The organism is Streptomyces sp. NPDC102467 (assembly GCF_044765445.1).
Taxonomy (GTDB): domain Bacteria; phylum Actinomycetota; class Actinomycetes; order Streptomycetales; family Streptomycetaceae; genus Streptomyces.
Map to the genome: position 1 here is coordinate 301,829 of NZ_JBIWKA010000001.1, position 57,671 is coordinate 359,499.

The 57,671-nt window shown below is 70.1% G+C and carries 48 protein-coding genes (1 of these 48 cut by a window edge); 24 read left to right on the forward strand and 24 right to left on the reverse strand.

Going from position 1 to position 57,671, the window contains the following annotated elements; all coding sequences use genetic code 11:
• Nucleotides 1-83: 83 nt before the first annotated feature.
• The 5 genes from ACIREE_RS01350 to ACIREE_RS01370 form a co-directional block, all read right to left on the reverse strand.
• A complete protein-coding gene (locus ACIREE_RS01350) occupies nt 84-2,066 on the reverse strand; it encodes a SpoIIE family protein phosphatase (RefSeq protein ID WP_404145308.1) in 1,983 nt (660 codons plus the stop codon).
• 79 nt (nt 2,067-2,145) lie between these two features.
• Nucleotides 2,146-2,532 (reverse strand): hypothetical protein, encoded by a 387-nt coding sequence (locus ACIREE_RS01355; RefSeq protein ID WP_404144704.1) that lies wholly within the window; start codon nt 2,530-2,532, stop codon nt 2,146-2,148.
• Between the two features lie 177 nt (nt 2,533-2,709).
• Nucleotides 2,710-3,390, reverse strand: a complete 681-nt coding sequence (locus tag ACIREE_RS01360) for a DUF402 domain-containing protein (protein ID WP_404144705.1) — start codon at nt 3,388-3,390, stop codon at nt 2,710-2,712.
• Nucleotides 3,391-3,464: 74 nt separating this feature from the next.
• Complete coding sequence (locus ACIREE_RS01365; protein WP_404144706.1) at nt 3,465-4,862, reverse strand: class II fumarate hydratase; 1,398 nt, start codon at nt 4,860-4,862, stop codon at nt 3,465-3,467.
• Nucleotides 4,863-4,957: 95 nt separating this feature from the next.
• Entirely contained in the window at nt 4,958-6,628 is a 1,671-nt protein-coding gene (locus ACIREE_RS01370; RefSeq protein WP_404144708.1) for a fumarate hydratase, read from the reverse strand.
• A gap of 164 nt (nt 6,629-6,792) precedes the next feature.
• Between ACIREE_RS01370 and ACIREE_RS01375 the strand changes: the two genes are divergently transcribed.
• Both ACIREE_RS01375 and ACIREE_RS01380 read left to right on the forward strand, forming a co-directional pair.
• Nucleotides 6,793-7,491: a DUF1707 domain-containing protein gene (locus tag ACIREE_RS01375; RefSeq protein WP_404144709.1), complete on the forward strand. Its 699-nt coding sequence runs from the start codon at nt 6,793-6,795 to the stop codon at nt 7,489-7,491.
• A gap of 149 nt (nt 7,492-7,640) precedes the next feature.
• A complete protein-coding gene (locus tag ACIREE_RS01380; RefSeq protein WP_404144711.1) occupies nt 7,641-8,009 on the forward strand; it encodes a WhiB family transcriptional regulator in 369 nt (122 codons plus the stop codon).
• Nucleotides 8,010-8,108: 99 nt separating this feature from the next.
• Here ACIREE_RS01380 and glpX read toward each other — a convergent pair whose 3' ends face one another.
• On the reverse strand, nt 8,109-9,143 hold the full coding sequence (gene glpX, locus ACIREE_RS01385; RefSeq protein ID WP_404144713.1) for a class II fructose-bisphosphatase: 1,035 nt from the start codon (nt 9,141-9,143) through the stop codon (nt 8,109-8,111).
• A 194-nt stretch (nt 9,144-9,337) separates the two neighbouring features.
• Between glpX and ACIREE_RS01390 the strand changes: the two genes are divergently transcribed.
• Nucleotides 9,338-9,892, forward strand: a complete 555-nt coding sequence (locus tag ACIREE_RS01390; RefSeq protein WP_404144715.1) for a DUF4245 domain-containing protein — start codon at nt 9,338-9,340, stop codon at nt 9,890-9,892.
• A 65-nt stretch (nt 9,893-9,957) separates the two neighbouring features.
• Here ACIREE_RS01390 and ACIREE_RS01395 read toward each other — a convergent pair whose 3' ends face one another.
• The 3 genes from ACIREE_RS01395 to xseA all read right to left on the reverse strand — a co-directional run bounded on the left by ACIREE_RS01395 (nt 9,958) and on the right by xseA (nt 12,170).
• Entirely contained in the window at nt 9,958-10,548 is a 591-nt protein-coding gene (locus ACIREE_RS01395) for a malonic semialdehyde reductase (protein WP_404144717.1), read from the reverse strand.
• 120 nt (nt 10,549-10,668) lie between these two features.
• The gene (locus ACIREE_RS01400) at nt 10,669-10,920 is read right to left on the reverse strand and encodes an exodeoxyribonuclease VII small subunit (RefSeq protein ID WP_404144719.1); all 252 of its coding nucleotides are present in this window, start codon (nt 10,918-10,920) and stop codon (nt 10,669-10,671) included.
• A 23-nt stretch (nt 10,921-10,943) separates the two neighbouring features.
• Nucleotides 10,944-12,170, reverse strand: a complete 1,227-nt coding sequence (gene xseA, locus ACIREE_RS01405) for an exodeoxyribonuclease VII large subunit (protein ID WP_404144721.1) — start codon at nt 12,168-12,170, stop codon at nt 10,944-10,946.
• Nucleotides 12,171-12,319: 149 nt separating this feature from the next.
• On the opposite strand from xseA, the gene ACIREE_RS01410 reads away from it, so the two are divergent.
• The gene (locus ACIREE_RS01410; protein WP_404144723.1) at nt 12,320-13,741 is read left to right on the forward strand and encodes a collagen-binding domain-containing protein; all 1,422 of its coding nucleotides are present in this window, start codon (nt 12,320-12,322) and stop codon (nt 13,739-13,741) included.
• 33 nt (nt 13,742-13,774) lie between these two features.
• Here the strand turns inward: ACIREE_RS01410 and ACIREE_RS01415 are convergent, their stop codons facing one another.
• Nucleotides 13,775-15,130, reverse strand: coding sequence for an APC family permease (locus ACIREE_RS01415; protein ID WP_404144725.1), 1,356 nt, complete (start codon nt 15,128-15,130; stop codon nt 13,775-13,777).
• Between the two features lie 82 nt (nt 15,131-15,212).
• On the opposite strand from ACIREE_RS01415, the gene ACIREE_RS01420 reads away from it, so the two are divergent.
• Nucleotides 15,213-16,211: a 4-hydroxy-3-methylbut-2-enyl diphosphate reductase gene (locus ACIREE_RS01420; protein ID WP_404144727.1), complete on the forward strand. Its 999-nt coding sequence runs from the start codon at nt 15,213-15,215 to the stop codon at nt 16,209-16,211.
• Nucleotides 16,212-16,241: 30 nt separating this feature from the next.
• Complete coding sequence (ppgK, locus tag ACIREE_RS01425) at nt 16,242-16,991, forward strand: polyphosphate--glucose phosphotransferase (RefSeq protein WP_404144729.1); 750 nt, start codon at nt 16,242-16,244, stop codon at nt 16,989-16,991.
• A 25-nt stretch (nt 16,992-17,016) separates the two neighbouring features.
• Here ppgK and ACIREE_RS01430 read toward each other — a convergent pair whose 3' ends face one another.
• Nucleotides 17,017-17,634, reverse strand: a complete 618-nt coding sequence (locus ACIREE_RS01430; RefSeq protein WP_404144731.1) for a DUF6542 domain-containing protein — start codon at nt 17,632-17,634, stop codon at nt 17,017-17,019.
• Nucleotides 17,635-17,800: 166 nt separating this feature from the next.
• Here ACIREE_RS01430 and ychF point away from each other — a divergent pair, with 166 nt between their 5' ends.
• Nucleotides 17,801-18,889 carry a redox-regulated ATPase YchF gene (gene ychF, locus ACIREE_RS01435; RefSeq protein ID WP_404144733.1) on the forward strand — a complete coding sequence of 363 codons (1,089 nt, stop codon included), beginning with the start codon at nt 17,801-17,803 and terminating at the stop codon, nt 18,887-18,889.
• A gap of 105 nt (nt 18,890-18,994) precedes the next feature.
• Here ychF and ACIREE_RS01440 read toward each other — a convergent pair whose 3' ends face one another.
• From ACIREE_RS01440 to ACIREE_RS01455, 4 genes are all read right to left on the reverse strand, one after another.
• Entirely contained in the window at nt 18,995-19,258 is a 264-nt protein-coding gene (locus ACIREE_RS01440; RefSeq protein WP_404144735.1) for a type II toxin-antitoxin system RelE/ParE family toxin, read from the reverse strand.
• The gene (locus ACIREE_RS01445; protein WP_404144737.1) at nt 19,251-19,520 is read right to left on the reverse strand and encodes a type II toxin-antitoxin system Phd/YefM family antitoxin; all 270 of its coding nucleotides are present in this window, start codon (nt 19,518-19,520) and stop codon (nt 19,251-19,253) included. The genes ACIREE_RS01440 and ACIREE_RS01445 overlap by 8 nt, the downstream gene beginning before the upstream one ends.
• A gap of 143 nt (nt 19,521-19,663) precedes the next feature.
• The gene (locus ACIREE_RS01450; RefSeq protein ID WP_404144738.1) at nt 19,664-20,683 is read right to left on the reverse strand and encodes an ABC transporter permease; all 1,020 of its coding nucleotides are present in this window, start codon (nt 20,681-20,683) and stop codon (nt 19,664-19,666) included.
• Nucleotides 20,680-21,672, reverse strand: coding sequence for an ABC transporter ATP-binding protein (locus ACIREE_RS01455; protein WP_404144740.1), 993 nt, complete (start codon nt 21,670-21,672; stop codon nt 20,680-20,682). The genes ACIREE_RS01450 and ACIREE_RS01455 overlap by 4 nt, the downstream gene beginning before the upstream one ends.
• A gap of 232 nt (nt 21,673-21,904) precedes the next feature.
• Here ACIREE_RS01455 and ACIREE_RS01460 point away from each other — a divergent pair, with 232 nt between their 5' ends.
• Together ACIREE_RS01460 and ACIREE_RS01465 are read left to right on the forward strand one after the other, a co-directional pair.
• Nucleotides 21,905-23,134, forward strand: a complete 1,230-nt coding sequence (locus ACIREE_RS01460) for a histidine kinase (protein WP_404144741.1) — start codon at nt 21,905-21,907, stop codon at nt 23,132-23,134.
• On the forward strand, nt 23,131-23,787 hold the full coding sequence (locus tag ACIREE_RS01465) for a response regulator (protein ID WP_404144742.1): 657 nt from the start codon (nt 23,131-23,133) through the stop codon (nt 23,785-23,787). The genes ACIREE_RS01460 and ACIREE_RS01465 overlap by 4 nt, the downstream gene beginning before the upstream one ends.
• Before the next feature lie 40 nt (nt 23,788-23,827).
• On the opposite strand, the gene ACIREE_RS01470 is transcribed toward ACIREE_RS01465, so the two are convergent.
• Together ACIREE_RS01470 and ACIREE_RS01475 are read right to left on the reverse strand one after the other, a co-directional pair.
• The gene (locus ACIREE_RS01470) at nt 23,828-24,640 is read right to left on the reverse strand and encodes a hypothetical protein (RefSeq protein ID WP_404144743.1); all 813 of its coding nucleotides are present in this window, start codon (nt 24,638-24,640) and stop codon (nt 23,828-23,830) included.
• A gap of 165 nt (nt 24,641-24,805) precedes the next feature.
• Nucleotides 24,806-27,514, reverse strand: coding sequence for a discoidin domain-containing protein (locus tag ACIREE_RS01475; protein WP_404145310.1), 2,709 nt, complete (start codon nt 27,512-27,514; stop codon nt 24,806-24,808).
• A gap of 423 nt (nt 27,515-27,937) precedes the next feature.
• Between ACIREE_RS01475 and ACIREE_RS01480 the strand changes: the two genes are divergently transcribed.
• The 7 genes from ACIREE_RS01480 (at nt 27,938) to ACIREE_RS01510 (ending at nt 36,404) form a co-directional block, all read left to right on the forward strand.
• Entirely contained in the window at nt 27,938-29,068 is a 1,131-nt protein-coding gene (locus ACIREE_RS01480; RefSeq protein ID WP_404144745.1) for a threonine synthase, read from the forward strand.
• 199 nt (nt 29,069-29,267) lie between these two features.
• A complete protein-coding gene (locus ACIREE_RS01485) occupies nt 29,268-30,020 on the forward strand; it encodes a GntR family transcriptional regulator (protein ID WP_404144747.1) in 753 nt (250 codons plus the stop codon).
• Between the two features lie 325 nt (nt 30,021-30,345).
• Nucleotides 30,346-32,055 (forward strand): purine-cytosine permease family protein, encoded by a 1,710-nt coding sequence (locus ACIREE_RS01490; protein ID WP_404144749.1) that lies wholly within the window; start codon nt 30,346-30,348, stop codon nt 32,053-32,055.
• A gap of 245 nt (nt 32,056-32,300) precedes the next feature.
• Nucleotides 32,301-32,504, forward strand: a complete 204-nt coding sequence (locus ACIREE_RS01495) for an SPOR domain-containing protein (protein WP_404144750.1) — start codon at nt 32,301-32,303, stop codon at nt 32,502-32,504.
• Between the two features lie 21 nt (nt 32,505-32,525).
• Nucleotides 32,526-32,948 carry a (deoxy)nucleoside triphosphate pyrophosphohydrolase gene (locus tag ACIREE_RS01500; RefSeq protein ID WP_404144752.1) on the forward strand — a complete coding sequence of 141 codons (423 nt, stop codon included), beginning with the start codon at nt 32,526-32,528 and terminating at the stop codon, nt 32,946-32,948.
• A 199-nt stretch (nt 32,949-33,147) separates the two neighbouring features.
• The gene (locus ACIREE_RS01505) at nt 33,148-33,564 is read left to right on the forward strand and encodes an ATP-binding protein (protein WP_404144754.1); all 417 of its coding nucleotides are present in this window, start codon (nt 33,148-33,150) and stop codon (nt 33,562-33,564) included.
• 209 nt (nt 33,565-33,773) lie between these two features.
• Entirely contained in the window at nt 33,774-36,404 is a 2,631-nt protein-coding gene (locus tag ACIREE_RS01510; protein WP_404144756.1) for a SpoIIE family protein phosphatase, read from the forward strand.
• Nucleotides 36,405-36,455: 51 nt separating this feature from the next.
• Here the strand turns inward: ACIREE_RS01510 and ACIREE_RS01515 are convergent, their stop codons facing one another.
• From ACIREE_RS01515 to ACIREE_RS01540, 6 genes are all read right to left on the reverse strand, one after another.
• Nucleotides 36,456-37,166, reverse strand: coding sequence for a PspA/IM30 family protein (locus tag ACIREE_RS01515; protein WP_404144758.1), 711 nt, complete (start codon nt 37,164-37,166; stop codon nt 36,456-36,458).
• A 69-nt stretch (nt 37,167-37,235) separates the two neighbouring features.
• Nucleotides 37,236-39,323: a TPM domain-containing protein gene (locus tag ACIREE_RS01520; RefSeq protein ID WP_404144760.1), complete on the reverse strand. Its 2,088-nt coding sequence runs from the start codon at nt 39,321-39,323 to the stop codon at nt 37,236-37,238.
• A 150-nt stretch (nt 39,324-39,473) separates the two neighbouring features.
• A complete protein-coding gene (locus ACIREE_RS01525) occupies nt 39,474-40,247 on the reverse strand; it encodes a succinate dehydrogenase/fumarate reductase iron-sulfur subunit (RefSeq protein WP_404144761.1) in 774 nt (257 codons plus the stop codon).
• Entirely contained in the window at nt 40,244-42,178 is a 1,935-nt protein-coding gene (locus tag ACIREE_RS01530) for a fumarate reductase/succinate dehydrogenase flavoprotein subunit (protein ID WP_404144763.1), read from the reverse strand. Before ACIREE_RS01530 ends, ACIREE_RS01525 begins: the two co-directional genes overlap by 4 nt.
• Nucleotides 42,179-42,194: 16 nt before the next feature.
• On the reverse strand, nt 42,195-43,034 hold the full coding sequence (locus tag ACIREE_RS01535; RefSeq protein WP_404144765.1) for a hypothetical protein: 840 nt from the start codon (nt 43,032-43,034) through the stop codon (nt 42,195-42,197).
• Between the two features lie 34 nt (nt 43,035-43,068).
• The gene (locus ACIREE_RS01540) at nt 43,069-43,365 is read right to left on the reverse strand and encodes a hypothetical protein (protein WP_404144767.1); all 297 of its coding nucleotides are present in this window, start codon (nt 43,363-43,365) and stop codon (nt 43,069-43,071) included.
• Between the two features lie 528 nt (nt 43,366-43,893).
• On the opposite strand from ACIREE_RS01540, the gene ACIREE_RS01545 reads away from it, so the two are divergent.
• From ACIREE_RS01545 to ACIREE_RS01575, 7 genes are all read left to right on the forward strand, one after another.
• Nucleotides 43,894-46,224 (forward strand): ABC transporter family substrate-binding protein, encoded by a 2,331-nt coding sequence (locus tag ACIREE_RS01545; protein ID WP_404144769.1) that lies wholly within the window; start codon nt 43,894-43,896, stop codon nt 46,222-46,224.
• Nucleotides 46,225-46,496: 272 nt separating this feature from the next.
• On the forward strand, nt 46,497-48,404 hold the full coding sequence (gene typA, locus ACIREE_RS01550) for a translational GTPase TypA (RefSeq protein WP_404144770.1): 1,908 nt from the start codon (nt 46,497-46,499) through the stop codon (nt 48,402-48,404).
• A gap of 814 nt (nt 48,405-49,218) precedes the next feature.
• Nucleotides 49,219-50,250 carry an ABC transporter permease gene (locus ACIREE_RS01555; protein WP_404144772.1) on the forward strand — a complete coding sequence of 344 codons (1,032 nt, stop codon included), beginning with the start codon at nt 49,219-49,221 and terminating at the stop codon, nt 50,248-50,250.
• Nucleotides 50,251-50,356: 106 nt separating this feature from the next.
• Nucleotides 50,357-52,153 carry an ABC transporter substrate-binding protein gene (locus ACIREE_RS01560; RefSeq protein ID WP_404144773.1) on the forward strand — a complete coding sequence of 599 codons (1,797 nt, stop codon included), beginning with the start codon at nt 50,357-50,359 and terminating at the stop codon, nt 52,151-52,153.
• A 110-nt stretch (nt 52,154-52,263) separates the two neighbouring features.
• Nucleotides 52,264-53,241, forward strand: coding sequence for an ABC transporter permease (locus ACIREE_RS01565; RefSeq protein ID WP_404144774.1), 978 nt, complete (start codon nt 52,264-52,266; stop codon nt 53,239-53,241).
• A gap of 10 nt (nt 53,242-53,251) precedes the next feature.
• Entirely contained in the window at nt 53,252-54,313 is a 1,062-nt protein-coding gene (locus tag ACIREE_RS01570) for an ABC transporter ATP-binding protein (RefSeq protein WP_404144776.1), read from the forward strand.
• Nucleotides 54,314-54,340: 27 nt separating this feature from the next.
• On the forward strand, nt 54,341-55,459 hold the full coding sequence (locus ACIREE_RS01575) for an ABC transporter ATP-binding protein (protein WP_404144778.1): 1,119 nt from the start codon (nt 54,341-54,343) through the stop codon (nt 55,457-55,459).
• Nucleotides 55,460-55,712: 253 nt separating this feature from the next.
• Here ACIREE_RS01575 and ACIREE_RS01580 read toward each other — a convergent pair whose 3' ends face one another.
• Nucleotides 55,713-56,423, reverse strand: a complete 711-nt coding sequence (locus tag ACIREE_RS01580) for a class I SAM-dependent methyltransferase (RefSeq protein WP_404144779.1) — start codon at nt 56,421-56,423, stop codon at nt 55,713-55,715.
• A gap of 153 nt (nt 56,424-56,576) precedes the next feature.
• Between ACIREE_RS01580 and ACIREE_RS01585 the strand changes: the two genes are divergently transcribed.
• Nucleotides 56,577-57,671 carry the 5' portion of an ABC transporter substrate-binding protein gene (locus ACIREE_RS01585; RefSeq protein ID WP_404144781.1) on the forward strand. Its footprint extends 540 nt past the window's final position, so only the first 1,095 of its 1,635 coding nucleotides appear in the window; its start codon is at nt 56,577-56,579; its stop codon lies off the right edge, out of view.

The following is a 57,671-nucleotide window of genomic DNA, read 5'->3' on the forward strand; positions in this document are numbered from 1 at the left end:
CGCCCCCGGGGGGGCCCGGCGGGCGCCCCCCCCCCCCCCCCCCCCCGGCCCCCCCCCCCCCCCCCCCGCCCCCCCCCCCCGCTTCAGTCCCCGTGCGGGGTGTGGTCACCCGCGGGTCGCGCCAGTTCGAACCAGACGACCTTTCCAGTGCTCAGGCGGGTCGCGCCCCAGCGTCTTGTCAGCCGGTTCACCAGGAACAGGCCGCGGCCGCCCTCGTCGGTGGCCCGCGCGTTGCGCTGGCGCGGCAGCTGCGGGACGTCGTCGCCGACCTCGCAGCGCAGCACGTCGGTGCGCAGCAGGCGCAGCGTCACCGGCCGGGAGGCGTAGCGCACCGCGTTCGTGACGACCTCGCTCACCAAGAGTTCGACGGAGTCCGTCATCTCCTCAAGTCCCCAGCGGGTCAAGGCACTTCGGGCGAGCCGGCGGGCCCGGCCGGGCGCCGCGTCCTCCGGGTCGAGGGTCCAGTACGCGACGTCGCTCGGCGCGATCCCGTCGAAGCGGGCGGCGAGCAGCGCGATGTCGTCGTCCCGGTCACCCGGGCCGAGCATGTCCAGTACGTCGTCGCAGAGCGCTTCCAGCGGCGGCGAATGGTCCGGCCCGGTCAGCTGCGCGGTGGCGGCGAGCCGCTCGCGCAGTTGCTCTATGCCGGTCCACACGTCCCGCAGCCGCGACTCGACCAGGCCGTCGGTGTAGAGCAGCAGCGTCGCACCCGCCGGGGCGTCCAGCTCGACCGCCTCGAAGTCGACGCCGCCCACCCCGATCGGCGCCCCGGGCGGTACGCGCAGTACCTCCGCGCGGCCGCCCAGGTGCAGCATTATGGGCGGCGGATGCCCCGCGTTGGCGATGGTGATGCGGTGCGCGACCGGGTCGTAGACCGCGTACAGGCACGTCGCCATCCGGTCCGTGCCGAGCCGCTGCGCCTGCTCGTCGAGGTGGTGCAGCACCTCCTGCGGCGGCAGGTCGAGCCCGGCCAGCGTCTGCGCGGTCGTGCGCAGCTGGCCCATGATCGCGGCCGAGGTCATGGAGTGGCCCATGACGTCCCCGACGACCAGTGCGACCCGGCTGCCGGGCAGCGGGATCGCGTCGTACCAGTCGCCGCCGACCCGCGCCGTCTCCGCCGCGGGCAGGTAGCGCGAGGCGAGCCGCACCCCGGTCGGGCGCGGCAGCGTCTCCGGCAGCATCGTGCGCTGCAGCTCGTCCGCGATGTAGGCCTCGCGCCCGTACAGCATCGCCTTGTCGATGCCGAGCGCGCTGTGCGTGGCCAACTGGCCGGCCACCAGAAGGTCGTCGGCGTCGAACGCGGACCGGTTCGGCTGGCGCAGGAAGACCGCCGCGCCGATCACCCGGCGCCGCCCCCGCAGCGGCGCCAGGATCGCGCGGCGACCCGTGGGCACCGACCGGTCGCCGCCGAGGAGTTCGGGCAGCGCGGCGAGCGCGGCGGGCGAGTCCGCGAAGACGGGCCGCACCCCGCGCAGCACCTCGGCCAGCGCGCCGCCGGCCCGCACCTCGCACAACTCGGTGCTGTCCGGCGCCAGTTCGATCGGGGGGACGAGGACGGTCGGCTGGACGCCGTCCGTGTCCAGGTCCTCGACCGCGTCGGGGATCCGGTCGCTGCGGCGCAACCGCAGCACCATCGGGCCGAGCGGGCGTTCGTCGCCGACCGGCAGCGGTTCGCGCAGATAGACCAGGATCGCGTCCGAGAACGTCGGCACCGTCGCCCGGCACAGGCCCATCACGATCTCGTCGAGGTCGATGCCCCGCGCGATCCGCCGGGTCGCCGCGCCGACGAAGCGCAGCCGGTCGCCGTCGCGGCGCATGGCCGTGGGCTGCCCCGTGGGGCGCGGCTGCCCGGAGCGCCGCTCGTCGCCCGCCGGCGCCCCCGAGGGCCGTACCGGCTCGGGCGAGGGCGAGTGCGGCTGCGAGTGCTCGGCGTCCGCCGAGGCCGAGGCGGCGGGGGAGGCGGCGGCGCGCCGCGGCTGCTGCGGTAAGCCGTCACCGGCCGGGGTCCCGGAGGAGTTGGGGGTACTCCTGAGGGCCCCGCGGGGATCGGCGGGGCCGGCCGCCATGCCGTAGTGGCGGCCTTCGTGGGAGGTCGGGTGCTCCGTCACGCGTGTCGAATCCGTCCGTCCGGGGCTGCGCGCCGTGTCACTGGCCAGTGCGCCGGCAGTTGAGGAACAGCTGGTGTTCGGGTGGGGCGTCGGTGCTCGCGGGGGCGTACGCGTACGTCTCCTCCCCGGTGGTCTCGAAGTCCGCAGCGCGCACGGCGGGGCGCGGTACGCCCCGCAGAAAGGCCGATACCCGGAATGTGTGTCCCAGGAACGGAATTTCCGCGTCATCCGGACCGGACTGCCGGAACTCCGCCTCGGGCGCCTGTGCGCCCAGCGGCGGATACGTCAACAACTGTGGTCCGGCGGCCAGTTGACCGCCCTTGCGGCGAAACGCTCCGTCATGGCGTGCGCAGATCGCGTCGAACGCCGCGGCCTGGTCGGACCTGTCCGACCGGCTCGCCCTGTCCGCTCCCGCCACCTTCACGGTCCCACCGCCCCTAGATGACCTCGTCGACATCGTTGACATCATTGACATCGTGTCAGACCTACCGGGGACGCGAAGAGTTGCTGTTGAAACAGCTTTTTATGCACCTCTTCGCGCCACTGTGCGCTCTTGCGGAGGACGATCCTACGTTTACCCCGTGGGGGCGCATCAAGGGTCTCATGACGACACGCGCGCGGGCGTACGGTCCCAGTCCGCAGGAAGTGCCGGTACGGGCCACGCGGGGTCGGGCCGCCAGTGCTGCCAGCCGTCCGAGAACGGGTGGCCCCACTCCTCGATCACCTCGACGGCCCGGCGCCCCGCGGCCCGTACCGCGGCGGCCCGCGCGGCGCTCATCAGGCCCGCCGCCTGTGCCTGGGTGAACTCGTCCTCGTCGTGCCAGCGCCAGCTGGCGTCCTGGTACACCGACAGATCGAGGAAGTGGTCCTCGGAGTCGACACCGCCGGACCACCGCACGCGCGGCGCCTCAAGATTCACGTACCAGTTACGGAACGTCCAGTCCGGCTCCCAGAACAGCCACACCGACCAGGGCTCGGCCGGCCGCGCCAGCTTCAGCACGCCCGCGCCGAACCAGCGGTCGCGCTGCAGCGCGCGCGGCTTGGTGTAGCGGGTGGCGAGCGGCTCGCGGTGCACCGGCGTGCCGTCGGCCATGACCGGCTTCACGCACTCGGTGCCGGGCGCCATCCACACGGCGAGCAGCTCCGCCGTGTCCTGGACGACCGTGACCGGACGACAGATGTGAAAGCCGTCGCCCCCGTTGGCACGGTAGCGCCACAGGATCGGCTCGCCGGGCGCCCATCGCCCGCCACCCTCGTCGTCGGTCCGGTCGTCGTCTGTCATGCGCAGATATTAGGTGCCGTAGGCATACGACGCTGCGGTACGGGCCACGAAATACGTCATCCGGCCATGAAGCGTTACGGGTGCGTCATCCGCAGTACATCGAGCGCCTCGTCGAGCTGCTCCACCGTCAGGTCGCCGCGCTCCACGTACCCGCCGTCGAGCACGACCTCGCGGATCGTCCTGCGCTCGGCGAGCGACTTCTTGGCGACCTTGGCGGCCTCCTCGTAGCCGATGTACTTGTTGAGCGGGGTGACGACGGACGGCGAGGACTCGGCGTACTCGCGGGCCCGCTCGCGGTTGGCGGTGATGCCGTCGACGGTGCGGTCGGCGAGGAGCCGCGTGACGTTCGAGAGCAGCCGGATCGACTCAAGGACGTTCTTGGCGATGACCGGCAGCATCACGTTCAGCTCGAAGTTGCCGGCGGCGCCCGCCGTGGCCACCGTCGCGTCGTTGCCGATCACCTGCGCGGCGACCATCAGGGTCGCCTCGGGAATGACGGGGTTCACCTTGCCCGGCATGATCGACGAACCGGGCTGCAGATCCGGCAGGTTGATCTCGGCGAGCCCGGTGCGCGGGCCCGAAGCGGCCCAGCGCAGATCGTTGGCGATCTTCGTCAGGCCGACCGCGATGGTCCGCAACTGCCCGCTCGTCTCCACGATCCCGTCGCGCGCGCCCTGCGCCTCGAAGTGGTCGCGGGCCTCGGTCAGCGGCAGCCCCGTGGCCCGCGCCACCTCGGCGATGACGGCGGCCGGGAACCCGGGCGGCGTGTTGATCCCGGTGCCGACCGCCGTGCCGCCCAGCGGGAGTTCGGCAAGGCGCGGCAGCGAGGCCGTGAGCCGCTCCACGCCGTAGCGGACCTGCGCCGCGTAGCCGCCGAACTCCTGGCCCAGCGTCACCGGCGTCGCGTCCATCAGATGCGTACGCCCGGACTTCACGACGTCGGCGAACTCCGCCGACTTGCGCTCCAGGGACGCGGCGAGGTGCTCCAGGGCCGGAATCAGATCGTGTGTCACGGCGGCCGTGGCCGCGATATGGATCGAGGACGGGAAGACGTCGTTCGACGACTGCGAGGCGTTGACGTGGTCGTTCGGGTGGACGTCACGGCCCAGGCGCTCGGTGGCGAGCGTGGCAAGCACCTCGTTGGTGTTCATGTTCGACGAAGTGCCGGATCCTGTCTGGAAAACGTCCACAGGGAACTCGTCGTCCCAGCGGCCGTCGGCGACCTCGGCCGCCGCGTCGGCGATGGCCCCGGCGATGTCCTTGTCGAGTACGCCCAGCTCGGCGTTGACCCGGGCGGCCGCCGCCTTGATACGGGCGAGCGCCTCGATGTGGGCGCGCTCCAGGCGCTGCCCCGAGACGGGGAAGTTCTCCACGGCGCGCTGCGTCTGGGCCCGCCACTTGGCGGCGGCGGGGACGTGGACCTCGCCCATGGAATCGTGCTCGATGCGGTAGTCGCTGCGGTCGTCGCTCATACCTCGTACAGCACGGGCACGCGCCGTGATGTTCCCGGCGCAACGCCGGACGGACCGTGGGATTCAGCCCGTCCGGCGGGTGGCACGGGGCGCTGTTACGCCAGACCGGGGCCGCGCACCGGGATGTGCGTGAAGGTCGGCTCGGGCGCCGGGTTCTGGAAGAAGTCGTTGCCCTTGTCGTCGACGACGATGAACGCCGGGAAGTCCTCGACCTCGATCTTCCAGACGGCCTCCATGCCGAGCTCCTCGTACTCGACGACCTCGACCTTCTTGATGCAGTCCTGGGCGAGCCGCGCGGCAGGGCCGCCGATGGAGCCCAGGTAGAAGCCGCTGTGCGCGTCGCAGGCGTCGGTGACCTGCTGCGAGCGGTTGCCCTTGGCGAGCATCACCTTGGAGCCGCCCGCGGCCTGGAACTGCTCCACGTAGGAGTCCATGCGCCCGGCCGTCGTCGGCCCGAAGGAGCCCGACGCGTAACCCTCCGGGGTCTTGGCGGGACCCGCGTAGTAGACGGGGTGGTCCTTCAGGTACTGCGGCATCTCCTCGCCCGCGTCCAGGCGCTCCTTGATCTTGGCGTGCGCGATGTCGCGGGCCACGACCAGCGGGCCGGTCAGCGAGAGACGGGTCTTCACCGGGTACTTGGTGAGCTCGGCGAGGATCGCGTCCATCGGCTGGTTCAGATCGACCTTCACGACGTCGTTCTCCGCGTCGAGGTGCTCGTCCGTCGTCTCCGGCAGGAAGCGCGCCGGGTCCCTCTCCAGCTGCTCCAGGAAGACGCCCTCCGCGGTGATCTTCGCGGTCGCCTGGCGGTCGGCCGAGCAGGACACGGCGATGGCCACCGGGCAGGACGCGCCGTGCCGCGGCAGCCGCACCACGCGTACGTCGTGACAGAAGTACTTGCCGCCGAACTGCGCGCCGATCCCGATCTTCTGGGTCAGCTCGAAGACCTTCTCCTCCAGCTCCTTGTCGCGGAAGCCGTGGCCGAGCTCGGAACCCTCGTCGGGGATCTCGTCGTAGTAGTGCGCGGAGGCGTACTTCGCGGTCTTCAGCGCGTACTCGGCGGAGGTGCCGCCCACGACGATCGCCAGGTGGTACGGCGGGCACGCGGCGGTGCCGAGCGAGCGGATCTTCTGCTCCAGGAACTTCATCATGGAGGACTCGTTCAGAACGGCCTTCGTCTCCTGGTAGAGGAACGACTTGTTGGCCGAGCCGCCGCCCTTCGCCATGAAGAGGAACTTGTAGGCGCCGCCGTCGGTCGCGTACAGCTCGATCTGCGCCGGGAGGTTCGATCCCGTGTTCTTCTCGTCCCACATGGTCAGCGGGGCCATCTGCGAGTAGCGCAGGTTCAGGTTCTTGTACGCGTCGTAGATGCCGCGCGACAGGGCCGCCTCGTCGCCGCCTGCCGTCAGCACGTTCTGCCCGCGCTTGCCCATCACGATCGCGGTGCCCGTGTCCTGGCACATCGGCAGCACGCCCGCCGCCGCGATGTTCGCGTTCTTCAGCAGGTCGAGCGCGACGAACTTGTCGTTGTTCGACGCCTCGGGGTCGTCCACGATGCGGCGCAGCTGCGCGAGGTGGGCCGGGCGCAGGTAGTGCTGGATGTCGTGGATGGCCTCGGCGGCGAGCGTGCGCAGCGCCTCCGGCTCGACCTTCAGGAACGTACGGCCGTCCGGCCCCTCGGCGGTGGAGACACCCTCCGATGTCACCAGGCGATACGGCGTGGTGTCCTCGCCCTGGGGGAGCAGATCGGTGTACGCGAACTCAGGCATCTCGCCCATTCCTTACTAGACAGACAGCGGCTGGCATTCGTTGGCAGCGCCAACCAGCGTAGAACCTGCCCACGCGCGCGGGCCTGTGAGGTAGGGCTCAGTTCCCGGCCCCGACCACCTCCGCCCCCTAGTCGCGATCTATCGCGTTTGGGTAGGCTGCTGTCGTGGACCTTCAGAAGCGCCCCCAGCAGAGCGCCCCCGCGGCGGAACCGGCCGATTTGCGCGCATCCGATGCCGACCGTGACCGCATCGCGGACATCCTGCGCGAGGCGCTCGCCGAGGGCCGGCTCGACGCGGAGGAGCACGCCGAGCGGATCGACGGCGTGTACCGCGCCAAGACGCTGGGTGAACTGGAGCCGCTGGTAAGGGACTTGCCGGGTGCGCAGACGCCCGGCCGGGCCGCCGCCCCTGGATCCCCGCCGAACCAGCCGGCGCCCGGCACCATCCCGCCGGTGCCCAGCGAGAACCTGGTGGCGGTGTTCAGCTCCACCACCCGCAGGGGCCGCTGGCGCGTGGGCCGCCGCACGCACGCGTACGCCGTGTTCGGCAACGTCGAGATCGACCTCAGCGAGGCGATCTTCGAGCACCCGCAGGTCTACATCAGGGCGGTCTCGGTCTTCGGCAACGTCGAGATCCGCGTCCCCGAGAACGTGTCGCTGCGCGGCAGCGGCGGCGGTGTCCTCGGCAACTTCGAGGTGGACACGCTCGACGCCACGGACCCGGGGGCGCCCGTCGTCTACGTCGACGGCGTCGCGGTCCTCGGCAACATCGAGGCCAAGCCCAAGCGCGGCAAGATCATCCAGGACCTCCACAAGTACGTCGGCAAGTATGTCGACAAGCACCTGCGCAAGCACCTCGACTGAGCGCGGGGCCCCACGCCCCGAACTCCCGTATGCGCTCGGGAACTTCCGCGCTTCGGAACTCAGTGCATAGGCGCCGACACAGCGGGTAGAGCTTGCTGCATCGTCTCTCGCTCGCGAAAGCCGTCGTAAGCCGTCGTCAGGAGTAGACCGTGCTGCATCCGCCGCATCAGTCCCTGCAGGTCGCCGCCGTACCGTCCCAGCGGGTGCCCGTGCAGGACAGGGACCAGGACGCACCGTGGCACACGGAGGCCGTGTGCAGGCGCGACGAGGCGGGACTCTTCTTCGCCCCATCCAAAGAGCCCACCGCCGCGCGGCTGGCGCGCGAGCAGGCGGCCAAGGGGGTCTGCGCCCGCTGTCCGGTGATGGTCGAGTGCCGCGAGCACGCCCTGCTCCAGCCGGAGCCGTACGGGGTGTGGGGCGGCCTCACCGCCGCCGAGCGGCGCGTGGTGCTGGCGCGCAGGCGCCGCCGCGAGGTCGAGCTGCAGAAGTCGGAGCGCGCGGTGGCGGCCGCCGGATAGGCGGCACGGTCTTACGGGATTTACGGGAAAGCCGTCGGGGGCGCCTCTCGTGGAGGAGGCGCCCCCGACCGCTTGTCCGCTCCGCGAAGAGCCCGCGGGCTACTTGGCCCGGTCGAAGTCGACCGCGCTGTACGCCCGGAGCTTGCTCAGCCGGTGCTGGGAGTCGATCTGCCGGATCGTGCCCGACTTGGACCGCATCACCAGGGACGAGGTCGTCGCCGTCTCGGAGCTGTAGCGCACGCCGCGCAGCAGCTCGCCGTCGGTGATGCCGGTGGCGACGAAGAACACGTTCTCGCCGGATACCAGGTCGTCCGTGGACAGCACGCGGTCCAGGTCGTGCCCCGCGTCGAGCGCGCGCTGGCGCTCCGCGTCGTCCTTGGGCCACAGCTTGCCCTGGATGACACCGCCCAGGCACTTGATCGCGCAGGCCGAGATGATGCCCTCGGGGGTGCCGCCGATGCCCAGGAGCAGGTCGACGCCGGAGTCCTCGCGCACCGCGAGCACCGATCCCGCGACGTCGCCGTCGGAGATCAGCTTGATCCGGGCGCCGGTCTCCCGGACCTCCTTGATGATGCCCTCGTGGCGCGGCCGGTCGAGGATGACGACGGTGACGTCCTCGGGCGCGGCCTTCTTCGCCTTGGCGACCCGCCGGATGTTCACCGACACCGGCGCGTTGATGTCCACGTAGTCGGCGGCCTCGGGACCGGCCACCAGCTTGTCCATGTAGAAGACGGCGGACGGGTCGAACATCGTGCCGCGGTCGGCGGCGGCGAGCACGGCGATCGCGTTCGGCATGCCCTTCGCGCAGAGCGAGGTGCCGTCGATCGGGTCGACGGCGATGTCGCACTCGGCGCCGGTCCCGTCACCCACCTGTTCGCCGTTGAACAGCATCGGCGCCTCGTCCTTCTCACCCTCGCCGATGACGACGACGCCGTCCATCGACACGGTGGAGACGAGCTTTCGCATGGCGCGCACGGCCGCGCCGTCCGCGCCGTTCTTGTCGCCGCGGCCGACCCAGCGGCCGGCGGCCATGGCCGCGGCCTCGGTGACCCGGACGAGCTCCAGGGCGAGGTTGCGGTCCGGGGCCTCGGAGGGGACCTCGAGTTCGGACGGAAGCTGGTGATGCTCGGTCATCGAGACGCACCTTTCTGTTCCGGGATTTCACCGGGATACGACGACGGCCGGATGAGGGTTATTGGCGTCGATCCTATCGCCAGTCCGACAATATGAGCAGACTGCCCCACGGATGAGCGGGCCTGTCCCCGCCGGGCCGCGTGGTGCGGGACCTCCTGGCAGAGATCATCCGGCGACCTGCGACGATGGGGCGCGTGGCAGGAAGAAATGGCAAGAAGACGGTCGGCAGCCTGGTCCTCTCGCTCGGCGTCTGCGTCGTCGCGGCGGGTGTCGCGTACGCGTTCATTCCGCACGACGCCTCCAAGGAGGCGCCGGTCAAGCGCGTGGACTACCGCATCGAGCTGCTGACGGCCCGACGCGCGGCCTCGTACCCGGTGGCCGCTCCTACGGGCCTCACGAAGGGCTGGAAGCCGACCTCCGTGCGCTACGACGGCGAGTCGAACGAGGCCTGGCACCTCGGCTTCCTCGACCCCGAAGGCCAGTACGTCGCCATCGAGCAGTCGACCGACAAGCCGGTCCGGTTCATCGACGACGCGAGCCAGGGCGCCGAGGAGACCAGCCGCAAGCAGACCATCGGCGGCGAGAGCTGGCAGCGCTACAAGGGCGAGGAGTACGACGCCCTGGTGCTGAAGCGGAAGGGCTCCACGACCCTGGTGACCGGCACGGCCGGCTTCGGGCAGCTGACGAAGATGGCCGAGTCGCTGGAGATGAAGACCGACAAGCAGGCCAAGCCCGACAAGCCCGCCTAGTACCTGTACGTACGTGAGAGGGCCCCGGCAGCGCCGGGGCCCTCTCACGTACGTACAGGCAGAACTCAGACGGTCGTGATGACCTGGTCGAGCTCGAGGCGCGGGGAGCGCGGGAACCAGGCGTCGTCGCCCGGCTTGCCGATGTTGACGACCATCAGCGGGGTGTGGTCGTCGTCCAGGAACTCCTTCTGGACGGCGGCGAAGTCGAGACCGGTCATCGGGCCCGCGGAGAGGCCGGCGGCGCGCACGCCGATGATGAAGTAGGCGGCCTGCAGCGACGCGTTCAGCGCGGCGGCCTGCTCGCGGACCGGGCGCTCGGAGAAGAAGGCGTCCTTGGCGGCCGGGAAGTGCGGGAAGAGCGCCGGGAGCTCCTCGTGGAACTCGTTGTCCGCGGAGAGGATCGCGACCAGCGGGGCGGCGGCGGTCTTCGGCCGGTTGCCCTCGGCCATGTGCTGCACGAGGCGCTCGCGGGCCTCGGGGGAGCGGACCAGGGTGATGCGCAGCGGCGACTGGTTGAAGGCGGTCGGGCCGAACTTGACCAGGTCGTAGATCGCCTGCACCTGCTCGTCGGTCACCGGCTCGTCGGTGAAGGTGTTCGCGGTGCGGGCCTCGCGGAAGAGGAGGTCCTGGGCGGCGGGGTCAAGAACGAGAGACATCGATCAACCTTCTCGGTACGGACGTGACGGCTGCGGTGATCCGATCCGTCCGGATCAGCCGGTACCTACGACAGTACGCGGATGAGGTTCAACCTTCAACCAAACTCCTGGTGACCCTGTTCACTCCTCCCCGGCGTCCTCGTCCCCGGAGTTCTCGTTGTCGTCCTCCTCGGCCAGGGCGGCGTCGAGCCGGGCCCGGGCGCCGTCCAGCCAGCGGCGGCACACCTTCGCCAGCTCCTCGCCCCGCTCCCACAGCGCGAGGGACTCCTCCAGGGACGTGCCGCCGGTCTCCAACCGCCGTACGACATCGATCAGTTCGTCCCGGGCCTGCTCATAGCCGAGCGTCTCGTCGGCCGTCTTCGTGGCTGCCATCGTGGTGTGGTCCGTCCTCACGCTCAGGTCTCTGATGTTTCGGTTGTCGTGACTCGTACGGTGAACTCGCCCTCGGCGACCCTGGCCCGCAGCTCTTCGTCCGGCGCCGCCTCGTCCGGCGCGCGGACCACGTGGCCGTCCGCCTTCTGCAGCACCGCGTAACCGCGCTTGAGCGTGGCCGCGGGGGAGAGGGCGACCACGCGCGCGTGCGTGTGCGTCAGATCGGACTCGGCGCGGTCCAGGAGGTGGCCGAGCGTGCGCCGGGCCCGCTCGGCCAGCGCCGCGACCTGCTCCTCGCGCTCGTCGACCATGCGGTGCGGGTCCTGTATCGAGGGCCGGGAGAGCGCCGAGGCGAGACCCCGCTCCTCGCGGTCGAGGAAGCCCTCGACGCTGCGCCGGGCCCGGTCGCGCAGCCAGCGCACCCGCTCGTACTCCTCGCCGACGTCCGGCACGACCTTCTTCGCCGCGTCGGTCGGCGTCGAGGCGCGCAGGTCGGCGACCAGGTCGAGCAGCGGGCTGTCCGGCTCGTGGCCGATCGCGGAGACGACGGGCGTACGACAGGCGGCCACCGCCCGTACCAACTGCTCGTCGGAGAACGGCAGCAGGTCCTCCACGCTGCCACCGCCGCGCGCGACGATGATCACGTCGACGTCGTCGAGCGCGTCCAGCTCCTTGACCGCCTGCACGACCTGCGGCACGGCGTGCACGCCCTGCACCGGCACATTGCGCACCTCGAAGCGGACGGCGGGCCAGCGGTGCCGCGCGTTCTCCAGTACGTCGCGCTCGGCGGCCGACGCGCGGCCGGTGACCAGCCCGACGAGCTGCGGCAGGAACGGCAGCGGCTTCTTGCGGTCGGCCGCGAAGAGCCCCTCCTGGGCGAGCGACTTCTTCAGCTGCTCCAGGCGCGCGAGCAGCTCGCCGACGCCGACCGGGCGGATCTCGGCGGCGCGCAGGGAGAGCTGCCCGCGCGGCGCGTACCACTCCGGCTTCGCGTGCACCACGACCCGGGAGCCTTCGCGCACCACGTCCGCCACCGCTTCGAACACCTGCCGGTAGCAGGTGACCGAGACCGAGATGTCGTACGACGGATCGCGCAGTGTCAGGAACACCACACCGGCGCCCGGCCTGCGGGACAGCTGGGTGATCTGCCCCTCGACCCACACGGCGCCGAGCCGGTCGATCCATCCGCCGATGAGCCGGGAGATCTCGCCCACGGGGAGCGGGGCGTCCGGGGACGTGTTGGCAGCCATGCCGCGAGGGTAGTCGCCGGGACCGACAGCCGGGGCCGGCGAGAGGTGCCGCCGGGGTCACCGGCCAGGTGGGGCACACGGGTCATCCTGCCCGCGCTCCGGCGTGACCTCCCGGGCTCGCCCGGGAGGTGTCCCTAGCGTCGACCGGTATGACAAAAGTGATCAGAACAGCGATTCCGGTCGCCGCGAGCTGTGTCGTGTGCGCGGGCGGGCTGCTGCTGGCGGCGGGCCCGGTGAGCTCCGCGCCCGCCGCCCCGCGCGCCGCCGTCTCCATCGGCAATCCTGTCGCCGGCAACAACGGCTTCGGTGTGGTCACCGAGGAGGACGCCTATCTCGGCAGCACCGAATCGGAGGGCCCGGTCGCGGTCGGCGGCGACCTGCGCTTCGGCGCCGGTTACAACGTCTCCCTGAACACCGCCGGTTCCTTCACCGCGCCCGGCGACTCGCGCCCCACGGCGCTGCTCGTCGGTGGCCGGGTCCGGTACGACGAGAGCGACCCGGCGGGCGTCCTCAAGGTCCTGCAGAACGGGTACGTCAAGATCGGCGACATGTCCGGCGGCCACGCCCTGGGAACCGACAGCAACGGCGCGACCGTCAACACGCGCGTCGTCGCGGCGGCCGACCCGTACGACGCCACGCCCCGTATCGAACTGAGCACGCACCAGGACCCCACGAAGGTCGGTCCCGCGAACCTCATGGACTTCCCCGGCCTGTTCACCACGTACCGGGACCGCGCACAGCAGATGGCGACCTGCGCGAACAACGTGACCCTGCTCGACGGCAACGGTGACCCGCTTCCCGACCAGAAGACCGTCGCGCCGAACTCGCAGATCAAGCTCCGCCTCGACCCCAGCCGCACCAACGTCGTGCACCTCACCGGCGCGATGCTGAACAACATCTCGACCCTGACGCTGCTCGACCAGCCGACGGCGGCGGCCCCGCTGGTGTTCGTCGTGGACACCAGCGCCGAAGGCGGGGACTACACCTGGCACGCGCCGACGATGGCCGGGGTCGGCAGTTCCCAGACGCACATCCTGTGGGACTTCCCCGACGCCACCCGGATCACCAATCCCGACGGCGACGAGATCGAGGGCACGGTCTACGCGCCGAGCGCGGAGTTCATCGACCTGGACTCCTCGAACATCGAGGGCGACGTCATCGTGAAGTCGCTGGTCCAGGGGTCGACGGCGGCCGTCGGAGGCAGCGCGGTGAACGCTGGGGAGATCCACTACCACCCGTTCGACGGGAACATCCAGTGCGACGACACGCCCACGCCCACGCCGACTCCCACCCCCACGCCGACTCCCACCCCCACGCCGACTCCCACCCCCACGCCGACTCCCACACCGACGCCGACCCCGACTCCCACGCCGACGACGCCCGCACCCTCGTCCCCGACTCCGGCCCCGACCACGCCCGCCACTCCCACCCCGACAGGACCCGAACTCGCCGATACCGGCTCGGACCGGCGGACCTCCGTGATCCTCGGCGGTATCGCGGCCACCCTGGTGGTCACGGGCGCCGGGGCGATGGCCCTGGGCCGGCTGCGCAGAAACGGACGGCACCGCTGACCCGCTGACCCGCCGGGGCGGGCGGCGGCCGGACTACGCCGGATCCGCCGCCCGCCCCCGCTGCGCCACGAGCACCGCGAGCCCCACGACCAGCCAGATCGCGCCCACCACCTGAGCCGCCCCCGACGCCTCCACGATCACCGCGACCGTGATCGCCGCGCCGAGCACGGGGAGCAGAATGTGCCGCCACCAGCTCACGGCTCCGCCCTGGCGGCGGACCGCGAAATAGCCGACCACGCTCGCGTGCAGCAGCGTGAACGCCGTCAGGGCGCCGATGTCGACGACCGAGACCAGATGGTCCATGCCGTCGTCGCGCCGCGCCGCCCACACCGCCGCGACCAGCGTGATCACCGCGGCGATGAGCAGCGCCGTGCGCGGGACACCCGAGTTCGTCCGGGACAGCGCCTTCGGCAGCCGCCTGTCGCGGGCCATCGCGAACAGCAGCCGGCCCGCCGCGGCCTGCCCGGCAAGAGCCGCGAACGCCGCGCCGATCGCCTTGCTCACCGCCACCAGATCGTGCAGCCACCCGCCGACCGACGTGTCCACGGCGTCGTAGAACGCGGAGCCCTGCTTCACCGGATCGGCCGCCAGCTGCGCCGAGGTCGTCGGTTCGAGGAGCGCGACCAGGTACGTCTGCACGACGAACAGCACACCCGTGAACGCCAGACAGAACAGCACCGCCCGTGCCACCTTCGCCGAGCCGCCCGTCACCTCCTCGGCGAACGTGGCGATCGCGTCGAAGCCCAGATAGGAGAGAACAGCGACGGACACCGCGCCGATCACCGCCGACAGGGCGAACGCGCCCTGCGTGCCGTCCCCGGTCAGCGGCGACAGCCAGTCCCGCTGCGCGCCGTCCCGGGCCAGCACCACGATCGCGGACCCGATGAAGACCAGCAGGACCACGATCTCGAGCGCCAGGACCGCGAAGCCGACCCGGGCCGCGGCCCGCACCCCCCACAGATTCAGCAGCGTCGTGATCAGCACGGCGAGCGCCGTCCACACCCACCGCGACACCGAGGGCACCAGCGCGTTCATCGCGATCCCCGAGAAGAGGTACGCCACCGCCGGGATCAGCAGATAGTCCAGCATCGCCATCCAGCCCGCGATGAAACCGGGCCCCTTTCCGAGCCCCACGCGCGCGTAGGCGTACACCGACCCCGCGCGTGGAGCGACCCGCACCATCTGCGCGTAACTGAAAGCGGTGAACGCCATCGCGACGGTCGCCACGATGTAGACGAGCGCGACCGCGCCGTGCGACTTCGCGTCCAGGGTGCCGAAGACGCCGACCGGCGCCATAGGAGCGATGAAGAGCAACCCGTAGACGACAAGGTCCCGGAAGCCGAGACTGCGCCGCAGTCCTGCCTCTTCATGCGTGATCTCGGCGGACATGCTGCCTCCGTGGGTCGCGAGACACCCAGTCTCCCCAGACGGCGGATCTTTGGCCTCCCGGGTGCGCCCTTACGATGGAGGCATGACTGCTACGACTGGCTCCCGCCGCGTCCTGCTCGCCGCCCCCCGTGGCTACTGCGCCGGTGTGGACCGTGCCGTTATCGCCGTCGAGAAAGCCCTGGAGCAGTACGGGGCCCCGATCTATGTCCGCCACGAGATCGTGCACAACAAGTACGTCGTGCAGACCCTGGAGCGGAAGGGCGCCATCTTCGTCGAGCAGACGGAGGAGGTTCCCGAGGGCGCCATCGTGATGTTCTCCGCGCACGGCGTCGCACCGACCGTCCACGACGAGGCCGAGCGCGGCAAGCTCGCCACCATCGACGCGACCTGCCCCTTGGTCACCAAGGTCCACAAGGAAGCGATCCGTTACGCCAACGACGACTTCGACATCCTCCTGATCGGCCACGAGGGCCACGAGGAGGTCATCGGCACCTCCGGCGAGGCCCCCGACCACATCACGCTGGTCGACGGCCCCGAGGACGTCGCCAAGGTCGAGGTCCGCGACCCGTCCAAGGTCGTCTGGCTCTCCCAGACCACGCTCTCCGTCGACGAGACGATGGAGACGGTCGACGCGCTCAAGGGCAAGTTCCCGGGGCTCATCTCGCCGCCCAGCGACGACATCTGCTACGCCACGCAGAACCGCCAGCTCGCCGTGAAGCAGATGGGCGCGGACTCCGAGCTCGTCATCGTCGTCGGCTCGCGCAACTCCTCGAACTCCGTGCGCCTCGTCGAGGTCGCCAAGCTGGCCGGCGCGCGGGACGCGTACCTCGTGGACTACGCCTCCGAGATCGACGAGGCCTGGCTGGAGGGCGTCACGACCGTCGGCGTCACCTCGGGCGCCTCCGTCCCCGACGTCCTCGTCGAGGAAGTCCTGGAGTGGCTCTCCCAGCGCGGCTACGCGGACGTGGAGATCGTCAAGGCGGCCGAGGAGTCGATCACGTTCTCGCTGCCGAAGGAGCTCCGGCGCGACCTGCGCGCGGAGGCCGCGGCGCTGATGCAGGGTTCCGCGACCGACAAGTGACGGAGGCCACGGCGTCGTACCGTGGAGCCCATGAACAAGATCTTCGGTGTGGACATCGGCGGATCCGGGATCAAGGGCGCCCCGGTCGATCTTGAGCGCGGCGACCTCGCCCAGGAGCGGTTCAAGGTGCTGACCCCGCACCCGGCGACGCCCGACGCGGTCGCCGAGGGCGTCAAGCAGGTCGTCGAGAACTTCGAGGGCGGCTGCGACCGGGTCGGCATCACGTTCCCCGGCGTCGTCACCGGCGGCTCGACGATCCGTACCGCCGCCAACGTCGACAAGAGCTGGATCGACGTCGACGCCCGCGCCCTCCTCAGCGAGAAGCTCGGCGGCCTGCCCGTCACCGTGCTCAACGACGCGGACGCGGCGGGCGTCGCCGAGGTGCAGTTCGGCGCGGGCCGCGGCCGCAAGGGCACCGTGCTGCTGCTCACCTTCGGCACCGGCATCGGCAGCGCCCTGTTCAGCGAGGGCGTCCTCGTCCCCAACACGGAGCTCGGCCACCTGGAGCTCGACGGCCACGACGCCGAGCACCGCGCCTCCACCAAGGCCAAGGAGGACCATGACCTGAGCTGGGAGCACTGGGCGCACCGCGTCCAGAAGTACCTGGCCCACGTCGAGATGCTGTTCTCGCCCGAGCTGTTCGTCATCGGCGGCGGTATCAGCCGCAAGGCCCACAAGTTCCTGCCGCTGATCGAGGGCATCAAGGCGGAGATCGTCCCGGCGCAGCTGCAGAACAACGCGGGGATCGTGGGCGCGGCGATGACGGCGTCGCGCGCGTAGCCGTACGTCCTTGAGCGGTACGTCCTTACGCGGTACGTCGCCGGGGTGCCGGGGCCGTGGACGGCGACGCCGCCTGACCGGCCCGCCGCTGCGCCGCGCGGCGGCGGGCCATCAGCCGCACCTTGCGTACGGTCACGACGACCCCGGCGAGCAGCGTGCCGGCGTACAGCCAGACCGCGTTCATGGCGAGCGTCGTGAAGACCCCCATGAGGCGCGCGCCCGACCCGCCCGCCCCGTCGGCGATCGGCACCGACCCGGCGGCGAACGCGATCGGCACCGCGACCGGCGCCGTCAGCAGGTCCGCCTTCCGCACCCACCCGGCAGTAAGGCCGCTGACCAGCAGGAACAGCACGCCGTACACGGCCGCCGCGCCGTCGAACAGCAGCAGGTCCACAAAGCCGAGCACCAGCATCGCGGCCACGCAGAACAGGCCACTGCCCAGGCCGGTGAGTCTCGGGTTCGGAAAACGGCGCAGAGCCAGCACGATCGGCGCCACCCGCCGGGCCTGCCGGGCGGCCCGGTACACGGTGGCGGACCCGGAGGTCGTGGCGGCGCGCTCGTCGCGTCCGCCCTGCGCCTGCGGCGGAAGCGGGGCCGTGCGGCGGGGGCGGGATTGCGAGGGACGCGTCCTGGGTTGCTCCACCCGTCCAACATAGGTGGGCTTATGTGCGGAATAGGCCAAAGGACACGCCCTTTGGCCGAGCTTGACCGATGCCGGTCGGGTGTTCGATACGTCGCCGGGGCGGGTGCGGTGAGGCCGTAGACTGGTGGATCGCCCACACCTCACCTCTTGTACGGGAAGTCGCAACGTGTCGCTCACGATCGGAATCGTCGGTCTGCCGAATGTCGGCAAGTCGACCCTGTTCAACGCCCTGACCAAGAACGACGTGCTCGCGGCCAACTACCCGTTCGCGACCATCGAGCCGAACGTCGGCGTGGTCGGCGTCCCCGACGCCCGTCTCACCAAGCTGGCCGAGATCTTCTCCTCGCAGAAGGTCCTCCCGGCGACGGTCGACTTCGTCGACATCGCGGGCATCGTGCGCGGCGCGAGCGAGGGTGAGGGCCTGGGCAACAAGTTCCTGGCGAACATCCGTGAGTCGGACGCGATCTGCCAGGTCATCCGCGCCTTCAAGGACGAGAACGTCGTGCACGTCGACGGCAAGGTCTCGCCCAAGGACGACATCGAGACGATCAACACCGAGCTGATCCTCGCCGACCTCCAGACGATCGAGAAGGTCCTGCCGCGCCTCCAGAAGGAGTCGCGCATCAAGAAGGACGTCGCCCCGAAGGTGAAGGCGATCGAGGAGGCCCAGGCGATCCTGGAGAAGGGCGACACGCTCTTCTCGCAGGGCATCCTCCAGGGCTCGGAGCGCGCGGAGCTCCTGCACGACCTGCACCTCCTCACCACCAAGCCCTTCCTCTACGTCTTCAACGTGGACGAGGACGAGCTGACGGACGACGCCTTCAAGGCCGAGCAGCGTGCCCTGGTCGCCCCGGCCGAGGCGATCTTCCTCAACGCCAAGCTGGAGCAGGACCTCGCCGAGCTCGACGAGGAGGACGCCATGGAGCTCCTCGAGTCCGTCGGCGCCGAGGAGCCGGGCCTCGCGACCCTGGCCCACGTCGGCTTCGACACCCTCGGCCTGCAGACCTACCTGACGGCGGGCCCCAAGGAATCCCGGGCCTGGACCATCAAGAAGGGCGCCACGGCCCCCGAGGCGGCCGGTGTCATCCACACCGACTTCCAGAAGGGCTTCATCAAGGCCGAGGTCATCTCCTTCGCGGACCTGGTCGAAACGGGCTCGGTGGCGGAGGCCCGCTCGGCGGGCAAGGCGCGCATGGAGGGCAAGGACTATGTGATGCAGGACGGGGATGTGGTGGAGTTCCGGTTCAACGTGTGACCGCACGTAGGTAGAAAGGGTCGGCTCCTTGAAAAGTCGGCCCCTCCGTCGTGACCGTGCTGACCGGGCGCTGGATGTCCTGGCGCGCGCCGCATCAGGCCCGGATCAGGTGTCATAAACCGTCGAGCGGTGCCCGACGTGCACGACCCACACCACCAGTTCCCCGTTGTCGATCGTGTAGACGATCCGGTAATCGCCGACTCGCAGTCGACGGCGGTCCGGTTGGGAAACGAGTGCGGTGGTGTTGAAGCCGAGCGGGTCGCTTTCGAGTTCGGTCAGCTTGGCCAGGATGCGGAGCGCCATGTCGCGCGGAATCCTGCGCAGTTCGGTCTGTGCCTCAGGTCGGAAGGCGGTGCGGTATTCACTCACCGCGTGCCAGCGTCTCCCGCATGATGTCCTCGATCGGGATGCCTGGTGCCGGGTTGGCCATGCGCTCGTCGATGATCCGGTTGATCTCGTGCTCTTCCCACTCCTGGTACTTGCGCAGCACCTCGATGGAGACGATCGCGGCGACTTCCTTGCCTCGGCGAGTGATCACGGTGGGTACATCCTCGCGATCGGCGCGTTCTACGACCTCGGCGAGGTGTGCGCGCACGTCCCGGATGGACTCTATGGGCAGAGGCTGCGTCATGAGACCAAGAGTACCGAATGTCGCATGTGTACACAACGGTCGCAGGGCAACGACGTGATGCCCGTCGTCATTGAGGACTGAAAGCCAAAAAAAGAGGGCCGACTCCGCGGAGTCGGCCCCCTGGCTTGTTTCCGGGGCGGAGGTCACAGCAGCCGCTTGCGGCCCCAGACGATGATGAAGGTGACGACCGCGGCGGTGGCGGCGAGCATGAGGCCCGCTCCGAGCCACTGCATCGTGTGCATCTGGGAGATCGGAAGGTAGTCCATCGACCAGCCCACGACATGCTGGGACTCCAGGCAGGCCGTGTGCGCCTTGTCGTTGTCGATCTTGTCCAGGCACGCGGTCCAGTCCAGGCGGGCTCCGGAGTCGGTGATGAAGTAGGTGCCCTGTCCCTGCTGCACCGCACCGGCGGGCAGCTCCGGCCGGGTGGCGCCGGGCCCGACGCCCTTGTCCGTGCTGACCGACAGGATGTGCCCCAGGCTCAGCCGGAACCGGTCCCAGACGACCCCGATCGCGACGACGATGCCGAGCGTGACCACCATCGACACCAGCGTGCGGCGCAGGAGCATGCCGACCGCGACGCCCACGGCGAACGTGAGCAGGGCGTAGGCGATGGGCATGACCCACGTGACGTCGAAGAACATGCCGGCGGTCCACTCCAGCGTCTCGCCGCGCCCCTTGATCGGGCTCCACCACCAGTTGTAGACGGCGGCGAGCACGGCGGTGGACAGCGCGATCAGCGCGGCGGGCATGGCGAGCTTCGTGGTGAGCCAGCGCAGTCGGCTGACGGACTGCGACGTCACCAGCTTGGCGGTGCCGGACTCCAGGTCGCCCGCGATGAGCGGGGCGCCGAGCAGGACACCCGCGAGGAGAGGGACGTAGCCGAGGTAGCCGCCGAAGTCGGTCAGACGGTTGGTGTACGTCTCGAAATCGGGCGGCAGGCCGGTGGACTTCGGCGAGGTCGAGTCCATGTAGTCCGTCATCTGTCCGCGCAGATAGACCATGACGGCCACGCTCAGGATGGTGAGGGCGATCATGGTCCAGAACGCGGCGCGGTGCTGGCGCCAGACGAGCCAGGCCGTACCGCCGAGACGTGGGCCGCGCATGTTCTGCGGGCGTCCGGCGGGTGCCGTGCGGGCCGGGTCGTGCGTGAGCGTGGTCATGCGGTCACAGCCTTCTGGCGGTCGCGGGTGAGGACGTCGTGGATGTCGCCGACCCGGGCGCTGGGGGCGATCAGCGCGGGCGCGTCGGGGGCGCGCAGATAGGCGAGCAGCAGCTCTTCCAGGGTGGGAGGCTCGGCCGGCCCGCCGAACGTGATCGGCGCGCCGAGCCGCACCAGGACGCCGGGACGGCCCTCGCCGCGGTGCGCCTCGATGACCGTGTGCGGTGCGACAGCGGGGAACGCGCCGCCCCCCGGGACGTCGAGCAGGGCGTGGGCGCCGCGCAGCTCGTTCACCTCGCCCGCGAGACGCAGACCGCCGTTCGCGACGACGAGGAGGTAGTCGCAGATGTACTCCAGCTCGGCGAGCATGTGCGACGACACCAGGACCGTCGTGCCGTGTTCGGCGGCCTCCGCCTTCAACGTGGCCATGAGCTCACGGCGGACCAGCGGGTCGAGATCGGACATCGGCTCGTCGAGAATGAGCAGGTCGGGGCGCTTGCCGAAAGCCAGGGCGAAGGCGACGCGGGTGCGCTGGCCGCCGGACAGTGTGCCGATCTTCGCCTTCATCGGCACCTGGCCCGCGTGCACGATGCCCTCGGCCACCTCCTGGTCCCAGAGGGGGTTGAGCTCGTGGCCGAGGCGCAGGGTCTCGGCCACGGTGAAGCGCCGGAACAGCGGCTTCTCCTGGGTGAGGAACGCGGTGCGCAGGACCGCCTCCGTCGACCCCGGTGCCGCGCCGAACACACGCAGGGCGCCGGTCGACGGCCGGATCATGTTGGTGGCCAACCCCATCAGGGTGCTCTTGCCGGCGCCGTTGGGGCCGACCAGGCCGCACACCCGCCCGACCGGCAGCTGGAAGGAGACGTCCCGCAGCGCCCAGCCGCGCCGGTACCGCTTGCCGAGTCCATGGGCCTCGATCGCCGGTTCGCCGAAGCCGACGGGGGGCCCGAAGCCCGTTCCGGCTCCGAGATGCATCCCTGCGTGGTCCATGTGTGGCTCCTGTACGTGTATGTGGGGGGTCCGGCCGGGTGCGTGTGGACGTCCGTGCGGGGGAGAGGTTCGGCTGTGTACGGTCGACCACTGCCGGGGACTTTCGTCACGCGAGCGCCGCCCGGTGAACACGACTCTCCTCCGCGGCGCCCTGCGGCGGATCGGGCGAAAGACAGATCATGCGTGGCCGGCTCCGACTTTCGGCCGGTCCGCCGGAGGGACGGTGAGAGGGATGGTGCAGGCGGCGAACGAGGCGCCCACACCCACGGCCACAGGGGAGCCGGGACATACGCAGGTACTGCCCGTCACGGGGTGGATGCTGCTGGCCGGGTGCCTGGTCGGCCTCGTCGTACTGGACTCGGTGGGCGGGCTCTACTGGATCGAGTACAGCGGCCCCGCCAAGCTGATCGGCGCTCTGCTGATCGTCGCTCTCGCCGTCGTCTCACCCCGGCTCGACAGCCGGGCGCTGCCGGTGGCCGCCTGCGTGTGCGCGGTCGGGTCGCTGTGCCTCTCGGTCTGGTTCCACCTGGAAATGGTGGGCAGCTCGCAGTCGCTGGGATTCGCCGAGCCGGCGGCGCTCACGTGGCTCCTGCTGCTCGTCGCCCGGCGGGGCAAGCCGTCGTGGGCGGCGCTCGCCGTCCCGCTCCTCGGCATGGCGATCGTGCTGCGGCCGGTGTCGGTCTCGGTGCGGCAGTCCACCACCATCATCGCGCTGCTCTTCGCCCTGGCGGCGGTCACGGCGCTGGGCATCGGTCTCGGGATGCGGCTGCTCCTGGTGGACCGGCGGCGCCAGGCGGCGGCCCTCCGCCTCGAGCAGCGCACGGAGTTCGCCAGGGACCTGCACGACTTCGTCGCCCACCATGTGACCGGCATCGTCGTACAGGCGCAGGGCGCCCAGGCGATAGCGGGCCGCAAGCCCGAACTGGTGCCGCCCGCCCTGCGGCGGATCGAACAGGCCGGCTCGGAGGCGCTGACCTCGATGCGGCACATGGTGGGGATGCTGCGCGACGCCGACGGCGAAGTGACGCTGACACCGCTGGCAGGCATCGGCGAAGTGCACACGCTCGTCGAGGAGTTCTCGGCCGTCGGCGGCGCCCGCGCCCGGCTCGAAGTGGAAGGGACCTTCGACGACCTGCCGGTGGAGGTGTCCACCACCGCGCACCGGGTGGTGATGGAGGCCCTCACCAACGTACGCAAACACGCCCACGGCTGCACCGAGGTGCGGGTGCGGGTGGACCGCTCGGGGGAGCGGCTCACCGTGCGGGTCAGCGACGACGGACGATCGCGGCACCACTCCCAGAGCGGATTCGGGCTCAAGGGCCTGGCCGAACGGGTGGGCCTGATCGGCGGAAGCGTCCAGGCGGGCCCGGTGACGGGCGGCGGCTGGGGCGTCGAGGCGACGCTCCCCGTGTCCCCGGCTCCGGCCACGGCACCGGCGAAGACGAAGGTGGCCGCGACATGACGATCCGCGTACTGATCGCCGACGACCAGGCCATGGTCCGAGCCGGGTTCGCGATGATCCTCGGCGCGGAGGACGACATCGAGGTCGTCGGGGAGGCCACGGACGGAGTGGAAGCCGTGGAACTCGCCGGACGCCACGGCCCCGACGTCGTGCTGATGGACATCCGCATGCCCCGCATGGACGGCCTGGAGGCACTGCGCAGACTGACCCGCCCCGGCACCGTGAACCCGCCGAAGGTCGTCGTGGTGACGACGTTCGACGACGAGGAGTACGTGCAACGGGCCCTGAGCGAAGGCGCCTCCGGGGTCCTGATCAAGGACTCGGGCCCGGCCCTCCTCGTCGAGGCCATCAGGGCGGCCGCCTCCGGCGAGGCGCTGGTGAGCCCGGCCATCACCGTCCGGCTGCTGCAACGCCTCAACAGCGCCGTGCCGGCCCCCCGGGAACCGCACACCGCGCTCTCCGCGCGGGAGAACGACCTGGTGCGCCTGGTGGCCAGAGGGCTGACCAACGCCGAGATCGCCACCGAACTGACCATCTCGGTCGGCACGGTGAAGACCCATCTCGGCAACGTGCAGACCAAACTCTCCGCCCGCAACCGCGTGGAGATCGCCGCCTGGGCCTGGGAATCAGGCCTGGTCGACGGGCGGGGATGAACCCTGGACCCGGTTCGAGCCTGGGGAACGGATGCGTGGGTCAGCCGAGCTTGGCGGCCTGCGCGTCGATGACGGCGGTCGGCTGCTCGAACGCATCGCCCCGGGTGACCGCCGCGATGTTGAAGGACGAGAACCCGGCGAGCGTGCCGCCCTGCCGGAACACGACGACCTTGGTGTCGGCCGGGGTCCCGTCCTGCTTCGTCCCCACCGTCCAGGCGACCGCGTCCTGTCCGGCGGAGACCTTCTCCTCGCTGACCTTGGTGACCTGCTGCTTCTCCCCGTCGGCCGTCATGGTGAAGCCGCCGGCGCACGTCTTCCCGGCCTCCCGCAGGGTGGTGAGGGCCTGCTCGGCGCCGTCGGCGTCGTAGGACCAGAGGGAGGTGAGGGTCTTGGTGATGTCGAGCGAGTCGATCGTCGCCTCCTCGGCCTCCTTCTTCGACATCTTCCCGAGCTCCTCCATCGAGGGCATGCCCTTCTTGGCCTGCGCGGACTCGTCGACGACGAGCCGCTGTACGCTCGCCGCCGGCTTGCCCGCCGGAAGGGCCGACAACGCCAGGGCGACCGGCTTGCACGCGGCCTTGTCGACGGTGACCGAGCCCGGCGCGAAGACGTCGTCCTTCCCCGGCTTCTTGATCTCCTGGCCCTTGACGTCGCCCTGGGTGACCGCGAGCTTCTCCAGCTCACCGGCGGTGAACGCCTTCGCCGTCGGCTTGTCGGACGCCCCGGCGCTTCCCGACTTCCCCTCGTCGCCCTGTTCATCGCCGCCACCGCCGCCACCGCACGCGGTGACCAGAAGAGCGAAGGAGACCGCGGAGACGGTCAGGGCGGTACGGCGGACGCTGGTGGCTCGCATGGTGCTTCTCCCAATGATCAACGCGCGGCGCCCGAGGACGGCGCAGAGTTACGTGATCAAGACCAACGTGGCCCGGCTGAGGTTGTACGGCGTCATACATTTAGTTGCTTGTTGCTTGTTGCTTGGTGCTTGTTGCTTGTTGCGCGCGGGTGCGCCCCGGGCCGGTCAGCGCACCGTCAACTCCCCTACGGGCTCAGCCGATCTGCCCGTCTCCGTCACCCGTACGAACCGCCCCGCCCCGCCCGTCGCGAACGGCACCCAGCGCCGCCCGTCCACCGACATCCGCACCCGGTACGCCCGCGCCCCCGTCACCGACACCCCGGACAGGACCCGCTCGGCGCCCAGATCCACGGTCAGCGCGGCGCCGGGGCGTGCGGGCAGCCAGGTGGTGGCCGGGTTGCCGTCGACCGCCGCGCCCGCGTACTGGCCGGGGTCCTCGGACGTCGCCGTCGCCGGGCGGCAGCGCGCCAGGTCGGAGGTCGGGGCGCGGTCGGGGCGCCGGGTCGGCAGGGTGAGGCCGGTGGCGGTCACCCTCCTGCGGCCCGCCGGAGTGTCCACCGTGAAGGGGGTGCCGGACGTGAGCCGCACCGTCGTCCGCTCGGCGCCGATCGCCACGTCGTACGACCGACCACGCCACTGAAGTCCCTTTACGGTGACGCCTGTTGAGAGCTGGGGTGGCAGCGTCGGGTCCAGGTGCACGGCGTCGTCGTCGCGGAGTCTGAGCCCCGTCAGCCCGTGCGTGAACACCTGGAGGAAGCCGCCCTTTCCGGTCAGGAAGTCCTGTGCGGGGGCGCCGGCCAGCGCGTCCGCGGCACCCGCCTTCGTACCGCGCGACTCCGAGAACATGCCGAACGGATCGCGGAAGAACGGCCGCGACGCCCGCTCCAGGAACGTGTACGTCGAACAGCCCGGCTCGCCGATCGCCGCCGCCGCGACCGCGTGCACGGAGTCCGTCATCGCCGGGCCGTCGCGGTCGGTGTGCGCCGCGTAGTAGTCGAGCGTCGCGGCAGCCGCCCCCTTCGGCATCGGACGCCAGTCCAGGGGATACAGCAGCAGTACGGCGTCGGCCTGCTTGATGTCGGAGGCGGAGCCGCCGAGCTTGTATCCCGCGTACTGGAGAAAGACCTTGCGCCGCGCGTCGTACGGAATCCGCAGCCGGTCGGCGATCCGCGTCCACCCCGGGTCCGGCTTCTCCCCGACGATCCGCGCCGCCCGTGTCGCCGAGCGCAGGGACAGCGCGGCGACGGCGTTCGTGTAGACCCCGTCGTCCACGCCGTTGCTGTACTCGTCAGGGCCCGCGATGTCCTTGATGGAGTAGGAGTGCGAGCGTGGTCGGCCGGCGGTACCGGGTCTCGGGGCGTCGTTGTTCTTGGTCACTCGTGAAGTCCAGTACTGCGCAAGCCCTTTGAGCAGCGGCCAGCCCTTCGCACGCAGCCACGCCCGGTCGCCGGTCGCCTGGTAGTACTGCCAGGCCGCCAGCGCGATGTCACCCTGGAGGTGGTTCTGGGTGACGCAGTGGGGTGGGTGCCAGCTCTGGCACTCGGTCCAGAGCGAGCCCGAACTCGCGCTCGTCCAGGGGTACATGAGGCCTCTCACGGACGTCTTGCGCGCGTTGTCGGCCGCCGCGTCCCGCGTGCGGTAGCGGTACTCCAGTACGGGTGCCGCCAGTTGGGGTCGCGTCGCCAGCAACGACGGGAACATCCACGTCTCCGCGTCCCAGAACACCATGCCCCCGTAATTGTCACTGCTCAGACCGGTGGGCGCGATGCTGTCCCGGGCGCCGGGGCGGAGCGAGGCCAGGAGGCCGTACTGGGCCGCGCGTACCTGCTTCTGCAGCTGGGGGTGGCCCGGGACCTCGATGTCGGATGCCCACAACTTCCGCCACGCGTCGGTATGTTCACGCATCAGCGCATCCCAGCCTGCCGCCGCCGCACGCTGGGAAGCGGTGATCGCGTCGGCGCGCGGCGAGCGGGAGGTGAGGGCGGTGTCGATGCCGACGTACTTGACGACGTCGTACCGTACGCCGGGGCTCACGCCGAAGTCCGCGGTCTGACGGGCGCTCAGGTTCTCCGTGCGGTGGGGCGGGTGGGTGCGGCCCGGTGAACGGAGCGTGGACGCCAGCGTGCCCCGTGTCCGCGTTCCCTCCGTCGTGAAGCCCACGGTCACCGTCCGCTTGCCGGCCGGGCCGCCGCCCGTCGCGGTCAGCCGGCGGGCTCCGCGGCCGTCCACGTGGTCGGCGACCGTGACCCGGCCGCTCCAGTGCGGCGTCAGACGCAGCCGGACCGCCCCGACGTGCGGGCGGGCCCGGTCCGCGAGCACCTCGTACGTCAGATCCGTACGACGGCCGTCCTTGTGCACCCACGTGAGCGACGTACGGACGATGCCGCACCGCAGGTCGAGGCTCTGCCGGTACCCCGTGGTGCGGCTGCCGGGCCCGTACGTCTCACCGTTCGCGCTCACGTCGAGGCCCGTCCAGGTGGGGAGCGCGGCGAGGACCTGGCGGTGGGCGGTGACGGCCGGGCCGCGCGCGTAGAGGCCGGAGACGAAGGCGCCGTCGTACGGGTGCGTGTACAACGGCCAGCCCGTCTTGGCGTCGGGTCCGCCGGGGGCGGCGTATCCCGTGCCGGCGGGCGGGACGCGGAGCCCGAGGTATCCGTTGCCCGCGTAGGCGTGGAACAGGTTGGTCGGGGGGAGCGGGGTGTGCGTGGTGAAGGTCCAGGCGGGGGTGGTGCACGGCGGGGCGGTCGTGGTGGCCTGGGCGGGGGTGGGCGGGAGCAAGGGGGCGGTGAGGGCGAGGGTGAGGGCTGCTAGGAGGTGGCGGCTCGGGGTGGTCACGGGTCGAGGGTGCGTGGTGGGGGCGGGGTGGTGTGGCATGCGCGCCGGGGCGGACGGATTCTTTGGCCGGGTGGGTGTGGGGGTGGGGGTGGGGGTGGGGCGCATTGAAGGGAGGGTGGCCGTCTTGGGTTTCGTTGGCGGCTGTCTGGTGCGTTCCGATAGGTGTGTGGTGGGTACGGGGCCGCCCGGGGTATGTCCGTGCTCGCCATCTTGATGGCCTCGCCGGTTGCTTCGGGCGTCGCTACCGCGTGCCGGTGTGCTGCGCGCGCACATACCCCGACCGTCCCCTCCCGTCTCGTACGCGTCTGATCGCCGGTTCTCGCCAAGCGCCGGTATTTCAAGCCCCTTGGGGGCCCCCGGACGGAGGCTGGGGGGATTGAGGAGCGGGGTCCGGGGCGGAGCCCCGGGGCTGGGTATCAGTGCTGGGCAACGAACCGAACCGGCCCCGCCTAGGGTGCTCCCATGACCGCCCTTCCCGACTGTTACTGCCCCGTCGACGGGACCCGCGTCCCCGCCGGGTCGCTCGACTGGTGCTGTCCCGCCTGCCGGGGGCCGCTCGACCTCGACTACTCGCCGACACCCGCGCAGCTCAAGTCCCTCACCGGGCGCGTCAATTCGCTGTGGCGGTACGCCGAGTGCCTGCCGCTCCCCGCTCCCGACTGCACCCTCGGCGAGGGCCGCACACCCGTCGTCCCCCTCACGGGCAACGTCTCGGCCAAGCTGGACTTCCTCATGCCGACGTTGTCGTTCAAGGACCGCGGCGCCGTCATGCTCGCCGCCCTCGCCACCCGGCTGCGCCCCGACCGTGTCATCGCCGACAGCAGCGGCAACGCCGGTACGGCCGTCGCCGCGTACTGCGCCCGCGCCCAACTGCCGTGCACGGTCTACGTCCCTGAGGGCACGTCGCCCAAGAAGCTGGAGCAGATCGGAGCGCACGGCGCGCGGCTGGAAGTGGTCGCGGGAGATCGTGAGGCCACGGCGCAAGCGGCCCGCGCGGCGGCGGACGAGCGCGGCGTCTTCTACGCCAGCCACGTCCACAACCCCTACTTCCTGCACGGAACCAAGACCTACGTCCATGAGCTGTGGGAGGACCTCGGCGGCCGCCTCCCCGATGCCCTCGTGGTGCCCGTCGGCAACGGGACCCTCCTCCTCGGCGCCGCCCTCGCCGTCGCCGAGCTGCACACCGCGGGCCTGATCGACCGCCGCCCCGCGCTGCACGCCGTACAGGCCGCGGCGGTCGCACCGCTGGCCGAGGCGTGGCAGGCCGGAGCCGATGACCTGGTGGGCGTGGCCCCGATGGCCGCCACCTTCGCGGAGGGCATCGCGATCCCCCGGCCCCCTCGCGCCCGCCAGATCCTTCGTGCCGTACGCGAATCAGGCGGCGCCTTCCACACGGTGACGGAGGACCAGATCCGGCACGCCCAGCTCGACCTGGCCTCGCGGGGCCTGTACGTCGAGTCGACCGGCGTCGCCTGCTGGGCCGCCACCCGCGACGGCGGTTCCCTCGGCGCGACCCTGAACACCCGCACAGCGGTCGTCCCCCTCTGCGGCGCGGGCCTGAAAACGGGCCTCGCCACAGATGGCTCCGCCTGATTCCGACCGGCTGACGGGCAGCGCCACGAGGGGCCGATGTGTGAAATATGCACTACCTGCACGAGGCCGCTGAGTAAAGACCTCGCGGCCTGCGTGTAATCACTTCGGGTGATTCCTTGGCCTTTGCTTGCACGGCCGAACCCACGGTTGCCACGCTGTTGCTGTCTGTCAATCTGATGGGATCTGAGGGGAACACCTAGTGACATTCGGTGAGCAGCCGGCGTACCTGCGCGTTGCGGGAGATCTGCGCAGCAAGATCGTCAACGGCTCGCTGCCGCCACATACACGTCTTCCCTCCCAGGCCAGGATCCGCGAGGAGTACGGGGTTTCGGACACGGTCGCTCTGGAGGCGCGCAAGATCCTCATGGCCGAGGGACTGGTCGAGGGACGGTCCGGTTCGGGGACGTACGTGCGCGAGCGTCCCGTGCCGCGCCGCGTGGCCCGTTCCGGATACCGCTCGGGCGGTGGCTCGACGCCGTTCCGCCAGGAGCAGTCCGACCCGGCGGCGCGCGGCACCTGGGAATCGCGCAGCGAGCAGACCGAGGCGGACGGCGGCCTCGCCGAGCGCCTCGGCATCCGCGTGGGCGACCGCGTCATGTGTACGAGATACGTGTACCGGGACGCGGGCGAAGTGGTGATGCTGGCCACGTCGTGGGAGCCGCTGGCCGTCACGGGCCGCACTCCGGTGATGCTCCCCGAGGAGGGACCGCTGGGCGGCTGCGGTGTCGTCGAGCGCATGGCGGGGATCGACGTGATCGTGGACAACGTGACGGAGGAGGTCGCCGCCCGCCCGGGCCTCGCCGAGGAGTTGAGCGCGCTCGGCGGAGTGCCCGGCCACGTCGTCCTCGTCATTCACCGGACGTTCTTCGCCTCGGGCCGGCCGGTGGAGACGGCCGACGTCGTGGTCCCGGCCGATCGCTACCGCATCGCGTACCACCTGCCGGTGAAGTGACCTCGGTGGCGTGACCTCGGTGGCGTGACCTTGGTGGCGTGCAGCCGCTGACCTGCACCCACTGACGTGACCCCGGTGACGTGGTTTCCGGTCGAGCGGCCGTGGTGGTCCCGATGGGTGTCCGACGGGGTCCCGAGTGGGGTGGGGTGACCGATACCCGGGATGGCGCGTCCGGGCCGCGTGATCCCGAGTTAACCCGGCCCCGCCTCCCGTAACCGGCGGGCAATCCCGCGCCGCCCCGCGTTGTCATGCACGGCTCCTACCTTCCTTCTGCGTACCGGCCGTACCGGTAACCGCTGACGGATGGACGAACGGGAAGCCGCCGATGACCGAGACCGCCCTGCCCACCGCCGGAACGACGGCCCCCGAACCGCCCGACGGGAGCGCGCCCCGGCGCAGGTACGCCAAGCTGGCGGCCGACGAGTCCCGCGAGGACTTCTCGCTGCGCTACGCCCCGCACTCCTACCGGCGCTGGTCGCCGACCATGGTCGCGTCCACCGCGCTCGGCGGCATCGCCTACCTCGCGGACTTCGCGATCGGGGCGTCGATCGTGTTCACGTACGGCTTCACCAGCGGTCTCGCCTCGATCCTGTGCGCGGCGACGATCATCTTCCTGACCGGCATCCCGATCGCCCGCGCCTGCGCTACGTACGGCCTGGACATGGACCTCATCACGCGCGGGGCGGGGTTCGGCTACTTCGGCTCGACGCTGACGTCGCTGATCTATGCCTCGTTCACCTTCATCTTCTTCGCGCTCGAAGGCTCGATCATGGCGCAGGCCATGCACGAGATCGTCGGACTGCCGCTGCCCGTCGGGTACTTGCTGACGACGCTCATCGTCATCCCGATCGTGTTCCGCGGGATGGGCGCGCTGGCGAAGGTGCAGGCGTGGACGCAGCCGGTGTGGCTGATCGGTCTTGTCCTGCCCTTCGCGATCCTGCTGTTCCACTCGCCCGGTTCCTTCGGAGACTTCACGCACTTCGGTGGCACCGAGGGCGCGGGCAGCGGGTTCGACTGGCTCGGCTTCGGGCTCGGTACCGGGGTGGCGCTCTCGCTCATCGCGCAGATCGGCGAGCAGGCCGACTATTTGCGCTTCATGCCTGCAAAGACGGATACGAACAGGAAGCGATGGAATCTGGCCGTTCTCGCCGCGGGCCCCGGCTGGGTGATCATCGGCGCGGCCAAGCAGCTCGGCGGGGCGCTGCTCGCCTTCGTGGCGCTGGGGGCCGTGGGTAAGACGCACGCGCTGGAGCCCATCGCCCCGCAGGTGGAGGCGCTCAAGCCGTGGCTGGGCTCGGTGGCGTTGCCGGTCGCCGCGCTGTTCGTCGTCGTATCGCAGATCAAGATCAACGTAACGAACGCATACAGCGGCTCGCTGTCGTGGTCGAACTTCTTCTCCCGGCTGACCCACCGGCACCCGGGCCGGGTCTGGTACATCTTCCTCAACCTCGCCATCGCGCTGACGCTGATGGAGATGAACATGTTCGCCGCGCTCAACAAGCTGCTCGGCTTCTACTCGAACGTGGGCATCGCCTGGATCGCGACCGTCGCCGCGGACCTCGTCATCAACAAGCGGGCGGGCTGGAGCCCCAGGTACATCGAGTTCAAACGCGCGTATCTGTACGCCGTGAACCCGGCCGGGTTCGGGTCGATGGTGATCGCGTCGGTGGTTTCGATCCTGGCCTTCTTCGGGGTCTTCGGTGTGTACGCGGAGGCGTTCTCGACCTTCATCGCCGCAGGTCTCGCGCTGGTCCTGTGCCCGCTGATCGCGTGGGCGACGAAGGGCAAGTACTACCTGGCCCGCCCGAATCCGGTGAACGGCCCGGACGTCGACGTCGCGGACGTCACCGCGACCCACACCTGTGGCGTCTGCGAAACCGCGTACGAACTCCCCGACATCGCGGACTGCCCCGTCCAGGCCGGTCCGATCTGCTCGCTGTGCTGCTCCCTGGACGCGGAGTGCGACGACGCCTGTACGAAGCGGCCGACGGGGGAGCCCGTCCTGCTGCCGGTACCGGCGGTGCGGGTGGGCTGAAACGGCAGATCGGAGGGGATAGGGGGCGCATCTTTGCGGATGCGCCCCCTTGTCGTGCTCAGGCAGACCCGCGACGGTGTTCAAGAGGCGTCACCCCGGTGGCTTGTTGCGTATCTCTTTGTGCTAATCCGTATCCGCTCCGTAAAGGTCAGGCGTAGGCTCGGGCATATGCGGATTGCGGTTTCCTCAGGACGCTTAGGGGGCGGGGCACCATGCGAGCCGGAGTCGGGGAGTGGAGGGGCGCGATGACTGACAGCACGACCACACTTCCGTGGCTTGTCATACGCGAGGACGACAACGGCAACCGCTATCGCGTCGGCCGGTACGCGACCAGGGCCGAAGCCCAGCGCATGGCCGACAGCCTCGACGACCGCGGCCACAAGCAGCTCTACTGGGTCGAGCGCCTCACCCAGAGCCCGGGCCCGGGACAGAACGGCGCGGTGCGCTGACGGAGCCGTAGGCTCCGGTGCATGCCCACTGCACCGTCCTCGCCGGAACCGATCGTGGTGGTCGCCGCCGCCCTGTACGACGACGCGGGCCGTCTCCTCGCCGCGCGACGGAGTGCGCCCCCTGAGCTCGCCGGCCGTTGGGAACTTCCCGGCGGCAAGGTGGAGCCGGGCGAGACTCCGGAGCGGGCCCTGGTGCGCGAGCTGCGTGAAGAGCTGGGCGTCACGGCCGACCCCGTCGGCCGGGTGCCGGGCGAATGGCCCCTGAAATCCGGCTATGTCCTACGGGTATGGCGCACCCGGCTCCTCGCCGGCTCCGGTGCCCCGGTCCCGCTGCAGGACCACGACGACCTCCGCTGGCTGGCGCCGGACGAGGTCTGGTCGGTCGACTGGCTGGATCAGGACGTCCCCGCGGTGAAGGAGGTGCTCGCACGGCAGGCGCGCTGACCTCTCCGGAGCCCTGTGTCCGATCCGCCGGCGACCCCGGCGGCGACCGGCGCACAGGCGCACGACCCGTGAACCGGATGAGCCGTGCGTACGCCGTCTGTACCACCACACCCCTACTAACGCGATAGCTCTGCGCCGCGTCCGGGTATATGCCGATTAACCCTCTGAAACCGGACAGTCCTCTTCGCGGGCCAGGGAAGTGATCGGCGTGCTCCACACCGACGGCGACTACGCCGAGTGGGCTTTTCCCGCCGACCCGACGGCGGTGCGCAGAGCCCGTGCGGCGGTTCGGGGGCAGCTCGCCGACTGGGATCTGGAAGAACTCGGAGATGTGACGACGTTGCTGGTCAGCGAGCTGGTCACCAATTCCCTGCGGCACGCCTCGGGCCCGATCGGGGTGCGTCTGTGCCGGCCGAGAGGGTCCGACGGCGCCCTCCTCGTGGAGGTCTCCGACCCGCTGCCCGACCCGCCGCGCGCCCGCGCCGCCGCCCCCGACGACGAGGGCGGCCGAGGTCTGCAACTGGTCGCGGGCGTCTCGCGGAGCTGGGGCACAAGACCGGGGGACGCCCGGACGGGTGGCAAAACCGTGTGGTTCGAGTTGGCTCTGCCTGGTTAGACGAGGGATCAGAGCAGCTGGTGTGGGTCGCCGTGTGTGGGCGTACCTACACCCTGGGTACGGAATCAGTCGGCCCCGGCGGGCCAAAAAGCGTCGGGAGCGTGGTGTGATCGTGAACACCGTGTTGTGTGGCTCCGTAGTGCTGGATACTGCGGGCAGCCGCCCCGGTGACCGGTGCCGGACGTGGTGAGCTGGAGGGGACGGTTCGCGTGAGCGAGATACCAGCGAAGGCCAAGGTGCCCGAGGAACTCTCGGACGCGGCGTCGACGCGGGATGCGGACCGCACGCCGCAGGACGGAGACGGTCCGGGAGCGCCCGACGGCTGGCAGTCGAGCCCGCCCGGCTCGATCTATGACTACATCAAGGTCGCCTCCTTCTCCATCGGGCCCGACGGGCTGATCGACCAGTGGAGCGTGCGGGCCGCACGCATCTTCGGCGTCACGTCCGAGGACGCCGTGGGCAAGGATCCGATCGAGGCGTTCGTCCCCGCGGATCTCCGCGAGCGCGGGCACCGCAAGATGGCGGAGATCCTGGACGGCCGGGAGTGGACGGGCACCGTCCCGTTCCGGATGCCGCCCGCGGACGAGGCGGAGGCGTCGGCGGACCGGCCGACCGGCCGCGCCGAGGTCTATGTGATGCCGACGACCACCGAGTCCGGCGAGCGCGCCGCGGTCTGCATCGTCGTGGACGTACGGACCCTGCGGCGCATCGAGACCGACCTCGCCGCCTCGCAGGCGATTTTCGGCCAATCCCCTTTCGGGTTCCTGCTGTTCGACACCGACCTCACGGTACGGCGGACCAACCGCACGTTCACCGCGGTCTTCGGCGGCCAGGCCGACGAGCACCGCGGCCGCACCGTCCACGACTACCTGCCGCGCCACGAGGCCGATCGGGTGCAGGGCGCGCTGCGCCGCGTCCTGGAGAGCGGCGACGCCGTCACCGACATGCAGCTGGTGGGGACCGTCCCGGGCTCCTCCGAGCGGCGCCACTGGTCCATCAACCTCTACCGCGTGCACAGCGGTTCGGGCCGGCCCATCGGCATCGCCGGGCTCACCACCGATGTCACCCGCCGGCACGCCGCCGCCCGCGAGGCCGCCCACGCCCGCCGCAACCTGGCGCTCCTGAACGACGCGGGCGCCCGCATCGGCAACTCCCTGGACCTGGAGACGACCTCCAGGGAACTCCTCGACGTCGTCGTCCCGGGCTTCTGCGACCTCGCCTCCGTCGACCTGTACCAGGGCCTGCTCGCGGGCGACGAGGCGGCGCTGAGCAGCCACAGCCTCGCCGACGGCAGCGCCGAGCTGCGCCGGGTCGCCGCCGCGAGCGCCGTCGCCGACGTGCCGTTCCTCGACCTTGGCGGCGAGGAACCGGTCGGCGTGGGCGCGGTGCACCGCTTCCCGTTCAACTCCGCCTGCGCGGACGCCCTGCGCACCGGGCGCCCCCAGCTGCTGCCCGCCGAGCCGGGCAGCCTCGTACAGTCCACGCTCGCGGTGCCGATGGTCGCGCACGAGACGGTCGTCGGGCTCGTGCAGTTCTCCCGCACGAAGGGCAGCGAGCCGTTCAACGAGCGGGACCGGGCGCTCGCGGTGGAGCTGGCCGCGCGCGCCGCGGTCTGTATCGACAACGCGCGCCTGTACCGCCGCGAGCACGAGCGCGCCCTGATACTGCAGCGCTCGCTCCTGCCGCCCGACAACCCCGAGGCGTCCGGCCTCGACATCGCCTGCCGCTACCTGCCGGGCAACGCCGCGACGGAGGTCGGCGGCGACTGGTTCGACGTCATCGAACTTCCCGGCCACCGCACCGCGCTGGTCATCGGCGACGTCATGGGGCGCGGCCTGCGCGCCGCCGTCGCCATGGGCGAACTCCGTACGGCGGTCAGGACCCTGGCCCTGCTCGACCTCGAACCGGCCGAAGTGCTCAGTGCGCTGGACGAGATCGCGCGCGGGCTCGGCACACCCGGCGGCGTCCAGCAGGCGACCCGGTCGGCCCGCAGCAAGCCGTCCGACGCCGACCTGTCCGAGGTCTACCTCGCCACCTGCGTCTACGCGGTCTACGACGCCGTCACCCGGCGCTGCACCTTCGCCAACGCGGGGCATCTGCCGCCCGTGCTCGTCGAACCCGGCGAGGGCGCGCTCATGCTCGACGTGCCGCCGGGGATGCCGCTCGGCGTGGGCGGCGAGCCGTTCGAGGAGGTGGAGGTCGAACTGCCGGAGGGCTCCCTCCTCGCCCTCTACACGGACGGCCTCGTCGAGTCCCGCGACCACCCTCTGGACGAGGGGCTCTCCGATTTCCGTGCCGTGCTCGACGACCCGGCGCCGGCCTTGGAGGACGTCTGCGACCACGTCCTCAACACGCTCGACACGCACCACGGCGAGGACGACATCGCCCTGCTCATGGCCCGTATCCAGGGGCTGCCGAGTGAGAACGTCGGCGACTGGACACTGCCGCGCGAGCCGAAGTCCGTGGGCCGCGCCCGGGAGCTCGCGCGGGCCCAGCTGACCGCCTTCGACCTCGAACTCCTCGTGGACACCACCGAGTTGCTCGTCAGCGAGCTGGTCACCAACGCGCTGCGCTACGGCGAGGGTGACATCAGGCTCCGACTGCTGCTCGACCGCACGCTGGTGTGCGAGGTGTGGGACGCCGGGCTCGTGCAGCCGCGCCGCCGCCGCGCCCGGGACACCGACGAGGGCGGCCGCGGCCTCCAGCTCGTCGGCCTGCTCAGCGCCGCCTGGGGGTCGCGCCGCACACCGCGCGGCAAGACCGTGTGGTTCGAACTCGCCCTGCCCGACGGGGAGACGGGGATCGCCGATCCGACGGAGGCGCTGCTCAGCCTTTTCTGAGGCGACGCGGCAGGAGGTACTGGCGCGCCGCGGAGATCCGTCAGAAGGGCCCTAGGAGCCCTTGAGCGCGGCCAGCCGTGCCTCGATCTCGGCGGAGTCCCCGAGCGAGTCCAGCTGCTCGAACTGCGCGTCGAGAGAGGAGTCGGCCAGCTCCTGCTTGCCGAGCGCCTTGGCCTCCTCGCGGCGCACCTTCTCCTCGAAGCGGTTCAACTCGCTCGTGGGGTCGAGGACATTGATGTTCTTCGCGGCGTCCATCATCTGGTTCTGCGCCTGCGCGGTCTTCGCGCGGGCCACCAGCTGATCGCGCTTCGACTGGAGCTGCGTCAGCTTCTCCTTCATCTGGTCGAGCCCCGACTTCAGTTTGTCGACCACCTCGGTCTGGGAGGCGATCGTCGGCTCGGCGTCCTTCGCCTCCTTCTCGGACTGCAGCTGCCGCCCGAGCGCGACCTTCGCGAGGTTGTCGAACTTGTCGGCCTCCGCCGCGGTACCGCCGGAGCGCAGCTCGTCCGCCTTCTTGCTGGCGGCGAGCGCCTTCGTGCCCCACTCGGCGGCCGCGTCCACGTCCTCCTTGTGGTCCTGCTCCAACATCCGCAGATTGCCGATGGTGGTCGACACGGCGTCCTCGGCCTCTCGGATGTTGTTCGTGTAGTCGCGGATGAGCTGGTCGATCATCTTCTGGGGATCTTCGGCGTTGTCCAGCAGCGCGTTGATGTTCGCCTTCGCGAGCGTGGCGACCCGGCTGAAAATGGTCTGCTTCGTCATGGTCGACTCCCGTGCTGTGTATGCCTGTAGGTGGCGTGGGGCTGTGGTCGGTGATGGTCGGCGCACCGGTCAGAAACGTCCGCCGCCGCCTCTGCGGCCGCGCGTCCCGCCGCCGCCGAAGCTGCCGGGCCCGCCCCCGCCGCCGAACCCGCCGCGCCCGCCGCCGCCCATGCCGCCGCGCCCGCCGCCGAGGATCTGGCCGAGGAGGATCCCGCCGAGCACGGCGCCGCCCGAGCCGCCGCCACCGCGCCCGCCGCCCCCGTACGGATCGCCGTACGAGCGCACGTCCCGCTCGGCGAGCGACTGCGCCTGCCGGGCCAGCGCGTCGGCCTGCTGGGCCTCGGTGAGCGCCGCCGCCGGGTCGCCCTCCTCGGCGCCCTGCGCGTTCGCCAGGTGCCGCTGGGCCTCGGCGAGGCGGGTGCGGGCCTCGCTGCCCACGGCGCCGCGGTGCGTGGTGATGAAGTCGGCCGCGGCACCGGTGCTGCTGCGGGCCGCCAGCAGGGCCTGCCCGAGGAGCGAGCGGGCGCGCGTGGTGCCCTCCTCGCGCTCCCGTGCCGCCGCGAGCGCCTCGTCGAGCGCCGCGTCGGCCTCCTCCACGCGGCGCAGCGCGTCGATCGGGTCGTACGGGCCCGCGGCCGTCTCCTCGCGTACGTCGCCGACGACGGACTCGGCGCGGGCGATGCGGCCCCGCAGATCGGCGGTCGAGACGCCCTGCGCGGTGCCTTCGAGCAGGCCGCGTGCGTCCGCGAGATCGGTCTCGGCCTCGGTGAGCGCGGCCGGCAACTTCTTCTGCGCTTCGGCGAGTTCACCGGCGAGGCGGTCGACCGCGGCGACGAACGTGCCGGCCTGGTCGACGGCGCCCTCGGCGGCCCGCAGATAGACGGCGGCCTTGCCGTTGTCGCCCGCGTCGACGGACTGGCGGGCCTGGTTGAGATGGGTCGTGGCGAACACGAGCCGGTCCTTGGCCTGCTCGATGTGGCCCGCGACGGACACGAGTGCGGCGGGCGCGTACTGCGTGCCGAGCGCGGTCAGTGTGTCCTGCGCGCGGCTGGTGTGCGCCGTCAGCTCGCGGAAGGCACGTTCGGCGTTGGCGAGCGCCTCGGGCGCCGACTGCTCCAGGGAGCGCAGCCGGTCGAAGTCCCCTGACTCCTGATCGAGCCGGCGCCCGGCCTCGGTGCAGCGGCTGATGATCTCGTCGAGCATCCGCCGCTTCGTCGGATCGTCCTCGGGGAACGCGTCGTCGAGCTGCTGGCGCAGCTTGAACGCCGCTGTCAGCTCCGTCTGCGCGTACGCGAGCGCCTCGCTGAAGGGTCTGACCGCCTCCTCCCCGAACTGGGCGGTCGCGAAGCCGAGCTCCTCGGTGCTGGTGCGCACGGCGTCGTCGGTCTCCACCAGCACGTGCTTGGCCTGCTTGTCGAGCTCGGGAAGCGGTGTGGCCTGCGGCTCCCCCCAGCCGTGCGCCTTCCCGCCGGGAGTCGTGCGTTCGCTCATGCGCCGCTTGCGGCGGGTGAACGAGTACACGGCCAGGGCGCCCGCGGCACCGACGGCGATGACGGGGAGCACCAGGTCGCCGGTGCCGGTCCCGCCGCTGTCACCGCTCGCGCCGGGGTCGGCGGCGCCCGGCGTCAGTGTCGGCGTGGGCACGGCCCGGCCCGCGACGACGGCGCCGATGCCGTTCGCGGCGCCGATCGCGGCCCCCGGCCAGTCGTTCCTGCGCAGCGCGGGCTCCACCGCGGTCCCCGCGATCTCCTGGATCTGGGCGTCGGTGAGCCGGGAATCCTGGTCGACCGAGAGGGTGTACTGCCGGTCGTGCGTGGCGACGGCGAGGAGTACGTCGTTCAGGCCGAGGCCGTTCTTGTCGGCGGTGGCGTCGGCCCAGTCCTGCGCGGAGCGCCCGGAGAAGTCCCGTACGTAGGTGACGAAGAGCTGGATGCCGTGCGCGTCGTCGAGATCGCCGAGCGCGGAGACGACGGCGTCCTCGCGGTCCCCGAGGGCGTCCACCTTGTCGGTGATCTGGCCCGTACGGGAGAGGGTGACCGGGTCGTCGGCGTGGGCGGAGGCGGCGGGCAGCAGCAGCCAGAGCAGCGCGAGAAGCGCGGCCGCTGCCGTCCGCGCGGCTATCGGTACCGGGCGGGGGCGGCTCTCGGACGGGGGCACATTTGGGAGCGTATGTCCGGATCAAGGGTGCCGCGACCGGGGCGCCCCCACAGCGCCCCCGGGCCGCGGCACCGGCCTGCGTACCGGGTTCCCCTGACCGGAGACTGAAACGTCCCTACGCCTATGGCGCCGCCCGGCCGCACGGCGCCGCTACGACGACGACCTTCGCCGGATCTTGTTCCCCAGCCACACCACCGGATCGTATTTACGGTCGACTGCCCTTTCCTTCAAGGGAATCAGCGCATTGTCCGTGATCTTGATGTGCTCGGGGCACACCTCCGAGCAGCACTTGGTGATGTTGCAGTAGCCGAGCCCGTGCTCGTCCTGGGCGGTGCGTTTGCGGTCGAGTCCGTCGTCGGCGGCCGCGTCCAGCGGGTGCATGTCGAGTTCCGCGACGCGCATCAGGAAGCGCGGGCCCGCGAAGGCGGACTTGTTCTCCTCGTGGTCGCGCACCACATGGCACGTGTCCTGGCACAGGAAGCACTCGATGCACTTGCGGAACTCCTGCGAGCGGTCGACGTCCTCCTGCATCATCCGGTACTCGCCGGGCCCGAGGCCGGACGGCGGCACGAACGCGGGGACTTCGCGCGCCTTCGTGTAGTTGAACCCGACGTCGGTCACCAGGTCCCGGACCACCGGAAACGCACGCAGCGGCGTCACCGTGACGACGTCGTCCCGCTCGAACACGGACATCCGCGTCATGCACATCAGCCGCGGCCGTCCGTTGATCTCGGCGGAGCACGAACCGCACTTGCCCGCCTTGCAGTTCCACCGAACTGCCAGGTCGGGAGCTTGCGTTGCCTGTAGGCGGTGGATGATGTCGAGGACCACCTCGCCGTCGTTCACCTCGACATCGAAGTCCTCCAGGTCACCGCCGCCGATGTCCCCGCGCCACACCTTGAAGCGGGCCTCATACGCGCTCACTCGTACAGCTCCTCTTCGGCCAGGTACTTGACCAGCTCCTCTTTCTCGAAGAGGGCCAGCAGGTCGGGACGGATGGGATCGGTGGTCCGGCGTTCGAGGCGGATCTGGCCGCGCACCGGGTCCGTGGCCGCCAAGCCCCCGCTCGGGTCCCGGAGCCGGCAGAGCAGGTTCACCCGACGCCACTCCCGGTCCATCGCCGGATGGTCCTCGCGGGTGTGGCCGCCGCGCGACTCCTCGCGCTCCAGGGCGGCGCGCGCGACGCATTCGCTGACCAGCAGCATGTTGCGCAGGTCGAGGGCGAGATGCCAGCCCGGGTTGAACTGCCGGTGCCCCTCGACCCCGGCCCGGCGCGCCCGCACCCGCAGCTCCGCGAGCTTGCGCAGCGCCTGCTCCATCTCGGGCTCCCGGCGGATGATGCCGACCAGGTCGTTCATCGTCTGCTGGAGTTCCTGGTGCAGGGTGTACGGGTTCTCGGGGACGGTGCCGTCCTCCTGGCCCTCCGCGGAGAAGGGGCGCAGCGCCTCGGCCGCCGCGGTGTCGAGCTGGAGATCGGCCACGGCGGGGCGGTCCACCAGCTCCGCGGCGTACGTCGCCGCGTGCAGTCCTGCCCGCCGGCCGAACACCAGCAGGTCGGAGAGCGAATTGCCGCCGAGCCGGTTCGAGCCGTGCATGCCGCCGGCCACCTCGCCGGCCGCGAACAGGCCGGGCACGCCGTGGGACGCCGCCGTGTCCGAGTCGACGGCGATGCCGCCCATCACGTAGTGGCAGGTCGGGCCGACCTCCATCGCCTCCGCGGTGATGTCGACGTCCGCCAGCTCCTTGAACTGGTGGTACATGGAGGGCAGCCGGCGCCGGATGACCTCGGCGGGCATCCGCGTCGACACGTCGAGGAAGACGCCGCCGTGCGGGGAGCCGCGGCCCGCCTTGACCTCCGCGTTGATGGCGCGGGCGACCTCGTCGCGCGGCAGCAGCTCAGGGGGGCGGCGATTGGTGTCGGGGTCCTCGTACCACCGGTCGCCCTCGGCCTCCGACTCGGCGTACTTCTCCTTGAACACGTCCGGGATGTAGTCGAACATGAAGCGTTTTCCGTCGGAGTTCCTGAGCACTCCACCGTCGCCGCGGACCGACTCCGTGACGAGGATGCCCTTCACGGACGGCGGCCAGACCATCCCGGTCGGGTGGAACTGCACGAACTCCATGTTGAGCAGCGGCGCGCCCGCGAGCAGCGCCAGCGCGTGGCCGTCGCCCGTGTACTCCCAGGAGTTGGACGTCACCTTGAAGGACTTGCCGATGCCGCCGGTGGCCAGGACCACGCTCGGCGCCTCCAGCACGAAGAAACGGCCGCTCTCGCGCTCGTAGCAGAACGCGCCGGAGACACGGGACCCGTCGTCGTCCTTCAACACGCGTGTAACGGTGCATTCCTGAAAGACCTTCAGGCGTGCCTCGTAGTCACCGAACTCCGCCTTGTCCTGCTGCTGGAGCTGGACGATCTTCTGCTGGAGGGTGCGGATGAGTTCGAGTCCCGTACGGTCGCCGACGTGGGCGAGGCGCGGATACTCGTGCCCGCCGAAGTTGCGCTGCGAGATGCGGCCGTCCCCGGTGCGGTCGAAGAGGGCGCCCCAGGTCTCCAACTCCCATACGCGGTCCGGCGCTTCCTGCGCGTGCAGCTCCGCCATCCGCCACTGGTTGAGGAACTTGCCGCCGCGCATCGTGTCGCGGAAGTGGACCTGCCAGTTGTCCTTGGAGTTCACATTGCCCATGGAGGCCGCGATGCCGCCCTCGGCCATCACCGTATGGGCCTTGCCGAACAGGGACTTGCAGATCACCGCGGTACGCGCGCCCCGCTCACGCGCCTCGATCGCGGCCCGCAGCCCGGCACCACCCGCGCCCACCACGACAACGTCCCACTGCTGCCGCTCCACCACACTCATCGATGAGCCCCCACCATTAGAAGAACCGCGGATCGTCGAAGGCACCGGACGCGACCAGGTACACGTAGAAGTCGGCGAGCGCCACACTCACCAACGAAGCCCAGGCGAGCAGCATGTGACGGGCATTCAGTTTGCCGACCCAGCCCCACAGTCGGTAGCGCACCGGGTGCTTCGAGAAGTGCTTGAGGCGGCCGCCGATGATGTGCCGGCACGAGTGGCAGGAGATCGTGTACGCCCAGATCAGCGTGATGTTCAGCAGGAACACCAAGGTGCCGAGGCCCATGTGGCCCCACGCGTAGGTCTCGTCGCGGAAGGCGAGCACCGTGTCGTAGCTGAGGATGCAGGCGACGAGTACGGCCGCGTAGAAGAAGTACCGGTGGATGTTCTGCAGGATCAGCGGGAAGCGCGTCTCGCCCGAGTACTTCTTGTGCGGCTCGGCCACCGCGCAGGCCGGCGGCGACGCCCAGAAGCCGCGGTAGTAGGCCTTGCGGTAGTAGTAGCAGGTCAGCCGGAAGCCGAGCGGGAAGATCAGGATCAGCAGGGCGGGGGAGAGGCCCCACCAGCTCCCGAAGATCTCCCAGTTGGGGCCGTGCCGCATCGGTTCGCAGTTCTGCGCGACGCACGGCGAGTAGAACGGGGAGACGTACGGGGCCGCGTAATAGTCGGCGTTGGCGAAGGCCCGCCACGTCGAGTAGACGACGAAGGCGAACAGGCCCGCCGCGGTCGCGGCCGGGGCCAGCCACCAGCGGTCCGTGCGCAGATGGGGCGCGGCGATCGCGGCACGCGTCCGGCCTCGGACGCCGGTGCCGCTCTTGGTATGGGGTTCGGTGCTGGTGGGTTCGGTGCCGGTGGCCAACGAAGCCTCCGCTCGAAGGGACGGGGTGAGTGCGTCAGGGGGCGTGCCTGTTCTGTACGCCGAGCCCCTCGTCGTCCGAGTCGGTCCACAGGGAGCTGTCGTACGGGGTGTCGGGGATCGGCACGAGGCCCTGCGGCGGGCGCAGCGGGTTCTGCTGCGCCGGGTCCGCGGCCGACGCGCGCAGCAGGGCCACGCTCTCGCGCAGATGGTCGGCGTCGGCACGGACCCGGCGCAGGTCCGGGCCGTCGAGCCGTGGTTGCAGCCGCCCCACGGCGCGGGCGAGATCGTCGACACAGTGCTGAACAGCGGTCAGGTCGTCGTTCAGGGACATGACTTGCCTCGCTTCCGCGCGGTCGCGCTTCCGCTGGTGCGGCGGAGATGCTCATGCGCCTGCGAGTGTCGCGCGTCACATCGCCCTTTGTGAAGGCCGCGGCACGGATTGTGGGGGCGCGCTTGGGCGTGCGCCCCCTTTTATGGACTCCGCGGGCCCGTCTGCCGGGTGGGTGTCGCGTGGGCGCCCGCGGCCCCGGTGGGGGCTGAGCGCGCAGTTCCCCGCGCCCCTGGGGGCGTGCGGCTTCGCCGCTGCCCCAGGAGGCGCCCCTGAGATGCCGCACGCAGTGCGCATCTCAGGGGCGCGGGGAACTGCGCGACCAGCCCCCACCGGGCCGCAGCCGCACACGAGGCATCCAGCGGCACCCCGATGGGCGCCCGATTGGGCCGCACGAGTGGGCTTCCGGCGGAGCGTCGCCGTGTCGCCGAGCGCAGCGAACCCCGTCCACTTCAGTGGCCCAGTAGATGTGATCAGCGACATATTCCGCCGAACGTGATCAACCGGCCCGCACCGGAGGTAGACGCCGAGATGCACCCCAACCCCAGGCGCCCAGGCGCAGCCACCCGCTCGGCCGCGTTCCTCGTGAGCGGTGCGCTCGCCGTGACCGCGCTCGCCGGGTGCGGCTCCGACGACGAGGCGGGTGCTCCCTCCGCAGGTCAGGACATCGCGCCTGCCGCCCGCGACCAGATCAAGGACGGCGGCAGTCTGCGCTGGGCCATCGACGCCCTGCCGGGGACCCTCAACGCCTTCCAGGCGGACGCCGACGCGGCCACCGGCCGGATCACCGGCGCCGTACTGCCGTCGATGTTCCGGCTCGACGCGCAGGGGCGCCCGCAGCGCGACGCCGACTACCTGGAGAAGGCCGACGTCATCGAGACGGAGCCCAAGCAGGTCGTCCTGTACAAGCTGAACCAGCAGGCCGTCTGGAGCGACGGCCGCGAGATCGGCGCCCCCGACTTCGCCGCGCAGTGGCGCGCCCTGTCCGGCAAGGACAGCGCGTACTGGACCGCGCACAACGCGGGGTACGACCGCATCGAGAAGATCGAGCGCGGCGCCAACGACCTGGAGGTCCGGGTCACGTTCGCCAAGCCGTACGCGGACTGGCGCTCCCTGTTCTCGCCGCTGTACCCCAAGGACGTCACGGGGACGCCGGACAATTTCAACGAGGGTGCGCGCCGCAAGCTCAAGGTCACCGCGGGCCCCTTCTCCCTCGACTCGGTCGACCGGGACGCCGACAAGGTCACCCTTGCCCGCAACCCACGCTGGTGGGGCCGCCCCGCCAAGCTCGACAAGCTCGTCCTCACCGCGGTGCCGCGCTCCGAGCGGGCCGCCGCCCTCGCCGCCGACCGGCTCGACCTGGCCGACGTCGACACGGGCGGCGCCGACCGCCTCGCGTACGCCGACCGCGACAAGGGCGCCTCCGGCCCGCTCGCCCACGGCCCCGGCGCCGCCCTCACCCCCGGCCGGGCGCTGCGCTCCTGGGCGATCGTGCACGGCGACGACGAGGAGGCGGCGGACGAGGAGATCGCCGCGCGCAAGAAGACGCGCAGGGCGATCAGGAAGTACGCCGAGGAGCAGGCGAACCTGCACGGCTTCCAGCTCCGCAAGTCGCTCGAACCGGCCTACACGCAGCTCGCGCTGAACGGAGCCTCGGGCCCGCTCTCCGACGAGCGGGTACGCCGCGCCGTGGCCCGCGCCCTCGACCGCACCAAGCTCGCCGAGGCGGCCCTGAAGCCGCTCGGCCTGCCGGTCACCACCGTCGGCAACCACCTCGCCCTGTCCGGGCAGCCCGCGTACTCCGACAACAGCAGCGCACTCGGCGACCAGGACACCGCGGAGGCGCAGGCGCTGCTCGCCGAGGCGGGCTGGGTGCCCGGCGGGCCGATCAAGGAGAAGAAGGAGAAGCCGAAGACGGCGGGGAGCGAGGCCGACCGCGCGGCGGAGGACGCGGAGGACGAGCAGGCCTCCGAGAACGCAGAGGACGCGGGCGAGGGCACGTACATCGTGGGCGAGGACGACAAGCCCGCCGACCACGCGCCGCTGCTGCTCGGCCCGGGCCCGGTCGCCGCGGCCCAGTACGCCGCCCTGCTGCACCAGGCCGACGCCATGAAGCTGCGTGAGGCCGACAAGGAAAAGAAGAAGCACCCGCACAAGAGCAGGAAGCACGCCGATCGCAGCGAGCACGCCGCCGAGAGCCTCGGGAACGGCGCCAAGCGGATCGCGAAGGGCGGCGCCCCCGGCGCGTACGCCCCGATGGGCACCGCCGCCCCGGCCGGCGCCGCGGCGGGCGCGCTCGCCAAGGACGGCAAGCCGCTCACCCTGCGCTTCGTGCTCCCCTCGGGCCAGGGCTCCGAGCAGCTGCGCGCCGTCGCGGACCAGATCACGCAGATGCTGCAGAAGATCGGCGTGCGCACGGACGTCACGAAGGTCGACGACGACAGTTACTTCAAGGACCACATCGCGTCCGGCGAGTACGACCTCGCGCTCTACTCGTGGCCCGCCTCCGCCTATCCGGCCACCGACGGGCGCCCCATCTACGCCAAGCCGGTGCCGGCCGCCGACGGCTCGCTCACCGTCGAGCAGAACTACACGCGGGTCGGCACCGACCACATCGACCAGCTCTTCGACCAGGCCATCGGCGAGCTCGACGCCGACGAGGAACGCTCCCTGGTGAAGCAGGCCGACGCCCAGATCTGGGCCGCCGCCGGATCGATCCCCCTCTACCAGCGCCCCGAGCTGGTGGCGGCAAGGCCGGATCTCGCCAACGCCGGCGCCTTCGGCTTCCAGGAGCCGGAGTACGAGGACATCGGCTACCTGAAGAAGGGTGCCAAGCCCTCCGCGGCGCCGTCGGAGAAGTAGCGGGGCGCAGCGCCGCGGAGAATCCGAAAGCTCAGATCCAGCTCAACTCCCTTGCCCGCGGGACCGCCCTGCGGGCAAGGTTCGTTCTACCCATTGACCTGCAGTTTTCTCCGTACGACCACTGCTCCGGGGCCGCCCCAACGGGCCCGGAAGCGCCCCCACCCATTGAGCCACGTACCATGGGGTGAGGCCGTGGCGTGTCCAGCCCGGCAGGGCGCGCGTATCACTGATGTACGCGCAGCCGTCCACTCACTCCGGGAGTACGCCGCAATATGGCCACGCGCCACGACATCCGAAACGTCGCCATCGTCGCTCACGTCGACCACGGCAAGACGACCATCGTCGACGCCATGCTCAAGCAGGCCGGCTCCTTCGCCGCGCACGCCGCCGAGTCCCTCGACGATCGCATGATGGACTCGAATGACCTGGAGCGTGAGAAGGGCATCACGATCCTCGCCAAGAACACGGCGGTCAAGTACCACCCGAAGGATGGCGGCGACGTCATCACGATCAACATCATCGACACCCCGGGCCACGCCGACTTCGGTGGCGAGGTCGAGCGTGGTCTGTCGATGGTCGACGCGGTGGTCCTGCTCGTGGATGCCTCCGAGGGCCCGCTCCCGCAGACCCGCTTCGTGCTGCGCAAGGCGCTCCAGCAGCGCCTGCCCGTCATCCTGTGCATCAACAAGACGGACCGCCCCGACTCGCGGATCGACGAGGTCGTCAACGAGACGTACGACCTCTTCCTCGACCTGGACGCCGACGAGGACCAGATCGAGTTCCCGATCGTCTACGCGTGCGGCCGTGACGGCATCGCGTCGCTGACGAAGCCGGCCGACGGTACGGTCCCGGCGGACTCCACCAGCCTGGAGCCGTTCTTCACCACCATCCTTGAGTCCGTCCCGGCCCCGACGTACGACGAGGCGGCGCCGCTCCAGGCGCACGTCACGAACCTGGACGCCGACAACTTCCTCGGCCGTATCGCGCTCCTGCGCGTCGAGCAGGGCGAGCTGCGCAAGGGCCAGACCGTGGCCTGGATCAAGCGCGACGGCACGATCCAGAACGTCCGCATCACCGAGCTGATGATGACCGAGGCGCTCACCCGCAAGCCCGCCGAGATGGCGGGCCCGGGTGACATCTGCGCCGTGGCCGGTATCCCCGACATCATGATCGGCGAGACCCTCGCCGACCCGGAGAACCCGATCGCGCTGCCGCTGATCACGGTCGACCAGCCGGCCATCTCCATGACCATCGGCACGAACACCTCGCCGCTGGTCGGCCGCGGTGGCACGGGCAAGGGCGCGGGCGCCAAGTCCGCCGTCAAGGACCGCAAGGTCACCGCCCGCCAGGTCAAGGACCGCCTCGACAAGGAGCTCGTCGGCAACGTCTCGCTCCGCGTCCTGGACACCGAGCGCCCGGACGCCTGGGAGGTGCAGGGCCGCGGCGAGCTGGCCCTGGCGATCCTGGTCGAGCAGATGCGCCGCGAGGGCTTCGAGCTGACCATCGGTAAGCCGCAGGTCGTCACCAAGGAGGTCGACGGCAAGACGCACGAGCCCGTCGAGCGCCTCACGGTCGACGTGCCCGAGGACCACATGGGCGCCGTCACGCAGCTCATGGGCGTCCGCAAGGGCCGCATGGACAACATGTCGAACCACGGCTCGGGCTGGGTCCGCATGGAGTTCGTCGTGCCCTCCCGTGGCCTGATCGGCTTCCGCACGGAGTTCCTGACGAGCACCCGCGGTACGGGTATCGCCCACTCCATCCACGAGGGCCACGAGCCGTGGTTCGGCGAGCTGAAGACCCGTAACAACGGCTCGCTCGTCGCGGACCGCGCCGGCGCCGTCACCGGGTTCGCGATGACGAACCTTCAGGAGCGCGGCGTGCTGTTCACCGACCCCGGCACCGAGGTGTACGAGGGCATGATCGTCGGCGAGAACTCGCGCGCCGACGACATGGACGTGAACATCACCAAGGAGAAGAAGCTCACCAACATGCGCTCGGCCGCCGCCGACTCGTTCGAGGCGATCGTCCCGCCGCGCAAGCTCTCCCTGGAGCAGTCCCTGGAGTTCTGCCGCGACGACGAGTGCGTCGAGGTGACCCCGGAGGCCGTCCGCATCCGCAAGGTCGTTCTGGACCAGAAGCTGCGCGGCCGCACGGCCTCGCGCGCCAAGCACGGCTGACGCGCCGCTGATTGACGCGAAGAGCCCGGTACCCCCGAGGGGGTGCCGGGCTCTTCGCGTTGGCGCTAATCTGCCCCTGTCGGCGTGGGTCGACGCGGGTAGACGCGGGTGGACGTGAGGTGACAATGCCGGGTCAGGTGTCGCCCAACAACGGGTCAAAAACGCTCCCGGCGCAAGTGATTAAGTCCACCCTGGTGTCCGCTATCCGGGCACCAATGGTCGATAGATATGTAACACGTCCGTTTCGTGACCCTCTATCTCGGATCTGTTTGTCCGGATTTTGGGAGATGTACGCATCAGGTGTGATCGAACCGAGACCAAAAGAGTGTGGTCGGCGAAGGCTGCGTGGCTAATAGTTGACGGCGTAGAGCTCGGGTCAATGGGTCACGCGCTGTGGGGAGCGTCGACTCGCGAGCACACTGGGGCACTTGAATCCTCGCCGTCAGGGGTGTCGGCTGGGTGGCTTGTGCCTCCACTTGTAGTGAACAAAGTGGACTCATGAGGAGGAACCCATGCGAGGTGCCACAAGCGCCATATGGGTCGCGTCGTCCCCGATGACAGGTGTTGTAGGTCCCGCGGGCACGTTCAGTCTCGTCCCTGTACTGGACGAGGTAACGATCCAGCGTCGCGAACGCTCTTGACGGCTCGGTCCGCAGGCCGGCCGAGGCCGGGCACGGGCCAGGGTTCCCCAGGGGTGGGTTCACCCCAGTCGTTGTTCCCATCGCGCGCTTCGTATGACGTACGCCGTGCGAGGGCCGTCGGAGTTTCCGGATACCCGGCCGACGACCTCCAACACCTGTGAAATGGACGAATCATGACGAGTCCAATCGAGATTGAGGGCGCCGAGACCTCTTCCGCCTTGGACGAGGAGAGCGCGCCGCAGGGTGACGCGAAGGAGCCCAAGAAGCTGGAGGGGCGCAGCCCCGGACAGCTGATGTGGCGCCGCTACAAGCGGGACAAGACGGGCATCGTGTCGGCCTGCATTGTCATCTTCTTCTTCGTGATAGCCGCCCTCGCGCCGGTCATCACGAAGCTGTACGGCAAGGATCCGTACACCTTCTACGGCCAGGACGACCCCACGCTCCTCAACGAGTTCAACCTGCCGGCCGGGCCCAACGGCGGTATGTCGCCCGAGCACTGGTTCGGTATCGACCCGAACTACGGGCGCGACGTGTTCTCGTACCTGCTGTACGGCATCAGGACGTCGCTCTTCACCGCCCTGCTCGCCACGATCGGCATGGTGCTCATCGGCATCGTCATCGGTCTGACCGCGGGCTACTTCGGCGGCAAGATCGACTACTGGCTGGGCCGGCTGATCGACTTCATGCTCGCGCTGCCCAACCAGCTGTTCATGGTCGCGGTCATGCCCGTCATCGTCACGGTCTTCGTCGCCCCCGACGAGGAGACGCCGACGGTCGTCCGCTTCCTCGCCATCACCGGCGTGATGTGGTTGCTGACCTGGATGAGCCTGGCGCGTCTGATTCGCGCCGTGACCCTCTCCCTGCGTGAGCGGGAGTTCGTCGAGGCGGCGAAGGTCGCGGGTGCCTCGCCCTGGCGGATCATCCGCAAGGAGCTGCTGCCCAACCTGGTCACGCCGATCATCGTGCAGGGCACCTACCTGCTCCCCAGCACCATCCTCTCGGTCGCCTTCCTCTCCTTCGTCGGAGTGGGTTATCAAGACCCCACTCCCGACTGGGGGTTGATGTTCGCCACGGCCGCGAACATCTACGAGCAGGACCCGACCTACATGTTCTTCCCGGGTATCGCCATGGTCGTCTTCGTCGTGGCGTTCAACCTCCTGGGTGACTCGGTCCGGGACGCCTTCGATCCCAAGACCGGACGCTGAGCCAGCGTCACCCAGGGGCAGCTGCCACCCGGGCGCCGGACGATCAGGCCGGATGCGCCAGGCAGCACCGCAGGATCACTACTCACAGGCAGGTGGACTCGACTCCATGAGCATCCTTCGATCGCGCACGGCGCAGGCAACGGTCGCCGCGGCGGCTGTCGGCGCCCTCGCGCTGACCGGCTGCAGCAGCGGCAGCAAGAGCAGCGACAAGCCCGTCGGCAAGTCCCAGGACGACGCCAAGTCCCAGGCGAAGCCCGTCACCATGGGCACCGCCCAGGACTCGGTGGGTCCGGCCAAGGCTGTCGCCGGTGCCAAGAAGGGCGGCACCGTCCAGGTCTACCAGGAGGACGACTTCTCGCACCTGGACCCGGGCCAGATCTACGTCTCGGACGCCGGCATGCTCTCCAAGCTCCTCTACCGTGGCCTGACCACGTACACCGAGGACGACAAGGGCAACCAGACGGTCGTCGGCGACCTCGCGACCGACCCGGGCAAGTCCTCGGACGGCGGCAAGACCTGGACCTTCACGCTGAAGAGCGGCATCAAGGACCAGAACGGCCACGTCATCACGTCGGCCGACATGCGCCACTCCATAGAGCGCATGTACGACCCGTTCATGACGGACGGGCCGACCTACATCCAGCAGTGGCTGTCCGGTGCGGGCACCAAGTACCGCGAGGCGTACAAGGGCCCGTACAAGGGCAAGCACCTGCCCGACTCGGTCCTGGCCACGCCGGACGACAAGACCATCACGTTCCACTTCCTCCAGGCGCACACCGACGTGCCGCAGGCGTTCGCCATGGCCGCCTACTCCGTCGTGCCGGAGAAGACGGACACGAAGCAGAAGTACGACCAGGCGCCGGTCGCCACCGGTCCGTACAAGGTGGCCTCCTACAAGTCGGGCAAGTCCCTCTCCCTGGTGCGCAACACCGCCTGGGACGAGAAGACGGACCCGCTGCGCCACGCCTACGTCGACGGCTGGAACATCGAGTTCAACCACGACAAGGCCGACCAGACGAAGACGATCCTGGCCGACCGCGGCGACGCCAAGAACGCCATCATGTTCACCGGCCAGGTCGACGCCACCCAGCTGCAGAAGATCACGTCCAGCAAGGCCGTGATGAAGCGCACGATCCAGGGCTACGCCCCGTACGTGTGGCAGCTGAACTTCAACATGGACCGCATCAAGGACAAGCGGATCCGTGACGCCATCGCCCTCGCGCTCCCGGCCACCTCGGCCGCGCGCGCCGACGGCGGTGCCTACGGCGGTGACGCCGCCACGTCGCTGATGTCGCCCACCACCCCGGGCTACGACAAGACGTACGACCCGTTCAACCGGGTCAAGAAGCCCAACGGTGACATCGCCAAGGCGAAGAAGCTCATCAAGGAGGCGGGCGCCGAGGGCAAGAAGCTCGTCTACGCGTACGCCAACACCCCGGTCCGCACCACGCAGGCCAACCTGATCATCAACCAGCTGGACAAGATCGGGCTCGACATCCAGAAGAAGGATGTCGACCAGGCCACCTGGTATGAGCAGATGGGCAAGGTCAAGAACGGCATGGACCTGTACATGACCGGTTGGGGTCAGGACTGGGCCGACGGCAACACCGTCTTCCCGCCCTCCTTCGACGGTGCGCAGATCCAGGACGGCTCGTCCAACTACTCGCACACGAACGACAAGCACGTGAACTCCGAGATGGCCCGCATCCAGCTCATCGCGGACGCCGACGAGCGCGCCTCCGAGTACGCGAAGCTCTCGAAGTACATCTCCGAGAAGATCAACCCGGCTGCTCCGATCTACTACACCAAGGTGTTCCAGATCGCCGGCTCGAACGTGGGCGGCCTGCGCTACGGCCAGGTGGTCAGCTACACCGACCCGACCACGATCTACCTCAAGAAGTAAGCAGTACCAGGCAGTCACCGGAGGTGAGGGCGCGGCGGAGCCCTCACCTCCGGGCCGCCGGCCCCCCTCCTGGCCTCCCACCGCCGCCGTCCTGAGAGCAGCTTTTTGCGATGCTTCGATTTCTCATACGCCGGACGTCTGGCGCAGCACTCATCCTCCTGCTGATCAGCGCCTTCACGTTCTTCATGTACTTCGCCATCCCACAGGACCCGGCGTTGCTCGCGTGCGGCAAGAACTGCACTCCGGCCGCACTCGACATCATCCACAAGAACCTCGGCCTGGATTCCCCGGTGCCCGTGCAGTACTGGCACTTCCTCGTGGGCATCTTCGCCGGGCGGGACTTCGGCGTGGGACACTGCGCGGCGCCGTGCTTCGGTGTCTCGTTCCGCAACAACCAGATGGTGTGGGACACCATGATGGACCGGCTTCCCACCACCCTCTCGCTGACCTTCGGCAGCCTCATCGTCTTCCTGATCGTCGGCCTCGGCGCCGGCATGATGGCCGCCCGCTTCCGCGGTACGTGGCTCGACAAGATCTTCAGCGGCGGCTCGCTGGTGCTCAGCTCGTTCCAGATCTACTTCCTCGGCCCCATCGTGCTCGGCATCTTCGTGTACAGCACGGGCTGGCTCAACAAGCCGAAGTACGTGCCGCTCACCGAGGATCCGGCCGCCTGGTTCATGGGTCTGCTGATCCCGTGGGTCGTCATGGCGACGATCTTCACGGCCAACTACACCCGTATGGCGCGCTCGTCGATGATCGAGCAGCTCCAGGAGGAGCATGTCCGGGCTGCCAAGGCCAAGGGCATGAGCGGCCGGTACGTCTTCTACCGGTACGCGTGGCGCGGTTCGGTCATCCCGATCGTCACCATCCTGGGCATGGACATCGGTGGTCTGCTCAGCGGTGGCATGGTCACCGAACTCACCTTCGGTCTGGCCGGGTTCGGCCGGCTCGCACGTGACTCGGTGGTCGACAAGGACCTGCCGGTCCTCATGGGCGTCATGATCCTCAGTGCCGCCTTCATCATCGTCTGCAACATCGTCGTGGACGCGCTGTACGCCGTGATCGACCCGCGCGTGCGCCTGTCCTAGGAGAACCCCCGTGACCACACTCACCAAGACCGAGGACGCCCCGGCCCCGACCGGTTCCGAGGCGTTCCTCTCGGTACGCGACCTGCGGGTGCAGTTCTCCACAGAGGACGGCGCCGTCAAGGCGGTCGACGGCCTCTCCTTCGATCTGGAGCGCGGCAAGACGCTCGGCATCGTCGGCGAGTCGGGCTCCGGCAAGTCGGTCACCAACCTGACCGTGCTCGGCCTGCACAACCCGACGACCACCACCATCGACGGCGAGATCGTCCTCGACGGCAAGGAACTGATCACCGCCTCCGAGTCCGAGCTGGAAAAGCTCCGTGGCAACAAGATGGCGATGATCTTCCAGGACTCGCTGACCGCGCTCTCGCCGTACTACACGGTGGGCCGGCAGATCGCCGAGCCGTACCGCAAGCACACCGGCGCCAGCAAGAAGGAGGCCCGGGACCGGGCCATCGAGATGCTCGGCAAGGTCGGCATCCCGCATCCCAAGGAGCGGGTGGACGACTACCCGCACCAGTTCTCCGGCGGTATGCGCCAGCGCGCCATGATCGCGATGTCGCTGGCCTGCAACCCGGAACTGCTCATCGCGGACGAGCCGACCACCGCGCTCGACGTGACGGTGCAGGCGCAGATCCTCGACCTGCTCAAGGACCTGCAGCAGGAGTTCGGCTCCGCGATCATCATGATCACCCACGACCTGGGTGTGGTCGCGAACATGGCCGACGACCTCCTCGTGATGTACGCGGGCCGGGCCGTCGAGCGGGGCACCACCCGCCAGGTGCTCAAGTCACCCGAACACCCCTACACGTGGGGCCTGTTGAGCTCGATGCCGCGACTCTCGTCGGACGTCAACGAGCCGCTGCTGCCGATCCCCGGCTCGCCGCCCTCGCTGCTCAACCCGCCCACGGGCTGCCCGTTCCACCCGCGCTGCACCTTCACCGACAAGGTGTCGGGGGAGCGCTGCTCGGGCGAGCGTCCGGTGCTCCCGGTCGGGCGGGGCTCCGCCTGCCACCTGACGGCGGAGCAGAAGCAGCAGGTGTTCATCGAGACGATTCAGCCCCGGCTGGGCTGAGCAGCTACCGGCGACTGGGGCAGAACCATGAGCGAGAACAACAACAGCACCACGGCGGTCGCCGACGCGATCCCCGGGCAGCGTGACAGCGGCGCCGTGCCGCTGCTGAAGGTCGAGAACCTGCAGAAGCACTTCCCGATCAAGGGCGGCTTCCCGATCCGGCGTACCGTCGGCGCGGTCAAGGCGGTCGACGGCGTCGACTTCGAGGTCTACCCGGGCGAGAGCCTGGGCCTGGTCGGCGAATCCGGCTGCGGCAAGTCGACGACGGGCCGGATGCTGACCCGTCTGTACGAGCCCACCGCGGGCACCGTCACGTACAACGGCCAGGACATCAGCCACGCGAGCCGCAAGCAGCTGGCGCCCATCAGGTCCGAGATCCAGATGATCTTCCAGGACCCGTACGCGTCGCTGAACCCGCGGCAGACGGTCGGCACGATCATCTCCGGCCCGATGGAGATCAACGGGATCAACCCGCCCGGCGGCCGAGAGGCGCGGGTCCGCGAGCTCCTGGAGATCGTCGGCCTCAACCCGGAGCACTACAACCGCTTCCCGCACGAGTTCTCCGGCGGCCAGCGCCAGCGCATCGGCGTCGCCCGTGCCGTGGCCCTGGAGCCGAAGCTGATCGTCGCCGACGAGCCGGTCTCCGCGCTCGACGTCTCCATCCAGGCCCAGGTGGTGAACCTTCTCCAGAAGGTGCAGCGGGAGATGGGCATCGCGTTCGTCTTCATCGCCCACGACCTGGCGATCGTGCGGCACTTCTCGCAGCGCGTCGCGGTGATGTACCTGGGCAAGATCGTGGAGATCGCGGACCGCGACTCGCTCTACAACCGGCCCCGTCACCCGTACACGCACGCGCTGATGTCGGCCGTGCCGGACGCGGACATCGACGCGGAGAAGAAGGAGCGCATCCGCCTGGAGGGCGATGTGCCGTCCCCCATCGCGCCGCCGTCCGGCTGCCGCTTCCGCACCCGGTGCTGGAAGGCGCAGGACAAGTGCGCGACGGAGGAGCCGCCGCTGGTGCAGATCTCCGGCAGCAAGCCCGGACACCTGACGGCCTGCCACTTCCCGGAGGACCCGTCCATCGAGGCCCGCGCGGAGGACATCGTCCTGGACCCGGCGCTCAAGGCTCTGGAGAGCGAGTCCTGAGGCCTGTTGCTTGTACGTGACTGTGGCCCGGCCCGGTGATTCCCACCGGGCCGGGCCACAGTTCTTTCCTGAACAGTTCTCCAGCTGACGGCCGGTGGGGGCTGAGCGCGCAGTTCCCCGCGCCCCTGAAATGCGCACTGCGTGCGCCATCTCAGGGGCGCAGACGCGTGCGCCCCATGGAGTTGCGGCGAAGCCGCATGCTCCAGGGGCGCGGGGAACGGCGCGACCAGCCCCCACCGGCCCGCAGCGGCGATCAATCCGCCACCCGGCACACGCTGACGATCTCCGGGCTGGAAGCCATCAGCGGGGAGTGGTCCCAGTCGCCGTACCGAGCCTCAACCTCAAGCCCCGCCCCCGCGAGGAACCCGTCCAGCTCACCCCGCGCCAAAAAGCGGAGCGTGCTGCGACTGACCTCGGCCCCGCCGAACGTCGTATCAAAAGTGACCGTACGTCCATCGAAGTCACCCACGACCTCATGCGCCACCCGCACCCCGCCCACCTCCACGGCCCGCGACGGAGTCCACCGCTCCCAGGCCCGCGCCGCGGGATTCCGCGTCTCGAACGCGAACCGGCCCCCGGGCGCGAGCAACCCCCGCACCGCCTCCAGTGACGTACGGATCTCGGCGTCGTCGACCCAGACCTGGAACGCGTGCCCGTTCATCACGACAAGGTCGAACGGCCCCTCCGGCCGGACGGCGGAGTCCAGCGTGCCCGCCACCCACTCCACATCCGCCCGGCGCCGAGCGACGGCCAGCATGCCCGCCGCCGGGTCGAGCCCGCACAGCCGCCCCGGGTGCCCCTCCTCGCGGGCCCGGATCAGCAGCGCCCCCGTCCCGCAGCCCACATCGAGCACGGATCCGGCGCCGCGCACCAGGTCCAGGTAGAAGTCGTCGCCCGGGCCCCACGGGTTCAGCGCGTCGTAGAGACCGGCGAGCCGGGCGTCGGTGAAGGCGTGGTCGGGCATCGGCCGATCATCGCGCATGTCGTGCGAGTGCCGCGAGGACTTTTCCCGTAAGGCCGACTCCAGGGTGCGGTATGTAAGCATCAGCCCGATATTTAGGCGTACGTGTCATGTGATCGGTATGGGCAAGTATCAGTCGGTATGAGGAGGCACTCCATGCGTGGAGCCACGCACGCCAAGTGGGTCGCTGGAGCGGTCGTCGTAGCCATGGCGGCGACGGCCTGTGGGGGCGGCGGCGACAGTGGCGGTGGCGGCGGTGACGGATCCGGTGTCGTCCGGTCCTCCTGGGGCGATCCGCAGAACCCGCTGGAGCCCGCGAACACCAACGAGGTGCAGGGCGGCAAGGTCCTGGACATGATCTTCCGGGGTCTGAAGCGGTACGACCCGAAGACGGGCGCCGCCAAGGACATGCTGGCGGAGAAGATCGATACGTCCGACCAGACGAACTACAAGATCACCGTCAAGAGCGGGTGGACGTTCTCCAACGGGGAGAAGGTCACGGCCAAGTCCTTCGTCGACGCCTGGAACTACGGCGCGAGCCTGAAGAACAACCAGAAGAACGCGTACTTCTTCGGGTACATCGACGGCTACGACAAGGTGCACCCGGACTCCGGCAAGCAGAGCGCCGACACGCTGTCAGGGCTCAAGGTCACGGGTGACCGGACCTTCACGGTCAAGCTCAACCAGAAGTTCTCGACCTGGCCCGACACCCTCGGCTACGCGGCCTTCGCGCCGCTGCCCAAGGTGTTCTTCAGCGACCACGACAGCTATGTGAGCAAACCCGTCGGCAACGGGCCGTACACCGTGGACTCGTACCAGAAGGGGTCCCAGATGTCCCTTCGCAAGTGGGACAAGTACCCCGGGGACGACAAGGCGCAGAACGGCGGCGTGGACCTCAAGGTCTACACGGACAACAACACCGCCTACACCGACCTGACCGCGGGCAACCTCGACCTCGTCGACGACGTACCGGCCTCGCAGCTCAAGAACGTGGACAGCGACCTGAGCGGCCGGTACATCAACACCCCGGCCGGCATCATCCAGACCCTCGCCTTCCCGTTCTACGACTCCGACTGGAACAAGTCGGGCAGCGAAAAGGTCCGTAAGGGCCTGTCCATGGCGATCAACCGCAAGCAGATCACCGAGTCGATCTTCGAGAAGACCCGTACCCCGGCCACCGACTGGACGTCCCCGGTGCTCGGCGACGACGGCGGCTACAAGTCCGGGCTCTGCGGGGAGTTCTGCGAGTAC

Coding starts and splice junctions, on each gene's coding strand:
- ppgK (WP_404144729.1), top strand. CDS start 16,242: ATGAACAAGATCTTCGGTGTGGACATCGGCGGATCCGGGATCAAGGGC.
- ACIREE_RS01350 (WP_404145308.1), bottom strand. CDS start 2,066: ATGGCGGCCGGCCCCGCCGATCCCCGCGGGGCCCTCAGGAGTACCCCC.
- ACIREE_RS01400 (WP_404144719.1), bottom strand. CDS start 10,920: ATGGCAGCCACGAAGACGGCCGACGAGACGCTCGGCTATGAGCAGGCC.
- ACIREE_RS01575 (WP_404144778.1), top strand. CDS start 54,341: ATGAGCGAGAACAACAACAGCACCACGGCGGTCGCCGACGCGATCCCC.
- ACIREE_RS01580 (WP_404144779.1), bottom strand. CDS start 56,423: ATGCCCGACCACGCCTTCACCGACGCCCGGCTCGCCGGTCTCTACGAC.
- ACIREE_RS01475 (WP_404145310.1), bottom strand. CDS start 27,514: ATGCCACACCACCCCGCCCCCACCACGCACCCTCGACCCGTGACCACC.
- ACIREE_RS01450 (WP_404144738.1), bottom strand. CDS start 20,683: ATGACCACGCTCACGCACGACCCGGCCCGCACGGCACCCGCCGGACGC.
- xseA (WP_404144721.1), bottom strand. CDS start 12,170: ATGGCTGCCAACACGTCCCCGGACGCCCCGCTCCCCGTGGGCGAGATC.
- ACIREE_RS01415 (WP_404144725.1), bottom strand. CDS start 15,130: ATGTCCGCCGAGATCACGCATGAAGAGGCAGGACTGCGGCGCAGTCTC.
- ACIREE_RS01420 (WP_404144727.1), top strand. CDS start 15,213: ATGACTGCTACGACTGGCTCCCGCCGCGTCCTGCTCGCCGCCCCCCGT.
- ACIREE_RS01445 (WP_404144737.1), bottom strand. CDS start 19,520: ATGACGCAGCCTCTGCCCATAGAGTCCATCCGGGACGTGCGCGCACAC.
- ACIREE_RS01500 (WP_404144752.1), top strand. CDS start 32,526: ATGCCCACTGCACCGTCCTCGCCGGAACCGATCGTGGTGGTCGCCGCC.
- typA (WP_404144770.1), top strand. CDS start 46,497: ATGGCCACGCGCCACGACATCCGAAACGTCGCCATCGTCGCTCACGTC.
- ACIREE_RS01410 (WP_404144723.1), top strand. CDS start 12,320: ATGACAAAAGTGATCAGAACAGCGATTCCGGTCGCCGCGAGCTGTGTC.
- ACIREE_RS01530 (WP_404144763.1), bottom strand. CDS start 42,178: ATGAGTGTGGTGGAGCGGCAGCAGTGGGACGTTGTCGTGGTGGGCGCG.
- ACIREE_RS01495 (WP_404144750.1), top strand. CDS start 32,301: ATGACTGACAGCACGACCACACTTCCGTGGCTTGTCATACGCGAGGAC.
- ACIREE_RS01540 (WP_404144767.1), bottom strand. CDS start 43,365: ATGTCCCTGAACGACGACCTGACCGCTGTTCAGCACTGTGTCGACGAT.
- ACIREE_RS01555 (WP_404144772.1), top strand. CDS start 49,219: ATGACGAGTCCAATCGAGATTGAGGGCGCCGAGACCTCTTCCGCCTTG.
- ACIREE_RS01370 (WP_404144708.1), bottom strand. CDS start 6,628: ATGCCTGAGTTCGCGTACACCGATCTGCTCCCCCAGGGCGAGGACACC.
- ACIREE_RS01460 (WP_404144741.1), top strand. CDS start 21,905: ATGGTGCAGGCGGCGAACGAGGCGCCCACACCCACGGCCACAGGGGAG.
- ACIREE_RS01365 (WP_404144706.1), bottom strand. CDS start 4,862: ATGAGCGACGACCGCAGCGACTACCGCATCGAGCACGATTCCATGGGC.
- ACIREE_RS01360 (WP_404144705.1), bottom strand. CDS start 3,390: ATGACAGACGACGACCGGACCGACGACGAGGGTGGCGGGCGATGGGCG.
- ACIREE_RS01560 (WP_404144773.1), top strand. CDS start 50,357: ATGAGCATCCTTCGATCGCGCACGGCGCAGGCAACGGTCGCCGCGGCG.
- ACIREE_RS01455 (WP_404144740.1), bottom strand. CDS start 21,672: ATGGACCACGCAGGGATGCATCTCGGAGCCGGAACGGGCTTCGGGCCC.
- ACIREE_RS01515 (WP_404144758.1), bottom strand. CDS start 37,166: ATGACGAAGCAGACCATTTTCAGCCGGGTCGCCACGCTCGCGAAGGCG.
- ACIREE_RS01545 (WP_404144769.1), top strand. CDS start 43,894: ATGCACCCCAACCCCAGGCGCCCAGGCGCAGCCACCCGCTCGGCCGCG.
- ACIREE_RS01480 (WP_404144745.1), top strand. CDS start 27,938: ATGACCGCCCTTCCCGACTGTTACTGCCCCGTCGACGGGACCCGCGTC.
- glpX (WP_404144713.1), bottom strand. CDS start 9,143: ATGACCGAGCATCACCAGCTTCCGTCCGAACTCGAGGTCCCCTCCGAG.
- ACIREE_RS01470 (WP_404144743.1), bottom strand. CDS start 24,640: ATGCGAGCCACCAGCGTCCGCCGTACCGCCCTGACCGTCTCCGCGGTC.
- ACIREE_RS01490 (WP_404144749.1), top strand. CDS start 30,346: ATGACCGAGACCGCCCTGCCCACCGCCGGAACGACGGCCCCCGAACCG.
- ACIREE_RS01465 (WP_404144742.1), top strand. CDS start 23,131: ATGACGATCCGCGTACTGATCGCCGACGACCAGGCCATGGTCCGAGCC.
- ACIREE_RS01565 (WP_404144774.1), top strand. CDS start 52,264: ATGCTTCGATTTCTCATACGCCGGACGTCTGGCGCAGCACTCATCCTC.
- ACIREE_RS01395 (WP_404144717.1), bottom strand. CDS start 10,548: ATGTCTCTCGTTCTTGACCCCGCCGCCCAGGACCTCCTCTTCCGCGAG.